43 protein-coding genes (1 of these 43 cut by a window edge) are annotated in these 57,671 nt (G+C 58.6%); 29 read left to right on the forward strand and 14 right to left on the reverse strand.

What is annotated here, in order from left to right:
* Nucleotides 1–918 precede the first annotated feature (918 nt).
* The 4 genes from CA85_RS18490 to CA85_RS18505 all read left to right on the forward strand — a co-directional run bounded on the left by CA85_RS18490 (nt 919) and on the right by CA85_RS18505 (nt 6,872).
* Nucleotides 919–1,353, forward strand: coding sequence for an endonuclease domain-containing protein (locus CA85_RS18490; protein ID WP_146392844.1), 435 nt, complete (start codon nt 919–921; stop codon nt 1,351–1,353).
* Between the two features lie 510 nt (nt 1,354–1,863).
* Nucleotides 1,864–5,133, forward strand: a complete 3,270-nt coding sequence (locus tag CA85_RS25795) for a type I restriction endonuclease subunit R (protein WP_246112957.1) — start codon at nt 1,864–1,866, stop codon at nt 5,131–5,133.
* A gap of 582 nt (nt 5,134–5,715) precedes the next feature.
* Complete coding sequence (locus CA85_RS18500; protein WP_146392845.1) at nt 5,716–6,270, forward strand: LarC family nickel insertion protein; 555 nt, start codon at nt 5,716–5,718, stop codon at nt 6,268–6,270.
* An 11-nt stretch (nt 6,271–6,281) separates the two neighbouring features.
* Nucleotides 6,282–6,872 carry a hypothetical protein gene (locus tag CA85_RS18505; protein ID WP_246112958.1) on the forward strand — a complete coding sequence of 197 codons (591 nt, stop codon included), beginning with the start codon at nt 6,282–6,284 and terminating at the stop codon, nt 6,870–6,872.
* A 32-nt stretch (nt 6,873–6,904) separates the two neighbouring features.
* Here CA85_RS18505 and CA85_RS18510 read toward each other — a convergent pair whose 3' ends face one another.
* Both CA85_RS18510 and CA85_RS18515 read right to left on the reverse strand, forming a co-directional pair.
* Nucleotides 6,905–7,168, reverse strand: coding sequence for a (2Fe-2S)-binding protein (locus CA85_RS18510; RefSeq protein ID WP_146392846.1), 264 nt, complete (start codon nt 7,166–7,168; stop codon nt 6,905–6,907).
* Complete coding sequence (locus CA85_RS18515; RefSeq protein WP_246112959.1) at nt 7,165–9,171, reverse strand: GntP family permease; 2,007 nt, start codon at nt 9,169–9,171, stop codon at nt 7,165–7,167. The genes CA85_RS18510 and CA85_RS18515 overlap by 4 nt, the downstream gene beginning before the upstream one ends.
* 666 nt (nt 9,172–9,837) lie before the next feature.
* Here CA85_RS18515 and CA85_RS18520 point away from each other — a divergent pair.
* The 4 genes from CA85_RS18520 (at nt 9,838) to CA85_RS18535 (ending at nt 15,627) form a co-directional block, all read left to right on the forward strand.
* The gene (locus CA85_RS18520; protein WP_146392847.1) at nt 9,838–12,357 is read left to right on the forward strand and encodes a glycogen/starch/alpha-glucan phosphorylase; all 2,520 of its coding nucleotides are present in this window, start codon (nt 9,838–9,840) and stop codon (nt 12,355–12,357) included.
* Between the two features lie 412 nt (nt 12,358–12,769).
* Nucleotides 12,770–13,387, forward strand: a complete 618-nt coding sequence (locus CA85_RS18525) for a phosphoesterase (protein WP_146392848.1) — start codon at nt 12,770–12,772, stop codon at nt 13,385–13,387.
* Complete coding sequence (locus CA85_RS18530; protein ID WP_146392849.1) at nt 13,388–14,716, forward strand: asparagine synthase-related protein; 1,329 nt, start codon at nt 13,388–13,390, stop codon at nt 14,714–14,716.
* Nucleotides 14,707–15,627, forward strand: coding sequence for a radical SAM protein (locus CA85_RS18535; RefSeq protein ID WP_146392850.1), 921 nt, complete (start codon nt 14,707–14,709; stop codon nt 15,625–15,627). The genes CA85_RS18530 and CA85_RS18535 overlap by 10 nt, the downstream gene beginning before the upstream one ends.
* On the opposite strand, the gene CA85_RS18540 is transcribed toward CA85_RS18535, so the two are convergent.
* Nucleotides 15,584–16,126 (reverse strand): hypothetical protein, encoded by a 543-nt coding sequence (locus CA85_RS18540; protein WP_146392891.1) that lies wholly within the window; start codon nt 16,124–16,126, stop codon nt 15,584–15,586. The two genes, CA85_RS18535 and CA85_RS18540, sit on opposite strands and share 44 nt — an antisense overlap.
* A 118-nt stretch (nt 16,127–16,244) precedes the next feature.
* Between CA85_RS18540 and CA85_RS18545 the strand changes: the two genes are divergently transcribed.
* Complete coding sequence (locus tag CA85_RS18545) at nt 16,245–17,246, forward strand: sugar phosphate isomerase/epimerase family protein (RefSeq protein ID WP_146392851.1); 1,002 nt, start codon at nt 16,245–16,247, stop codon at nt 17,244–17,246.
* Nucleotides 17,247–17,631: 385 nt separating this feature from the next.
* Here the strand turns inward: CA85_RS18545 and CA85_RS18550 are convergent, their stop codons facing one another.
* On the reverse strand, nt 17,632–17,967 hold the full coding sequence (locus tag CA85_RS18550; RefSeq protein WP_146392852.1) for a flagellar biosynthesis anti-sigma factor FlgM: 336 nt from the start codon (nt 17,965–17,967) through the stop codon (nt 17,632–17,634).
* 775 nt (nt 17,968–18,742) lie between these two features.
* On the opposite strand from CA85_RS18550, the gene CA85_RS18555 reads away from it, so the two are divergent.
* The 3 genes from CA85_RS18555 to CA85_RS18565 all read left to right on the forward strand — a co-directional run bounded on the left by CA85_RS18555 (nt 18,743) and on the right by CA85_RS18565 (nt 21,864).
* Nucleotides 18,743–19,519, forward strand: a complete 777-nt coding sequence (locus tag CA85_RS18555) for a sugar phosphate nucleotidyltransferase (RefSeq protein ID WP_146392853.1) — start codon at nt 18,743–18,745, stop codon at nt 19,517–19,519.
* Nucleotides 19,512–20,462 carry a ribose-phosphate diphosphokinase gene (locus tag CA85_RS18560; protein ID WP_146392854.1) on the forward strand — a complete coding sequence of 317 codons (951 nt, stop codon included), beginning with the start codon at nt 19,512–19,514 and terminating at the stop codon, nt 20,460–20,462. Before CA85_RS18555 ends, CA85_RS18560 begins: the two co-directional genes overlap by 8 nt.
* An 85-nt stretch (nt 20,463–20,547) precedes the next feature.
* Entirely contained in the window at nt 20,548–21,864 is a 1,317-nt protein-coding gene (locus CA85_RS18565) for a hypothetical protein (RefSeq protein WP_146392855.1), read from the forward strand.
* Between the two features lie 159 nt (nt 21,865–22,023).
* Here the strand turns inward: CA85_RS18565 and CA85_RS18570 are convergent, their stop codons facing one another.
* Both CA85_RS18570 and CA85_RS18575 read right to left on the reverse strand, forming a co-directional pair.
* Nucleotides 22,024–23,103, reverse strand: a complete 1,080-nt coding sequence (locus CA85_RS18570; protein WP_146392856.1) for a UbiA family prenyltransferase — start codon at nt 23,101–23,103, stop codon at nt 22,024–22,026.
* 25 nt (nt 23,104–23,128) lie between these two features.
* Nucleotides 23,129–24,355 (reverse strand): hypothetical protein, encoded by a 1,227-nt coding sequence (locus CA85_RS18575; RefSeq protein WP_186775037.1) that lies wholly within the window; start codon nt 24,353–24,355, stop codon nt 23,129–23,131.
* Nucleotides 24,356–24,601: 246 nt separating this feature from the next.
* On the opposite strand from CA85_RS18575, the gene CA85_RS18580 reads away from it, so the two are divergent.
* The 3 genes from CA85_RS18580 to CA85_RS18590 all read left to right on the forward strand — a co-directional run bounded on the left by CA85_RS18580 (nt 24,602) and on the right by CA85_RS18590 (nt 28,105).
* A complete protein-coding gene (locus tag CA85_RS18580) occupies nt 24,602–25,999 on the forward strand; it encodes a hypothetical protein (protein WP_146392857.1) in 1,398 nt (465 codons plus the stop codon).
* 124 nt (nt 26,000–26,123) lie between these two features.
* Nucleotides 26,124–26,831, forward strand: a complete 708-nt coding sequence (locus tag CA85_RS18585; RefSeq protein WP_146392858.1) for a hypothetical protein — start codon at nt 26,124–26,126, stop codon at nt 26,829–26,831.
* Between the two features lie 14 nt (nt 26,832–26,845).
* Entirely contained in the window at nt 26,846–28,105 is a 1,260-nt protein-coding gene (locus CA85_RS18590) for a DUF11 domain-containing protein (protein ID WP_246112960.1), read from the forward strand.
* A gap of 680 nt (nt 28,106–28,785) precedes the next feature.
* Here the strand turns inward: CA85_RS18590 and CA85_RS18595 are convergent.
* The 4 genes from CA85_RS18595 to CA85_RS18610 form a co-directional block, all read right to left on the reverse strand.
* Complete coding sequence (locus CA85_RS18595; RefSeq protein WP_146392860.1) at nt 28,786–30,117, reverse strand: IS4 family transposase; 1,332 nt, start codon at nt 30,115–30,117, stop codon at nt 28,786–28,788.
* 207 nt (nt 30,118–30,324) lie between these two features.
* Nucleotides 30,325–31,404 (reverse strand): DUF1207 domain-containing protein, encoded by a 1,080-nt coding sequence (locus CA85_RS18600; RefSeq protein WP_146392861.1) that lies wholly within the window; start codon nt 31,402–31,404, stop codon nt 30,325–30,327.
* Between the two features lie 323 nt (nt 31,405–31,727).
* Nucleotides 31,728–33,146 (reverse strand): HD domain-containing protein, encoded by a 1,419-nt coding sequence (locus CA85_RS18605; RefSeq protein WP_146392862.1) that lies wholly within the window; start codon nt 33,144–33,146, stop codon nt 31,728–31,730.
* Nucleotides 33,143–33,910, reverse strand: a complete 768-nt coding sequence (locus CA85_RS18610) for a hypothetical protein (RefSeq protein WP_246112961.1) — start codon at nt 33,908–33,910, stop codon at nt 33,143–33,145. Before CA85_RS18610 ends, CA85_RS18605 begins: the two co-directional genes overlap by 4 nt.
* Before the next feature lie 229 nt (nt 33,911–34,139).
* Between CA85_RS18610 and CA85_RS18615 the strand changes: the two genes are divergently transcribed.
* The 5 genes from CA85_RS18615 (at nt 34,140) to CA85_RS18635 (ending at nt 41,218) form a co-directional block, all read left to right on the forward strand.
* Nucleotides 34,140–36,548: a protein kinase domain-containing protein gene (locus CA85_RS18615; protein ID WP_246112962.1), complete on the forward strand. Its 2,409-nt coding sequence runs from the start codon at nt 34,140–34,142 to the stop codon at nt 36,546–36,548.
* A 161-nt stretch (nt 36,549–36,709) separates the two neighbouring features.
* On the forward strand, nt 36,710–37,138 hold the full coding sequence (gene aroH / locus CA85_RS18620) for a chorismate mutase (protein WP_146392863.1): 429 nt from the start codon (nt 36,710–36,712) through the stop codon (nt 37,136–37,138).
* The gene (locus CA85_RS18625; RefSeq protein ID WP_146392864.1) at nt 37,135–38,166 is read left to right on the forward strand and encodes a hypothetical protein; all 1,032 of its coding nucleotides are present in this window, start codon (nt 37,135–37,137) and stop codon (nt 38,164–38,166) included. Before aroH ends, CA85_RS18625 begins: the two co-directional genes overlap by 4 nt.
* Nucleotides 38,166–39,977, forward strand: coding sequence for a sigma 54-interacting transcriptional regulator (locus CA85_RS18630; protein WP_146392865.1), 1,812 nt, complete (start codon nt 38,166–38,168; stop codon nt 39,975–39,977). Before CA85_RS18625 ends, CA85_RS18630 begins: the two co-directional genes overlap by 1 nt.
* A complete protein-coding gene (locus CA85_RS18635) occupies nt 39,974–41,218 on the forward strand; it encodes a glycosyltransferase (protein WP_146392866.1) in 1,245 nt (414 codons plus the stop codon). The genes CA85_RS18630 and CA85_RS18635 overlap by 4 nt, the downstream gene beginning before the upstream one ends.
* Nucleotides 41,219–41,264: 46 nt before the next feature.
* Here CA85_RS18635 and CA85_RS18640 read toward each other — a convergent pair whose 3' ends face one another.
* The gene (locus CA85_RS18640; protein WP_146392867.1) at nt 41,265–42,263 is read right to left on the reverse strand and encodes a DUF4886 domain-containing protein; all 999 of its coding nucleotides are present in this window, start codon (nt 42,261–42,263) and stop codon (nt 41,265–41,267) included.
* Between the two features lie 421 nt (nt 42,264–42,684).
* Here CA85_RS18640 and CA85_RS18645 point away from each other — a divergent pair, with 421 nt between their 5' ends.
* The 5 genes from CA85_RS18645 (at nt 42,685) to CA85_RS18665 (ending at nt 48,674) form a co-directional block, all read left to right on the forward strand.
* Nucleotides 42,685–43,632 (forward strand): N(4)-(beta-N-acetylglucosaminyl)-L-asparaginase, encoded by a 948-nt coding sequence (locus CA85_RS18645; RefSeq protein WP_222435478.1) that lies wholly within the window; start codon nt 42,685–42,687, stop codon nt 43,630–43,632.
* 197 nt (nt 43,633–43,829) lie between these two features.
* Nucleotides 43,830–44,540 (forward strand): copper homeostasis protein CutC, encoded by a 711-nt coding sequence (locus CA85_RS18650; RefSeq protein WP_146392869.1) that lies wholly within the window; start codon nt 43,830–43,832, stop codon nt 44,538–44,540.
* Between the two features lie 1,535 nt (nt 44,541–46,075).
* Entirely contained in the window at nt 46,076–46,588 is a 513-nt protein-coding gene (locus CA85_RS18655; protein WP_146392870.1) for an RNA polymerase sigma factor, read from the forward strand.
* The gene (locus CA85_RS18660) at nt 46,585–47,196 is read left to right on the forward strand and encodes a hypothetical protein (RefSeq protein WP_146392871.1); all 612 of its coding nucleotides are present in this window, start codon (nt 46,585–46,587) and stop codon (nt 47,194–47,196) included. Before CA85_RS18655 ends, CA85_RS18660 begins: the two co-directional genes overlap by 4 nt.
* A gap of 53 nt (nt 47,197–47,249) precedes the next feature.
* On the forward strand, nt 47,250–48,674 hold the full coding sequence (locus CA85_RS18665; RefSeq protein WP_146392872.1) for a hypothetical protein: 1,425 nt from the start codon (nt 47,250–47,252) through the stop codon (nt 48,672–48,674).
* Nucleotides 48,675–49,390: 716 nt separating this feature from the next.
* Here the strand turns inward: CA85_RS18665 and CA85_RS18670 are convergent.
* A complete protein-coding gene (locus tag CA85_RS18670) occupies nt 49,391–49,666 on the reverse strand; it encodes a hypothetical protein (RefSeq protein WP_146392873.1) in 276 nt (91 codons plus the stop codon).
* A gap of 440 nt (nt 49,667–50,106) precedes the next feature.
* On the opposite strand from CA85_RS18670, the gene CA85_RS18675 reads away from it, so the two are divergent.
* Nucleotides 50,107–50,778, forward strand: coding sequence for a peroxiredoxin-like family protein (locus CA85_RS18675; RefSeq protein WP_146392874.1), 672 nt, complete (start codon nt 50,107–50,109; stop codon nt 50,776–50,778).
* Nucleotides 50,779–50,814: 36 nt separating this feature from the next.
* A complete protein-coding gene (locus CA85_RS18680) occupies nt 50,815–51,540 on the forward strand; it encodes an SDR family oxidoreductase (RefSeq protein ID WP_246112963.1) in 726 nt (241 codons plus the stop codon).
* 100 nt (nt 51,541–51,640) lie between these two features.
* On the opposite strand, the gene CA85_RS18685 is transcribed toward CA85_RS18680, so the two are convergent.
* Both CA85_RS18685 and CA85_RS18690 read right to left on the reverse strand, forming a co-directional pair.
* Entirely contained in the window at nt 51,641–52,318 is a 678-nt protein-coding gene (locus CA85_RS18685; protein ID WP_146392876.1) for a DUF4956 domain-containing protein, read from the reverse strand.
* Nucleotides 52,319–52,636: 318 nt separating this feature from the next.
* On the reverse strand, nt 52,637–54,436 hold the full coding sequence (locus CA85_RS18690) for a CotH kinase family protein (protein ID WP_146392877.1): 1,800 nt from the start codon (nt 54,434–54,436) through the stop codon (nt 52,637–52,639).
* Nucleotides 54,437–54,782: 346 nt separating this feature from the next.
* On the opposite strand from CA85_RS18690, the gene CA85_RS18695 reads away from it, so the two are divergent.
* On the forward strand, nt 54,783–55,865 hold the full coding sequence (locus CA85_RS18695) for a dipeptide epimerase (RefSeq protein ID WP_146392878.1): 1,083 nt from the start codon (nt 54,783–54,785) through the stop codon (nt 55,863–55,865).
* On the forward strand, nt 55,843–57,671 hold the 5' portion of the coding sequence (locus CA85_RS18700; RefSeq protein WP_146392879.1) for a serine hydrolase. It continues 301 nt past the right edge of the window; only the first 1,829 of its 2,130 coding nucleotides appear in the window; it begins with the start codon at nt 55,843–55,845; its stop codon lies beyond the right edge, outside the window. Before CA85_RS18695 ends, CA85_RS18700 begins: the two co-directional genes overlap by 23 nt.

A 57,671-nucleotide genomic window follows, 5' to 3' on the forward strand; every position in this document is an offset into this window, starting at 1 on the left:
GCAGCTTCTCGCTGGCAAGAAGCGTCGAGGCCCTCAATCGATCGGCGACTTGCTGATCGGCTTACTAATTCGTCTTGGAGTGAACCAGGAAAACACTGTAGAATCGAAACCGTCCGAAGCTCTGAAGTCTTAGGCTGAATTGTCGTGCTGCCAAGCACACTAACAACGTCGTCGCATGCCGAGGGTATCGGTGGAGCGTAGCTCTGCTGAGCAAGCCCGTGCTAGAGTGAGATGCTCTGTTAGCGGTTCAAACGCCGGATGAGACAGTGTGGGGCTCTCAGAGCTTCGGATATCTACCAGGGTGGCGAGACTGAACCACCAAAGCTAACCGAGCCGTGCTGGCTGGCCGACAAACAGTGGACTTTGAGTGTCGAAAAAGCTACCCTATTGGTGGTGCCGCTGAGCGTACGCGCGCACTGCAAATTTTCGTTCTGGATATGACAGTACTCAAAAAACCTTCCGCTGTGCTCTGCGCACGCTTCCGTCGGATGAACCAATCAATGGGTATCGCGTAACGCAGGATGTCAGGAGCGTGAGGGAGGAGATCGAAGCGGTCGTGCGGAGGTTGCGCAGCGATGGCCCCTCACCCCCGGCCCCTCTCCCCGAAGCGGGGAGAGGGGAACCAGGATCATAAAGTGCACGAATCGACCGCGAAATGGAGCGGTAAAAAGCAACCCCGAACAGGACCAAATTAAAACGAAAAAGACCTGTGGCACCCCAATCTTTTGACAGGCCACGTCAACACGAGAATACTCAATCTTTGATAACAAGCTGATTTACGTTTGCGCAGCTATTTCACCGCTGCTCTGATTTGAGAGTTCCCCAAAAACACCCTGGCTCCCCTCGCCCCGTTTCGGGGAGAGGGGTTGGGGGTGAGGGGCAACATACGGCATCCCCTCGACTCGCGCCCTCTCCATCATGCCCCACCCAAGACGATCCCGGGGCGACTCGGAACGTATCGAGTTCGCCCGTCGACAGCGTCAAACCGCCAACGAGTTTGCTCGCGATGTGTGGGAACTGGTCCGGGGGCGTCGCGTGCTCGGGCACAAATTTCGTCGTGAGCATCCCGTCGGACCGTATACACTCGACTTTGTTTGCTTGGAGCTGATGCTGGATTTAGAAATCGATGGCAAAGATCATCTCACCGATGCCGGAAAGATTCGTGATCATCGACGCGACGCGTATTTGAAGTCGCTCGGTTATGAGGTTTTGCGAATCAATGGGTATCGCGTAACGCAGGATGTCAGGAGCGTGAGGGAGGAGATCGAAGCGGTCGTGCGGAGGTTGCGCAGCGATGGCCCCTCACCCCCGGCCCCTCTCCCCGAAGCGGGGAGAGGGGAGCCAGGATCATAAAGTGCACGAATCGACCGCGAAATGGAGCGGTAAAATGCAAACTGGAACAGGCCGAACCAAAACGCAACGGACCTGTGGCAACTCCGACCGTTTAACAGGGCATGTCAACACGAGAATACTCAATCTTTGATAACAAGCTGATTTACGTTTGCGCAGCTATTTCACCGCTGCTCTGATTTGAGAGTTCCCCAATAACACCCTGGCTCCCCTCGCCCCGCTTGGGGGAGAGGGGAGCCAGGATCATAAAAAAATCACGAGGACCATCGACTACACTGATCTCAAACACTGCCCTCGAGACCGGGAAGGTGATGGTTTCGCAGTGTGCCTGACTAGCAAGAAAGTGATGTAATTTGCGTGTATAGTTGCAAACGGCATGAAGAATCTGCAATCGCCGCAAACCCTTTCTTGAAAAAGACTTGCTTGTTTAGGCGCAATTTCACTTCCTCCTTCTTTTGGACTGATTCTGTTCCACCACGACCATAAAATGAATGCGGAACCAGTAAGATTCGGATGACCACAATTAACGAAGATACCGTCGAACAGGCCGCATTGGATTGGCTTGTGGAAGTTGGTTTTGATGTGATTCATGGTTCAACGATCGCTCCGGACGGAGAGGATCCGGAACGAGAGTCGTTTCAAAATGTTGTTCTCGAAGAACGACTATTGGCCGCGATCCAGCGGTTGAACCCTCATCTGCCAATCGAGGCGGTCGACGAAGCGATGCGAAAGGTTTTGCGTCCGGACCTGCCAACATTGATCCAGAACAACCGAGCGTTTCACCAGCGACTCCGCGATGGCGTCGAAATCGAATACCGACGCGATGATGGCTCGATCGCAGGCGACCATGCCAAGCTGCTTGATGACACTGTGTCAGCGAATGACTTCCTGGCGGTGAATCAGTTCACCGTGACGGAACACGGGCACAATCGAAGGCTGGATATCGTGCTGTTCGTCAACGGCTTGCCGCTGGTGATCATCGAGCTGAAAAATTCTGCCGATGAGCAGGCGACTGTGGACAAAGCCTTCGCCCAACTGCAAACGTACCAGGCCGAGCTCCCTACGTTGTTTGGATACAACGAATTGCTGGTCGCCAGCGATGGCACTTACGCTCGCATGGGTTCGTTGACCGCTGGCCGGGAATGGTTCAAGCCCTGGCGAGCGATCGACTCGGAGTCACCCGTGAAGGGACTCAGCGAGATTGAGGTTCTGATCCGCGGGGTATTTGATCCTCAGCGTTTGATTCCTCTGCTTCGTAACTTCGTCGTCTTTGAAGAGGACTCGGACACCGGTCGGATCAGCAAGGTGTTGGCCGGGTACCACCAATTTCATGCGGCGGCGACGGCGATCGAGTCGACTGTCACCGCGTCACGAGCCGAGGGTAGCCGTCAGTGCGGTGTGGTTTGGCACACGCAGGGAAGCGGCAAGAGTTTTACCATGCTGTTCTATGCTGGCTTGGTGATCTCGCACCCCGAGATGAACAACCCGACGGTGATCGTGCTGACCGACCGCAACGATCTGGACGATCAACTCTTCGGACAATTCCAACGCTGCCACGATCTGTTGCGACAGACGCCGGTTCAGGCCGACAGTGTTGAGCATCTGCGAGAACTGCTGCAGGTTGGTTCCGGAGGAGTGATCTTCACGACCGTTCACAAGTTTGCGGAGAAGGCCGGTCAATTCCCCGAACTGTCTGACCGTTCCAACGTCGTGGTTCTGGCAGACGAGGCGCATCGCAGTCAGTATGGTTTCCAGGCCAAGGTCGACAAGGAATCGGGGAAGGTTTCCTACGGGTTTGCTCGCAACATCCGCGACGCGCTGCCCAATGCGTCCTTCATCGGCTTCACCGGGACGCCTGTTGAACTAGACGACAAGAACACGCGTTCGGTCTTTGGCGACTACATCAGCGTCTATGACATCCAACGCGCGGTGGAGGACAAAGCGACTGTCCCGATCTACTACGAAAGCCGGGTGATCAAGCTGGCGTTGACCAATGAGTCGATGCAGACGATCGACGAGGATTTCGATTGTGTCACCGAGTCAGCGGAAGACACCACGCGAGAGAGGCTGAAAACGAAGTGGGCCGCATTGGAAGCGATGGTTGGCGATGAGGACCGGATCCGTGTCCTGGCGGCCGACTTGGTCGAGCACTTCGACACTCGGTGCGAGTCGATGCCGGGCAAGGCGATGGTGGTCTGCATGAGTCGCCGGATCTGCGTGGACCTCTACAACGAGATTGCGAAACTGCGCCCGGAATGGGTGGGCAAGCCTGCTGATGAGGAACCGCCGATGGTGACGCTGCACCGCGATACATCCTGGCAAGAATCTACTAACGCTGACGCGCCGCAGGTGGTCGCCGAATCGGGGCTTGGGGTACTGACCACGTCCAAGAATTCATCGCAGACAGACAATGCAACGATCGACGACACCGTGTCAGTGGATGAGGATGACACGGGTGCTGTGAAGGTCATCATGACGGGGTCCGCATCCGATCCGGCCGACTGGCAACAACACATCCGCACCAAGCGACGCCGCAAAGAGCTGGCGAATCGCTTCAAGGACCCCAACAGTGCTTTTCGGATCGTCATCGTGCGTGACATGTGGCTGACCGGCTTCGACGCACCCTGTCTGCACACGATGTATTTGGACAAACCAATGCAGGGGCACGGTTTGATGCAAGCAATCGCCCGCGTGAACCGTGTCTTTCGAGACAAGCCCGGCGGGCTGGTGGTCGACTACTTGGGGATTGGTGATTCGCTGAAAGCCGCGATGCGGACCTACACCGAGTCGGGTGGGAAGGGCAAAACGACGATCGACACGACTCAGGCCGTCGCGGCGCTGCGTCGGCAGTACGAGATCTGCAGTGACATGCTGCACGGGTTCGACTGGTCAGCGTGGCATCAAGGCAAACCCACTGACATGGTGTCACTGCCGGTTGCGGCCCAGGATTTCCTGCTGGAGGACAATGGAAAGCAACGCTGGCTAGCTTGCGTGAGTGGCTTGTCCAAGGCGTTTGCACTGTGCCCGACCGAACCCTACGCGATTGAGATTCGTGACGACGTCGCGTTCTTCCAAACCATCGCCACCGGGTTCCGAAAGTACGAGAGCAGCGGCAAATCCAAGAGTGAACTGGATTACGCGGTCCGGCAGCTGGTTGGAAAGGCTGTTGTCACGACCGATGACGCAGCGATCGACGTGTTCTCAGCAGCTGGGATGGACAAGCCTGACCTCTCGATCCTATCGGACGAGTTTCTCGAAGAAGTCCGCCGGCTACCTTACAAGAACGTGGCAGTGGAACTGCTGCAGAAACTGCTCAACGATGAGATCCAAGCACGTTCACCGCGCAATGTCGTCCAGGCTCGTGCTCTTTCGGAAATGCTCGGGCGTACCCTCAACGCCTACCACAATCGAGCGATCGGGACGCAGGAAGTGCTCGACGAGCTATTCAAGGTTTGCCATGAAGTGCGAGCACGTGCCGCCCGCGGTGAAGAGCTCGGGTTGAACGATGACGAGTTGGCCTTCTACGACGCTCTGGCCGAAAACGATTCAGCGATGGACGCCCTGGGCAACGAGAAACTGAAGGTGATTGCCACAGAGCTGATCATCGCCGTGCGCAAAAACGTGACAATCGACTGGACGCTTCGCGAGTCGGCCAGAGCCAAAATTCGAGTCCTGATCCGGCGGATCCTACGGCGTCATGGCTACCCACCGGACATGCAGGCCTCGGCTACGAAGCTGGTTTTGGAGCAGGCCGAAGCGATCTGCAGAGATACACGGCAATGACAGGCTGTCGATTGTCAAGAAATTGGGCTCATCCGACGGAAGCGTGCGCCCGAGGTTTTCAAGGCATGGCTCCCGTATCGAAGGATTTATTTGTGGGATGTGATTATCAATGTTAGACAGGCACTGCCGGGAGAAGCGGAGCCGAGCTCTGCAGAGGTGCTGGCTTGGCAAGGGATATCTCGGTCGCCAGCGTTTCCCTGCAAAAGCGGTACGCCAATGGTGTTGTCGGTCCCTGGCGAGCGTTTATTCGTCAGGGACGCATTCTAGAACGATCATTGGATACGAGAGCGATGCCTCAAAAAACCTTCCGCTGTGCTCTGCGCACGCTTCCGTCGGATGAACCAGAAATTGGCGAGCGGTACCGAGTCAGATTGCCTAGCTTTTACGCAGTCGTGACGGTTCACTCCTAGGAAAATCGTGGCGACTGGGGCCACTCGATGCGAATGCGAACCTTTCCGGTCGGGGCGGCGTAGCTGTTGCCAGGGCGTCGCACTGCTACAATGCCCGCTCAATCCGCGTCGTCGATTTCAGAGACGTGTGTTGGGTTACCCATTTTTTGATCACCTTTGCCAGGGATTTTTTATGTCACGTCCAGCTTGGTTGCTGAGTTCTGCTCAGTGGTTCGTTCTGATGATTGCGGTCGCCTATGTGGGCGGAATGACTGGGTGTCAGCCGGCCGAATCCACCCCGGAAACACCGGCTGCTGCTGATCATGACCACGATCATGATCATGACGGACATGACCACGATCATGCTGAGCAGGGCGCTGATTTGGACGTGGATAACTTGCCAGAACTCAACACTCCCCCGCCGTTGGATTCGCTCGATGAGGGGGTCGAGAAGTTGGTCTCGATGCGAGATGAGATCGCCAAAGGGTTCGCTGATGACGACGTGGATTCCATTCACGATCAACTGCATGGCGTAGGCGATTTGTTGGGGCAAATCGAGGAGAAGGTTGCCACATCTGAACTTTCTGACGATGCCAAACAGGCCGCGCGAGAAGCGGTCGAGACGCTGTTCGATGCTTACGGTGAGGTCGATGCGAAGCTTCATGGCGTGGAAGGGAAAGATTACCAAGACGTCTCGGAGGACATTGATTCGGCGATCGAGACTCTCACCAACAAATCTTCTTCCTAACGAGTGGGTTCATGATGACTTCGTTTTCTGTTGAGCGTTTGTTGCGGTCTGCCGCGTTGGTGCCCTGCGTTCTGTTGGGTCTATTGGCCATTGTTGGCACGACAGGGTGTGACGCAACGGGTACATCGGAGTCGGCGTCCGGGGCTGGCTCGCCCAACAGCGAGCATTTGTTGCAAACGCCACCCGCCGATCCAATGTCGTTGACGCAGGCAGCCGAAGATCTTTCGGCCGAGCAAGCCTCGGGCGGCGCGGCGGGGGCATCGCAGGAGATGGTGTTGATTGGCAAGATCGATGCGGGAGACTTCCCTGCTTTCCAGGCAGGTCAGGCGACCTTCATGCTCAGCGAATTGCCAGCGGAAGGGCACGGGCTGGACGATCCTGATCACGAGGACAATTGCCCGTTCTGCAAACGTCGAGCTGAGAAAGCCCCCAAAGCCATCGTCAACTTGGTCGGAGCCGACGGTGATACGTTGGCGACGGACGCCCGCGAGCTGCTCGGCGTGGCGGAGGGCGACCGCGTGATGGTGGTGGGGTCAGCGACGTTCGATGAAGCGGTCAACGCGATCACGCTGCAGTGCCATGGCGTCTATTTCAAGCGTTAGACGCGTGAGAAGACCAAGTGAGGCGTTTCGCTTTACCCTCCTTGTTGCCGGTAAGCGGACCGTTGTCGGGCGTATTCTTCGGGGGTCGGCAGATTCTCTTCGTCATGGCTGAGCGAACCGGCCTGTTCCTGATCGAGCAATCGTTTCAGGAAGGGGCGGCACCAGCCGCAACCGGTGCCCGCGCCGTAGCACTGTGACAATTCGCTCGGCCGACGTGGTTGCCGCACCCGGATGTACTGGATCACTTTCCGCCGGGTCACGTGAAAGCAGAGGCACAGCTCATCGTCGTCGTTCATGGCGTGTTGGAGACGATCGGCAGGATTTGGCTCAAGACAATGGTGGTGAACAAGCCGCCGATTGAGAGGGTTGCCAGCAGCGGTGTCCAACAGCGAAGGGATTCTCCCTCGGTCAAGCCGCCCATTTTGGTGAACACCCAGAAACCGCTGTCGTTCATCCAGCTGCCCATTAAGGCGCCACTGCCCACTGCGGTCGCAACATAGACGAGGTGGAAAGGTGGTTCCTCTCCGCCCATGATGGCCGCGATCATGCCGGCGCCCACGATCATGGCGACGGTACTGCTGCCTTGGGCGACCTTCAAGATGGCGGAAACCGACCATGCCAGTAGTAGAATTGCGATCCCAGCAGCCTCTTTGCCGGCAAAATACTGTTGGATCGTTTCACCCACACCCGTTTGGCTGAGCATGGCTCCAAAAGCCCCGCCTGCGGCTGTGATGAGGATAATCACCCCGCCGCTCATCAGCGATTCTTCGACATCCACACCGAGATCTCGCCAGGACAGAGAGCGGACGATCTTGAACGTCAACATCGCTGTCAGGGCTGCGATCAGGAGGGCAAAGTTGGGGTTGCTCCACAATCCGAGCGAGTTGGCCGTCTTCCGCATGGGGCTATCCCAACGCTGCGGGGCGATCAATTCGGGGTAGGCTGCGTCGAGCAATGCACGGTTCATCCTGCGGCGGTCGACAGGTTTCATCCGCAGTTGATTGGCCTTTTGCAATTTCGCTGTAATTGCGGGCATCGGCACATCGGCGAACGCGTCGGCAGTGTAGAAATCGGGGTCGAGTAGTGCGTCGTTGATAATCGAGACGACCCGTTGTTTCTCAATGTCGTCGGTGGCGGCTTCTCGGAGTCGCTCGCGTTGCCCGGCGGTGATCCGGTCGCTGGCTAAAATCCGGCCCGCTGGCGATTTTTCGGTAGCAGCCGCGAAACGCTCGGCGAGCAAGTCAAAGCTTTCCACATCGGTGGTCAGTACCGCAGCACGGTCCTCGCGGTCGGCCAGCGTTGTCGCGAGTGTTCCCGCGCCGATCATGACGACTGGCAGCAGCACCGGCAGCAGCGAGACAAACAGACCCGGTAGTTTCTCTTCGGCGAGCGGTTGATGGCGATCCTCGCGGACACTGAGCGGCCGCATGGGGATGGGCATTTTCTTATCGACATAGATTGAGAACAACAGCCCCAGGATCGCCGACGGGATGGCCACGATCGCCCCGATCATCATCATCATGCCAATGTCGACCCCAAGAATCGCCGCTACCAACAGGGGCCCGGGGGTGGGCGGGACAAGCGTGTGCGTGATGCAGCCGCCGGTAGCGATTGCCATCAGGTAGCGGAGATAGTGTTTTCCAGTACGGCGATGCAGGGACCGGGCCAACGGCACGAGCAGGTAGAAAACCGTATCGAAAAACACGGGAATCGCCAGCACAAAACCGCTGATCATCAGTCCCAGCGAGGCCTTCTTTTCACCGGTGGCTTTGACGGCCGAACGCACGATGCGGTCCGCCGAGCCGCTGTCGAGCATGCACTTGCCGATGATCGCTGCCATGGCGATCACGATGCCGACGCCCGCGGCCGAGCTGCCAAATGAGTCGACGACTGCATCCATTCGCTCGCCTAACCCGATACCTTCGACACGGCCGACCAGCACACTGACGAGGATCGCGGAAATGAGCAGCGCCAAGAACGCGTTGAGTTTCAGCCCAATGATCAAGCTCAGGACGCTCACGATACCGATCAAGACCAACCACGCAGGCGTCCAATCGATTCCCGCCTCGCTTTCGCTGCTCGCCGGCAGCTCGCCCTCGTCTGAAACGATAGCTGCCTCGCTCTCGGAGTCTTGGTTCAGAGTGCCATCGCTGTCGTCGGCGTTGATGTTCGCTGACGACGGGGTTGTGGAGACGGCGTCTTGTGCCGCCAACGCAGGGGGCAGCGTCAGGGTTGTCAGTATCGCGAGGCAGACAACGAAAAATCCGAAACGAGCTAAGCAGGGAGCGTGGGTGGGCATCGACGGGGGGCTAAGAACAGAGGAGGCGGGAGCGGCAATTGGGTGTGGATCTTAGCATAAGCGTTACAGTGTGGGGCGTTTTCCGGCAAGCGGTGGGCACCTTCTCAGCGAAAAGGAGGCCAGTGAGATGAGGGTGGGCTCTCACGGCTCGTCAAAGCTGGTTTCTAGGATGGTGGATTCGACGCAGGCTCCCCAACCGCTAGCGGTTTGATGCCTAACCAATCAACAATTGGTTGCGACGGTGGGTTCCGAGCGGCCGAGCCTGCAGAGCAGGTGTGATCAAATCGTTCGGTTCAAGAGCCGTACCTGCCTAGCGAGCCAGTATTTCGGCAGCAATTCGGTCAGGCAAATTGCGTTGATGGTCGCCTTATGGCATTCGGCTTTCCCTTGGCGAGAAAATAATAGGTGGTAGTGACAAAGGGCCTGTCGGAGGCGTTCCAATGCAGGTCCCATCCAAACGGTAAGTAACTGCGAATCATTTGCCCGGGGACAGGCGGCGATGATCACTGTCGATTCGACGTTGGCGTGATTATCCTATCCATCTATACTCCTGCCCCCGGCTCCAGGATGATTCCGTTGCCCCGGCACCAAGATGCCCAGTCCTCGCATAGGCGACATTCGTTTTAACTGGCTCCTATCACTTTCTCATTGAAAGCACAAACGTACATGTCTAATACGCATCCCGCTCCATCGTCCTCGAAGGTTCCGTCCACCACGAAGATCCCGAGCACCCTCGGCGAGCTGGATCTACCGACCGATGTCCGTCGGCATTTGACGGTCACGCTGGGGCACTTCGACGACCGCCAACCACCTTCGAGCGAGTCTGATAAACGCTATTTGTATCGGGCATTAGCGATTTCAGTTCGCGATCGTTTGGTGCCCGAATGGCAACAAACATGGCGTCGGATGTGGCAGAGCGATGATCGCAAAGTCTACTACCTCTCGCTCGAGTTCTTGATCGGGCGCTCCCTGACCAACGCAATCCAGAATCTCGATTTGGATGATGAAACACGCTCGGCGATGCATGCCTACGGGATGGAGCTCGAAGAAGTTGCTGACCGCGAACTCGATGCCGGATTGGGCAACGGTGGCTTGGGACGGCTGGCAGCCTGTTTTCTAGACAGCTGTGCGAACCTGCAGCTGCCCGTGGTCGGCTACGGAATTCGCTATGAATACGGCATGTTCCATCAACACATCAAAGATGGGCGTCAAGTCGAAGACCCCGATCACTGGCTCCGCGATGGGAACCCGTGGGAGATCGTGCGAGCAGAGAGCACGCGACGGATTCGTTTCTATGGGCGGACGGAACAGCATCCTGATGAGCAGGGAAGGATGAAAACGCGTTTGGTCGATACCAGCGACGTGCTCGCCGTCCCCTTTGACATGCCCATTCCCGGGTACCGCAACAAGACCATCAATACGCTGCGGCTCTGGAAGGCCTCGACCACGGATGTGTTCGACCTCGCTGAGTTCAATGCCGGAAGTTATACCGAGGCGGTGGCGACGAAGAACAACGCGGAACAGATCTCGATGGTGTTGTATCCCAACGACGCCAGTGAGAATGGCAAGGAGCTGCGACTGAAACAGCAGTACTTCCTCGTTTCAGCATCGCTTCAAGACGTGATCGATCGCTGGGTGAAGAAGCACGGCGACGACTTCTCCGAGTTTGGCCAGAAGAACTGCTTCCAGCTCAACGACACCCACCCCGCTTGTGCCGTTCCTGAATTGATGCGATTGCTGCTCGATGAACACGGCATGGAGTGGGACGATGCCTGGGAGGTGGTGACGCGTTGCATGGCCTACACGAACCACACGCTGCTGCCCGAAGCACTGGAGCGATGGTCGGTTGGACTGTTCAGTCGATTGTTGCCGCGGCTGTTGGAAATCATTTATGAAATCAACGCTCGTTTCTTGAAATTGGTCGACCAGCAGTGGCCGGGTGATGTGGGCATGCGTCGCGAGATGTCGTTGATCGAAGAAAGTGATAATCCTCACATCCGCATGGCTTATCTCGCGATCGTCGGCAGTTTCTCGGTCAACGGCGTTGCTGGATTGCACACCCAATTGCTCGAGAGCGGCCTGTTCAAGAACTTTGCCGAGCTATGGCCTCGCAAGTTCAACAACAAAACCAATGGCGTGACTCAACGCCGTTGGCTCGCTCACTGCAATCCGGGCCTGCGGGAATTGCTCAATGAAACAATTGGTGATGGCTGGCAGACCGATCTCACCAAGATCGATCAGCTCGCTCCCCACGCGACCGATCCAGCTTTCCGTGAGCGGTGGCAGTCGATCAAGCTCGAGAACAAACAGCGATTGGCAGATCTCGTCAAGGAAACGACGGACGTCGATTTCGACACCTCGTTCCTGTTCGATGTACAGGTAAAGCGGATTCACGAGTACAAGCGGCAGTTGCTCAATGTGCTACATATCATCCATCTCTACGATCGCATTCAGCGGGGAGAGACGGCTGGTATGGTGCCTCGCTGTGTCTTGATCGGTGGCAAGGCTGCACCGGGATACCACGTTGCGAAATTGATCGTCAAGCTTATCAATGACGTGGCGAAAGTCGTCAACGCGGACGCGAAGTGCCGAGACCTGCTGCGGGTGGTGTTCTTCCCGAACTACCGTGTTTCATCGATGGAAGTTATCTGTCCGGCAACGGAACTGTCCGAGCAAATTTCTACTGCCGGCAAAGAGGCATCCGGAACCGGGAACATGAAGTTCATGATGAACGGGGCGCTCACGATCGGAACACTCGACGGCGCCAATATCGAAATCCGAGAGAACGCGGGCGACGAGAACTTTTTCCTCTTTGGACTCGATGCCGCCGAAGTCGTTGAAACCAAGAAAGAGTATCGTCCCAATGACATCATCGCCGCCGACCCCGATATCGCACGGCTGATGAACATTCTCGAAAGCGGAACGTTTAACCCCGACAATCCCGGGTTGTACGATCTGCTCACCGGTGGCCTGCGCAGCCCTCACGATCCTTGGGTCACCATCGCTGACCTGCGCAGCTACATCGATGCTCAAGCCGAGGTCGGCAAAGCCTACCAAGACACTGACAAGTGGAACGAGATGAGCATTCTCAATGCCGCTGGTAGTGGTTGGTTCAGCAGCGACCGCACCATCAGCCAGTACGCCCAGGACATCTGGGACGTCCGCGCACTGCCACCGCTGAAGTAAGCACCGGTACGACGCAAGCGGCGGACGAATCTTGTTTGCCGCGGTCGCGGCGGTAGCATCTCGCCGGGGATGCTAGCCCCTGTCGGTTATACATAAGTCCAAACCATTCGCTCCCCTGCCAGCTTGTCTGGCAGGATGCAACGGTTGGCAATTCGATCGGCCCACCTCGCCGCGGGGAAGCATTTTTGGGGACGAACCCTATCTGCTTTGGCCCCGCTGCAGGCATACCTGGGGTGGTAACCCGATGCGTCAGCGAGGAAGATGCAGGGTTTTAGGTGGCGAGCGGATGGTCCTCGCTCACGCGTCGGGTTACCAAGTTCGCCTCGGAGTGTCATTCGGCTAACGCCCATGCCTCGATGGCGACAGAAAGATGAAATCACTACCGACAAGCTCTCTCTCAAGCAAACCTCACATGTCCGAAGAACACATCCTGGTCATCCCCGCGGACCTCATTACTTCCTTGGGGCACCTGGAGGGATTTGAAGTCGACGTCGATCGTTTTCTCGTTCCTATTCTCGCTAGCGATCGGCTTTCGTACCGGCCCCGCGCCGCGATGGAAACGGATCCAAGTTTCAAGCAGTTGATTCCTTATGTCGTGATGCAGTGGACCGATCCGAATGACGGTCTCGTGCGGGTGTTCACCTACACACGTGGAGGTGGATCAGGGGAGTCCCGTTTGCACGCCAAACGCAGCATCGGTGTGGGCGGGCATATCAGCCAAGAGGATGCCGACGGCGACGAGGACCCATACCTCACTGGAATGCGACGGGAACTCGATGAGGAAGTCACGATCGAGTGTGACTACACCGATCAACGCGAAGGCTTGCTCTACGATCCAAGCAACGAGGTCGGGCGTGTCCATCTCGGTGTCATTCACCGTTTCACGCTCGAACAACCCAGCGTGACGAGCAACGAGGCGGAACTCGCTGATGGTGAATTCCTGACGGTTGCGGAGTTGCGATCCCAGTACGACGCGTTGGAAACATGGAGCCAATTGTGTCTGGATGCCTTGTTCCCGGAGAACCACTGAATGCACGCTCAACAAACCATTGACCGGTTGGTCAATTTAATGGACACGGACGCCAACGTCCTGCTCAATGAAACCAGCGAATCGGCTGCCGAGATTGTGCGCAGCGGTGACCGCGATCGCATTTCCCAGCTCGAGGGCCAGTTCGCGATCTGTGAAAAGGACGGCCGGGCCGTGCGAATGGTGCGTACGATCGGGCGACCGATGCGCTATTTCATGGCCAAGCTCAAAGCCGGACCGTGCCTGGTCGTCGCCGAGCGGATCGATGAGATCGCCTCATGGTTGGAGCAGGAAGGTCTGCGAGATCAGTTTGACCCCTCGTACACGCGAATGGTCCCCGCCCACTACTTGATCGAACTGCAACTCGTCGGCTGTCCGGACCCGAACCCGGTTCATCAGCGATTTTTCACACCTCAGCGGAATCGGCTGCCCGCGGATATTCCTTCGATTGGCCACGAGTACATCACGCGTCTGGCGCGGGTGTGCGACGCATGGCTCGATCGAATCGGCGATACCGAGCCGATTGGCGTGCTCTTTTCGGGCGGGATCGACAGCGGGGCCGTGCTCTGTGTGTTGTACGATCTGTTGCTAAAACGCGGCCAAGCCCCCACGCGATTGAAGGCCTTCTCGCTGGCCGTTGAGGGTCAGGCGCAAGACTTCCAGCAGGCGGCGGAGTTCGTCACGAAGTGCGGATTTCCCGAGCTGCTCGAGGTCGTTGACGTCCCCGTCGAACGGGTCGATTGGCGGCGAGCCATTGAGATTGTTGAGGACTACAAGCCCCTCGATATCCAATCGGCGACCTTCGCCGTGGCGCTTGCCGAAGCGATCCGCACGCGGTATCCGGAGTGGCGTTGGCTCGTCGATGGTGATGGCGGTGATGAGAACCTCAAGGACTACCCGATTGAGGAAAACCCAGAGCTGACGATCCGCAGCGTGCTGAACAACCTGATGCTCTATCAAGAGGGTTGGGGCGTCGATTCGATCAAGCATTCGCTGACCTACAGCGGTGGACAAAGCCGTGGCCATTCCCGCTCGTCGGCCGTCATGCGAGCATTCGATTTTTCAGGCTTCAGCCCCTTTGCTGTGCCGTCGGTGATCGAAGTTGCCGAAGCAATCCCCTTCATCGATCTGACCGATTGGGACCACGAATCGTTGTACCAGCTCAAGGGCAGCGTCGTTGCAGCGGGAGTGAAATCGGTGACCGGTATCGAAATGCCGACGTTCGAAAAACGCCGCTTTCAGCATGGCGCGGTGACCTCGGAGACTTTTGACAAAATTTTCCCCGCCGCTCCGATGGACTATCGCAAGGCATTCCGAGAACTGTGCACATAGATCCCCACGCCCAGGGCGAGCCACGGGCGTACGGTGTTAGCGTGGAGCACGAACCGATCGGCGAGCATCTCACGCGTCCTACGCTGACGCTATTGCTGACTGCCCGCCGCTGCCCAGTAGAATGCGTCTTTTGCGATCTGTGGAGACACAATCACGCCGAGCCCACCCCGCGTGGATCGATCCCCCAGCAGATTGCGGCAGCGATCGACTCACTCTCGTCGCCTGTCTCGAGCTGGTCGATCAAACTCTACAACGGGGGCAACTTCACCGATCCCCAGAGTATCCCGCCTGCGGACTGGCCCGCGATCGCGGAACTCTGCGATCCGTTTGAACGCGTGATTGTCGAGAATCACGCCACGATGTGTGGCGACCGACTGCTCCGATTTCACGATCTGCTCCGTTCAAAGCTCGAAGTCGCCATCGGGCTCGAGACGTCCGATCCAAACGTTTTAGCGCGGCAGAAGAAAAAGATGACGCTGGAGGACTTCGCCCAGGCGGCGGAGTTTCTTCGTGGTAACGACATCACGCTCCGGTGCTTCGTCATGTTGCAATTGCCCTACGCCGATCCAGAGCGGTGCGTCGGCGATGCCGTGCGAGCAGTCCAGCATGCCGCCGACGCCGGAGCGGGATTTGTCGCGATCATTCCCACCCGCAGCGATACGGTCGAGATGCAGCAGATCGTGGCCAGCGGTGAGTTTGTACCGCCCCGGCTACGTCAACTGGAAACTGCTCTGCGTGAGTCTCTGGCTTGGGGCCACGCTCAACGACTCCACTGCGTCGTGACGGCCGACACGTGGGACATCGAGACCGTGCGACATTGTCCGGACTGCCAGGCGAGCCGGATCGCAAATATCGAAAAGATGAACCTTACCCAGCAGCCTCGTCCGTTGACGCGGTGCTCCTGTCGGTGACAGTTAAGCCATCGAACGCGATCTCAACGGCGCGGTCGAACCGGCTGCGTAGCACTGCCATCTGGTCGGCGCTGAGTTGTTGGCCGACGAGGCTCGCGACGTGCAGTCCGACGATGACCAGCAGCCCGATGGGTACCGCCGCCAGCGACCAGGGGGCATAGCCGAGTGACCACTGCACGTACCCGATCGTCAGCGCCAGGCAGATCAGGATGGCGACGACAAAGTAGATAGCGATGAACATCGTCCAGATTTCTGGGCGTGGCGAGAAGCGAGCAAAGATTTGTGTGCCCTCTTCGCTCGCACTGCACTGGGCTGATAGGTGCGGTGACCAAAACCGCCGCTCCGCTGGAGCGATCTTGAAATCGATCACAGCCCCAGCGGCCTCGGCCACACCACGCAGTTCGTCGCTCGCCGCGGCCGCCTTCAATCGGGCGATCGCTTGGGGCTGTTCCAGCGGGATGTCGACGGTGAAGGCGGGTTGAAATTGAAAAATATTCATCGTCGCCGACAACGCTTGGGAGGAGGACTTGGGGGGAGACGGGTTCACTTTGGCGACATATTATCGCACACTCATCGCTCGTTGATGTTGAACGCCTTACCCTTGGGACCCTTTTTTGATGAATTCCGAACCGACCGTGCTGCTCAGTGGTTTTGCTGACGAGTCCGCCCTCTCCAAGAAAGCCAACGAACAATTCGCCGCTCTCGCCGCCATTGGCCTGGAATACTATTCGATCCGCTTTGTCGATGTCGGTAACGGGATCAAGAACGTGATGGCGCTCGAGGAAGCGGAGATCACGCTCTTGCAGCAGATGCACGCGGACTACGGTATGAAGGTATCGAGTATCGGGTCGCCGATCGGCAAGGTGAAGCTGCTCGATGTGGACGATGGGACCGCGAACAAATTCGTTCCCTTCGAGAAGTATCTCCGCGAGGATGTGTCGGTCGCCTGCGACCGTGCCGAAGCGTTCGGCTCGAAATTGCTGCGCGGTTTCTCGTTCTATCACCCCAAGGGCACCGCCCCCGAAGATCACATCGATCAGGTTGCCGACCAATTGGGGCAGATCGCCGAGGCCTGCGATGCCCGGGGGCTGACGTTTGGTTTGGAGGTGGAAGCGAATTTGGTAGGGCAAACCGGCGATTTGCTCGCCGCGATTGCCGAACGGGTCAACCATCCCGCGATGTTGACGATTTTCGATGGAGCGAACATCGCCATGCAAGGCTTCACGCCCGATCAGGTCTACGCGCAGTACGTCGCCATGAAACCGACACTCGGTTGGCTGCATATCAAGGACTACAGCGACCCGTCACTGCGAGGCCGGGTGGAGCATGTCGACGAGGAATCGGCGAGCCACTTCGTACCCGCTGATCGGGGCGATAGTGCCCATGAGGCGATTTTCCGCGACCTCCGGGACTTCCTGCCGACGCTGCACCAGCGGATGGTCGATCGCGGAGCCGACGGTGTGTTCTTGGATCTCGAGCCACACGTCCGCGGCGGGGGCCAATTCGGTGGCTTCAGCGGCCCCGATGGCTTTGGTATCGCATCCCGGGCGCTGTGCAGTCTGCTCGACTACACACGAGTGGGGTACCAATTGAGAACGTTTGAGTCGCTCCAAGGCTGAGCGAAGACGCGCAAGCAAGCTGTCGATTGAATGATTGCAGCTTTTTATTCGGCGTTCTTGAGCCCCAACGGGGCGGCTGTATGAAAGCCCAGGGCATCGCCCTGGGGGCGGATAGCGAAACGTTTTGGTTCATCCGACGGGGCGGCCCTCGTGTTCGCGCCAATCTGCCGTTCGGATGGCGTGTGCAAATAGAATCGCCCCGTTGGGGCTACCGCGAGGTGGCGGCGTCTGAAACCCCAGGCGGTGCCTGGGGCTGTCATAGGACTGCCCCGTTGGGGCGCTGTCATGAGCTATCTTCTGCGCAACCGATGTCCGTGCGCTGTCAGCTCGGAGAGCTGAGCGACTTTGCGTGGCTCGTCACTGCGTCAATGGAATTGACCGCGAGTTACGCGAACCCATCGAGGAAACGGTCCAATGCCATGTCCATCTTCTCGGGCGTGTCATAGTTGCCTTGGGCGATCTGACGGCGCAGATCGGCGACTCGGTCAACGCGAATTTCGCCACCACCGGCAATCGCGGAGCTCTCCTGCAGCCGATTCGTCGGCGTGCTGGCGGAGGCTTTCGCAGTCGACGATAGGTCCAATTGATCTACGGGCGCCGCAGACGTTTTAGCCGCGTCGGGCGTGGCCAGCCGGTTGGCGCTGCGTTGGGGTGCTGCGGCACTGGCGGTCGACGACGTGGGTGCGGCGGTCGAAAGTCGGAATGGTCCGTAAATTTGCATCTTCACTGGCTCCCTGGGAGGAAAGCGGAACCTGGCGAGCCCCTCATTGCCACCCTTCGTGGGTGTTCGCCGCCGGCAAGGCGGGCGATCGACAATAGATTGGGGATCGTCAGAAACGGTTTTAGAATTGGGCTGTGCAGTAACCGAGTCGACTCGTGGACGCTCGAACAGGTTGGTTTCCCAGCAAAATTCGTTCGCTTGAGTGACAATTCTCGGGTTCGGTTACCAGCGCCGCAATCCTTGTCCCAGGATGTATTCCGTCAGAATCAGTGGAGACTTCGCAAGCGCAGATGAGTGAGAACACAGATAGTATCGGCTCAGCCAACGCGATGTCTAAAGCGTATTTTATTCGTTCAAACAGAAAACATTCCCGGAGCATGGGTCAACGGCGAGAGTAGCAACCCCGGCGCCCGCGTCGCAAGAGCAGTCGCCGGCGGCCGGCGACTAGCGGACTGGGCTGGTGAAAACTCTACGGACACGGCGGTTTGGGTAGACTGCGAGTCGTTCCACAACCCAATCAAGAGGTGCTAGTTGCAAATTGCGAACGGATCAGTGCAAATCGTGAATTGTTCCAACGTCATCAAATCACTTGCCTATTTGCCTTTTGCAGTTTGCAATCTCCGACCGTGTCGGTGGCCGGTAACAATCGCAAGCTTTTCACCACCCACCACCCTCGGCAGCCCGGTTGCCCGATTCCGCTTGACAGGGGACGATTGGGCGCCGCAGAGTGCCCGATTCACTCGTCCACTTTTCAATTTGTCCCCACTGACCACCCATGACTACCCCGACTCCTGCTCCCGCCCCGACGGCTGTGGCCGTGATTTTGGCTGCCGGCAAGGGCACTCGCATGAACAGCGAACTGCCCAAGGTGCTGTGCCCTGTCGTCGACCGGCCCATGATCCATTTCGTCCTCGATGCCGCCTCCCACGCTGGTTTCGGAAAAAAAATCGTCGTCGTCGGGTATGAAAAGCAAGCCGTGCGTGACGAGCTTCAAACGCGTGACGATGCCAGCATCGCCTTTGCCGAACAGAACGAGCAGCTCGGTACCGGGCACGCTGTGCAGATGTGCCGCGACCAGTTGGCCGGCCACGAGGGATTGACCCTCGTGATCGCGGGCGACTCGCCGCTGATCCAAGCGGAAAGCCTGCAGAAGCTGGTGGCCCATTTTGAGCAAACACGCCCTGCCCTCCTGCTCGGCACTTTGAAGAAAGAGGATCCGACCGGATTGGGACGCATCGTCCGGGATTCCGAAGGCCAGTTCACTGGGATTGTCGAGCATAAGGACGCGACCGCCGAACAGCTCGAAATCAACGAGGTGAACATGAGCACCTATCTATTCTCCACGCCCGATTTACTGTGGGCTCTGGATAATCTCAGCAACGACAATGCTCAGGGCGAGTATTATCTCACCGACTGCGCTCGTTTGCTCTACGAAGCGGGCCGGCCCGTCGAGGCGTTGCCCGTGCTCAAAGATTGCGAGTCTTTGTCGATCAACAATCCGGCTGAACTTCAACTTGTCGATCAAACCATGCGAGCGATGGGATATGCGTGAACTTAAAATCTTCAGCGGCCGAGCCAATCCGGATCTCGCTGAAAAGCTCTGCCGGCACCTGCACCTGAAGCCGGCTCGGATAACGCTTGGGCAGTTCCCCGATGGGGAGAATTTCTGCAAGCTCGACGAGGACGTGCGCGGCCGCGACGTCTTTTTGATGCAGCCAACCTGCCCGCCGGTCAATGACAATTTGATCGAGCTGCTGACCATGATCGATTGCTGCAAACGGGCCAGTGCCGAGCGGATCACGGCAGTGATCCCGTACTTCGGATACGCCCGGCAGGACCGCAAGGACGAGGGACGCGTGCCGATCACCGCCAAACTCGTGGCCAATTTGATCACCCGCGCCGGAGCCGACCGCGTGCTCACGATGGACCTGCATGCGGCCCAAATTCAAGGCTTCTTCGACGTTCCCGTCGATCACCTGTACGCCGCTCCGGTGATCAACGATCACTTTGTCAGCCGCCGATTCGATGGCGAAGAGGTCGTCGTGGTCAGCCCGGATGAAGGCAGCATTAAACGCGCCGTCGGGCACGGCAAACGGCTCGGTGGCACGCTCGCGATTGTCGACAAACGCCGCAGCAGCGCCCTCGAAGTGCGGCAGAGTACGATTATCGGTGGACCGGTCGAGGGCCGGATCGCACTGATGTTCGACGACATGATCAGTACCGCGGGCTCGATCTGCGGTGCGGCCCGGCTCGTCCACGAGTTTGGAGCCAAGGAAATTCACATCGCGTGCACCCACGGTATCTTCTGTGGTCCGGCAATCGAACGATTGCGAGACGCACCCATCGATTCGATTACCGTCACCGACACGATCCCGATCGCCGATGATAAACAGCTGCCCAATTTGGTCCAGCTGTCCATCGCTCCTCTGTTGGCCGAGGCGATCAAGCGAATTCACCACGACCAATCAATCAGCGAACTGTTTCGAGAACGTTGATTTTTATCGCCGGTATCTGTTCCCGGCATCGATCACACGATTAGAATAAAGAGCCTCCCCATACCCCCTCGAGCGAGCGGAATCGATGGCTCTTGTTCTTACCTGCGCCAAGTGTGCCCAACGACTGAGCATCCCGGATGAGATGCGGGGGAAGCAGGTTCGCTGTCCGAAATGCAGGGAAGTCTATACGGTCGATCGCAAAGCGGCGAAAACCGGCCCGACGGCAGCCAGCCCGCGGCCGGCTGTTCGTTCCCCTGGTCAGGCCGCGCCTGCGGTTTCGCGACCACCCCAGTCGCCTGGGGCTGCTAAGCAGCGGACGCTGCGTTGTCCCCAATGCAGCGTGCAGATGCGATTGCCCTCTCAGTCAGCAGCCACCACCTTCCAATGCCCCAAGTGCGCCGCGAAGCTGACCGTTGGAGCATCGCGAGCGGGCACCCCCAAAACTGGCGCCCCAAAAACTGGTCCTCCCTCAGCAACACCCCGGCCCGCAGCCTCGCAGCCCTCCGCGCCGCGAGCCCCCACCGCGCCGCAGGCAGCACCGACGGCGCCGTCGGATGACTCGATTTTCGGTAGTTTGCCGAGTTCTTCGGCAGCGCCCTATTCGCCTTCGGGGGCAGCCCGGAGCAGCCCGGCGGGCCAGAACCCTTACGCTGCATCTGCATCGAGCCCGCGGTCTGCGCCGGCGTTCTCGGCCAAGGGGCGAGCGGGTAAGTCGTCTCTGCTGTGGCAGGGGTTGATGATCGCCGTCCCCAATGGGTTGTCGATGCTGTTTCTGATTTTCTTGGTCGCTGCCGCCTTCGCTGTCGATGACTCCAAGAGTTTTTCCAACGAGACCGGCTCCTTGATTGTCATGGCGGTCATCTCGGTGTACTACCTGCTCGTGGTCGCTGGGGCAATTGGGATGATCAAGGGAGCCCCACGATGGCTGAGCACGACCATCTGCATCGCGTCTCTTCTACCCGCGATCCCCTTGTTTGTGCCCTGCTTCGGTTTTTTCCTCTACCCCGTCGTGTTGGGAGGGGCCGTGTGGGGCCTGATCAGCCTCTTCGGTGGTGCTCCGTCGCTCGCAGGCGGCGGCTACTCCCCGTCGGCCGCGAGCCCCGCAGCAAACTATCACGCGGCCAGCGGCCCGTTGGCGCAAGCGCAGCGTGAGGCCAACCAGAAAAAATCATCTAGCGGGGAGTCGGGCTCGACCGCCGCTGCGGTCGCCTGCGTGTTCGGCGGCGTCGTCTGCACAGGGATTTCGATCGCTCTGATCGTGCTGCTCTGCCTCGTTATGGCAGGTCAGCTGGAAGTCGAGACGCGGCGTCCCTTCAAGGCGATCGCAGGCGTCATCTTCTTTGGGTCGACCGGTTTTAGCTTTCTCGCCAAAGGCATCATGCACTTCCAAAACCGCTGCTGATTATGCTGTAGCGCCGGTTGGTTCCCCACGGGGTTGCTCCCCTGTGCTTGTCACACGCCGAGGCGACGAGCTGTTGCGCCCCGCAGGTTTCCCTACGCCGAAGGCGTTGAAGAGAATAGCCGTAGGTCAGCGCAGCGCCATCTACGGTGTCTCAGTCACTCACGTCATTCGGAATCGGGCGGCCAAGACGCGCGACGGGATCAGTAATGCGAAAACCAGAATGGCGATTTCGGGTCCGACGGCGAGCATGGTGATGGTCGCCGAAATGGGAATGATCGCCATCAAGGCGGATCCAATCGTAGCTCCGATCCGCTCCGGGGAAGGGTTTTTTGCCGCGACGAACCCGCGATAAAGCGCCGTCGCGAGCATCAACAGAATCGCGGTGGGAAAGATTACGACGGGGTCGACGCGCCATGCGGTCATCCACGCGTCGGATCCATCGCCCAGCGGCCAGCCCGCCATCCGCGGCGCAAAGGAGAGCATGATCGCACCGGCCACCATCATCACTAAGCCGACGGGCAGGTGGAACGAGCGATCCCCCACTGCTTCGCGGCGACCGAACGTGGTGATTCCCGCGATATACGTTCCCATGCCGATCGCAAACGACAGGACAACGGGCGTGAGTCCCCACGCAATCGGATCTCCCAACCTCACACTCTGAAGAGTTCCCAACGCCTCGGCTCCCGTCAGTTTGGATAAAACGGCATTGGCCGAAGTCGCTCCGAGCAGGAAACTCAGTGTCCGGCAGGCGCCCATCAGCAGCGGTGCCAACGGCGTGCGTTTGAGCGGTCCGTCATACAGCACAATGCCGACGCAGAGGGCGACCGCGACCGCCGTCGGTATCCAACCCAGCGGGCTGTCGCACCACAGACCCATTACCAGTGGCGGCGCGACCCCAGCGAACAGGAGGCTCCAACCGACGCAGCGGGCCGTGCCGACTGAGATCGCCCGGCGGGCCAGCGGCCGGCCGCGGCGAGCGCGGACATCACGGCGCAGATCGAACACATCATTGAGAATCATGCCGGCCCAGTACAGCGACACTCCTGCGATCAAGGCCAATGCGAGCGCCGTCCAGATCGCGCGCGCGTCGGAGGTCGATTGGATGGCCTGCCACGCTCCCGTGTACCAACCGCTGCCCCCAAGGACCAGCAGGAATGCGGCAGAAATGTCAGCGATGACCGTGAATACATTGGGCAGACGCACCAATTCGGCCCAGGATTTCCATTTCGCTGTGTTCATCGTTGATCGTTTCAGGGATAGGTCGTTACCGCCGCAGCATGCGGCTTTGGCGTTCAGTGATATGAATACCATACCTGGAAAGATAGCGATCGGTATCGTTGGTGAAATTCACTTCCATGTCCTGGTTCTCAAACCGGAACCGACCGATCGGCGGCGTTGAGATCGGTCGAATCGAATACAGTTCGATCAGGCTGATGAGCTGGGTTGGATCCGACCTCACCGTGGGAGTGGCCGGGGCGGATTGGTCCACCGCAGAAGGAGGCGTGGTGGCAGACTCTGCGGCAGCGGCCGTGTCCTTAGCAGCCGTGTCTGCTGCAGTCGGGCTCGTCGGAGGAGCCGGGGGCGTGACAACGGGGTCGGCATAGAATTCGAGTCGCAGCGGCAGCCCTCGTCCAAATCCCGTTTCCGGCGAGGCCGACTTGGCGACCGCCACAACGACTTCGGTTGGATAGAGCTCAGGCCATGCTTCCGAGCCGAATTCAGTGAGCCGTTGGGCTCGGACTGCCGGTTTCAATTTTCCCCGGACGATCCAAACGTCACGCTGTTCGAGTCTCCCCGACGCCAGCGTCAAATCATGATCCGAAGCGATCCGTTCGAGCATCTCGGTCCAGGCGCCGACCCGCACACTCGGCGGCAAATGGCTGGCGATTGGTGCGTCGGTCGCATCGGTTTGGCGATAGACGGGTGCTACCGCTCCTTGGACCCATTGATCGAGCCGGCCGACATCGACCCGCTGCAGCGTGACCTCTTCGCCGATCTGTTCGCGGGTCCAGGCCAGCCGCCCGTCGCTGATCTGTTGCAAGGTGTGTTTGCCGTCGCCGTCATGCATCGCGACTTGGAGATTGAACCAACCGCTGCCATCGCCAGCCTGTTCGTAGGTCCCCACGCCGATGACTTCGCGATCGCCCACTCGGACCCGTTGGCGGATTTTAGCGTCGAAGGCGGGGCCGAGGGCGATCTGTTCGATCACGCGGGCTAACAAGCGGCGGGCCGGCGCGATCGTTTTGACTGATTCTGGATTCTCCGCCGCCGGTTGCTGCGTGGGGGCTGTCGGTTGTTGGGCGGGCTCTGTTGGTGATTGGGCAATCGCCAACCGCGGTAGCGAGCCCAGCGTGATTGCCAACGCCAGGCCTACCCAGATCACGCTGGCCGGGGGCATGATCGATGCCGCTTCGCGGCGGCTATTGGTCGGAGCAACCCTGCAAGAATTCAGCCAGGGAAGAGGCCGACGGTGGTAGGAATCGATCTTCATATGCAGGTTGTGACGATTTTAGCAAAGATTCGGAGCTTCGATTGCCGATGCAACCCCATAGCGATGGGTCCAACTGCGGATTCAGAGCCAACGGCGACGCGATCGTAAAGATCGGCGGTCGTCCAAGTCCATCCCATTCGATCCCGATTCGTCTTCAGGCGAATCACCACCCGTTCGATTCTCTTCGTAATTCTCAATGGAATTGCCAGGGAAACCCGAACTCAGCGACCCATGACGGGGGAAAAAATGAAACGAATCGTCACTCATTTGGCGCTCACGGCGACCACGGCGTTCATCGCCTCCGGGTGTGTGCCGGTTCGCCACAACATGCCACCGGAGCAGCGTATGATGCAGCCCGGACCTGGCGTTGGTGGCCCCGGCCCCGGAGTACTCGGACCCTCTTCCTATGGCCCCATGATGGGCGCAGCGGAGAAAGCGGATTCCGCTGGTCAAGCACTCGCCAGTAGCGAGCAAGAGAAAAGCAAATCAACCGGCGACAAGCTCGCCGGGGACAACCCAGCGATCGCGCAGGTTGGTTACGATCAAGTCGACGTGCAAACAGCGGGATTCCGCGCCATGCTCCAAGACGGCGGAGCAGCCGATTGCAACTGCGGCGGTCACGGCACCGCCGGGGCCGGATCGAGCTGTCTAACGGGTGGTGGCGGCCAGTCGATCCCACCGGGAGGCGGTGTGATGATGGCCTCGGGCATGCCCGGCATGGTCAGTACCGCCCAGGTCACCTTCGGCACGCCTGACGGAATGCACGTTCGCTACGATGCGACCGGAGCGGGGATGTTCGACAGCGAACCGCTCGTCGTGCCCGCCCGGCAAAACTTCCCTCAAGGTGGTCTGTACCGCTTGAAGTTGACTAATATTCCCAGCCGTCCCGGCGTGGAACTGTATCCGACCGTGGAGTTGGCTTACGCCAATCCACGCACCGGAGCCTACCTGGCTCACAACTCGGTGCCGTTGCAGTTCAGTGAAGAGGATTTTGACCAAGTCCTGACGGGTAACTTCGTCACCAAAGTCATCTACCTACCGGATCCCGAGTTCCAGGGACCCGCGATCGCAGGCATCGATACGCTCGTCAGCACACGGCTCGATCCAGGTATCGATCCGATCGTCGAAGCCGATCGTCGGGGTAGCATCCTCGCCATCATCCGTCTCGGTGACAAAGACATCGAGATGGCCGGAGGCAACCTGGGCGGTATCGCCAGCAGCGGCATGATGGGACCACCGATCACAGGTCTCCCATCGCCATTCGCACCGGCCATGACCGATGGTTGTGGTGGCGGCGGTCCCAATGCGGGCAAGGTCGGTGCTCCACCGAACCTGCCTGGCATGGTCGCTGGCGTGAACGCTCCCCAGTACGGAATGCCTTACACCGGCACGCCCATTGGATTGCCTGGCCCACCGCACATCCCATTGGGATCACCGGCGGGACTGAAGAGTCACACGATCCGCAACCACACGGCGATGCACATGCCTCAACCGGTCGAGAACGTCAAAATCGATGTTCGTCAGCAGCCTGGCATGAGCTATCCCAACCCGGTTAGCCGCATCAAGGTGACCGAGCAGAACATCCATCCCGGTGTTCCCAACGCTCGACCGCTGTATGACCAACAAAGTCAACGCGTCTACTAATCGCAGGCGTCTGTAGCCGAGCGAAGCGGACTCCTGTAGTCCGCTTCGCTTGCGTTGAAACCCGGTGGGATTTCCACCGATTGATGATGATTGGCATCGGTACCCGATACGAAACGATCAAGTAATGTCACGAACATCTGTTCTCCTGCTATTGGTTATCTCCGCGGCAGCGAGTATCACCCAGGCGGCTGATCCGCGAGAGATCCTTGGGGCTCCAGGGGGCCACGCGTTGCTGACCGGTGATATGCCCGCGGGCGTGGTCGCCGCGACCCGCCAAAGCATGGGATATCAACAGCCTCCGCCGACCTACTACCAGCCTGTGGAGTTTCATGGCCCCGAGGGCGTGCGATTCTCATTGGCCCAGTACGGTTCCTTTGAGGAAGGCGAATCCAACCTGATGGCTGGGTTGATGATCGGCCAGGTCTATCGCTTCCGGGTGACAGGCATCCCGCAGCAAGCCGGTGCCGAACTCTACCCGACGATCGAAATGGTCGACCGCACCTATCCGCCACCGGGACTGGCGACCTCGTATCCCATTCCGATCAACCTGGATCAAAACGATCTGATCGCTGCACTCGAAGGGCGATTGGTGACCCGTGTGATCTATTTGGAAGATCCACAGACCGCCACGCCGCTACCCGAAGGTCCCAACGGACCGGCAGCGATCGATGTACCCGAATACCAAGACCCGCTGGAGATCGCCGATCTACGCGGTCGCACGGTCGCCATCCTGCGGATCGGCTCACTCGCTCCACCACGGGCAGAGGTCCTGCAATCTCAATTCTTCTTCGGACACCCTTCCTGGGCCCCCATTTTCAAGCCACAGCCATGAACGCTTTCGCGGAAATGTCCAACCATCTACCGAAGACATCCATCTGGAAACACCTGGGCGCGCTGTTGTGCGTCACGGTCGTGGCCAGCGGATGCACAGGGGTCCCGAAGACGGTCCCATCTCCTTCGCCCATTGCAGGGAAAGCCGCGCCGCAGGCTGCGCCGGTACAAGAGGACGCTCTGTCGGTCGCTCCGACGCCCACTCCCAGCAACAGCATCGCTCAGGTCGGCTTTCGACATCGGGCTCATGTAGGTGATGACAATTGGGTCGGCGACAGCTGTGGTTGCGCCTCCGGTCCCTGCGCCAATCCCGGTGCCGCTTGCGGCAACCCGATGGCCACTGCCTGTGCGCCTCAACCATGGCAGTATGACCCACAAGAGTACCTGTGTGACGGTGGTGACCAGCCACCCAGCGCCGTCCTCACTCGCGATGACCGCATCCGTGGACTGCAACCCCAAGACACCGTGACCCACTACACCACCGAAGCCGGTGACATCGAGTTCGCCGCCTCGAACCGGGTCTGCGTGTACTCACCTCGTTTCGGCAATGTGCGGCGCATCACCGGTGCGATTCAAGGCGACGGGGCGATCGCGGTTTCAGGAACTTCACGGCCGGTTGGCCCGCAGGGTGTCGACTACGACCTGCCCGGATTGGTCATGACCGATACCGTCGAGGTGGGCCAAGAAGAATTCACTCGCCGGATCGACTCGATGCGTGATCGCAATCGCGGCGTTCGCATCGAAAGTGTGCAGCAGCCGCGACAAGCCGCCGACGTGCGGACCGTGCTCGCGGGGATTCAGAATGTCGGCATCTCCGAACTCGATGAGTCGTTACTTGCTCTCATCGAACGCTATGCGGTCGCGGCAACGATCTGGACATTGGACGAGAGCGTCGAAGTCGCAATCGAAGACCTCGCGCCACCGGTGCTGACTCGCGATCAGCGAGTAGACGCCTTGGTCGTCTATGAGTTCCCTGGTCCCGGGCGACTCAATCTGCTCAAGCTTGCTGACAAGAAGCATGCCGCCACCGGCGACACCGTCACGTTCGCTCTCCGTCTGCAGAATGTCGGCGACTCACCTGTCTCCGGCGTGGTCGTGACCGACAACCTCGTCACACGGCTCGAGTATGTGGCCGACAGTCAAACGGCGAGTGTCGATGCTGAGTTTGAAACCAAGCCCAATGAAGCGAACTCGTCCCAGTTGATCTGGCGTCTGAAAGAAGAACTCGCCGTCGGTGACAGCGTCACGATCGAGTTCGAGTGCCGGGTGCGTTGATCTACTGCATCTTTCGTCCCCCCGCCGGCTTGGAGGTCGTGCCGTTTTTTAGCTGCTGTGCTGAAATGATTGACTTCACCCGCCCGGCGAAGCTGGGAGGGTCGGAGGACGAGCCTTTCGCGAGTCTTCCGGGGAGGGCCGACAGCGCAACGGAAAGTCCCATACCAGCGTGCCGCCCCTCCCCGAACCCTGCTTCGCTCGGTTCGCCCCTCGCCCAACTTTGGAGCACCGCTTCTACCGCATCTTTTGCTATCTGCCACATGGTTCCTCCGCCGAGACAAGCTCGACGGAAGGATGTCTCACAGGTGTCAGTCGCTTAAGTCCACGCCATTCGAGCCGAGCTCCATTTCTCCCGGCATCGTCAGAACAACGGTTCGCCAGCACGCCGCCAATATCTGGATGCTACCGCGATGCCTTCAAAATCCACCACCCTGAGTCTGCACTGAAAAGATTGCATACCAGCGATGGTCGAAGCCAACGCGACCAAAGGGTGCTCCCGTCGGATGAGCCCAGATTTCCGGAAAGTGCGAGGTGAGTGATGACTCCAATGGCACGTTGTGAGGTCTTGGTCTCGATGAAGTGACGATAGCTCAAGTTGACACGCTGTTGATTACCCACAAGTATCCCGAAAGGGATGATAGAAAATAGCCGTCGGTCAGCGCAGCGCCACCTCATAGGCATCAAGTTAAGCAGTACTCGAGGAGGTTTGGGTCGGCGAGCAACTCCATTGTTCCTGGTTTTGCCTTGCGTTTGGTTCTTTGGCAACGACGTCGGACGCGGGAGATGAGACGATTGAAAAAATCCACCAGTTGAGCACTCGATGCGTTGAGGTGACTGGCGATTTCCGCCGCCATCTTCGCAATCAGTGATGCCAGCTTGGCGAAACTAATCGCTGTCGCTTCAGGCCATCCGATGATAACGATCAACCAATGCTGCAAGATCGCAGCGCAAAGGCGAATCCACAATCTTGTCATTTTGATCTCGTCGTCACGTCCGTCCAGCAGATCGATCTGACAATTGGATTTCCAGCGTTTAAAAAGCAGCTCGATTTGCCATCGGCTGCGGTACATGATGATCGCTTCACGAAACGAAAGTTGGTCTTCGCTCAGATTCGTAATCAGATATTCCCACGCACAGTTCGCAAGCGCTTTCTCACTCGGAGTTCGACCACGATCGATCAACGATTGACGCAGTTTTCTGCGGCGTGCGTTTTCAATCTGTGGGGGAACCCTCCAAGCAATCAGTCGGCACGCGAGTTTGTTTTTCGTTCCCAAGATGACTTCTTGATCGATCGCGCGGACTCCCTGGCGAGAAAGCCACGCGATCAGATTCATACCTTTGCCGCCGGAGCAAAGCGAAACAGTGTGCTGCGTACGACTGAGGAAGAAGGCCCCAGCAGCGTGAATCATTGCGAAAACAGCAAGATTGAAATAGCCAAGATCGGTTATCCGGAGCGAGCCTGCGGGCGGTCGAATGTGTTGGCGGTCGGTCCCTTGGTCGGGTTGCTTGCCGGGTTCAATTTGAATCCCTAAGAGCTGGCCGCTCTTGAGATCCAATTCTGTTTGCAGCTTCAGTGCTGATTTGACGTGACCATTTCGAACACCGCATCCGCGATAGGTTTCGGCTTGGCTATCAGGCAACGCGATCACCGACGAGTCGATCAGACGCACCTCGGTAAACCGATCCAGGATAGTGGTCAGCGGACCCTCCGCTCGCACCACCACCTGAACCATTTTCTCAAAGAGTGTTCGGAAGAAGACTTGCAGCTGGGGGCTGTAGCGTTGCTCGACGGCTTGCGGCGAAATGCTCACCCCCAAACTGGCGGCGGTGTCAGCGATGTGATCCGCACCGGCGCGAGGATCTGAAAGAAATCCGAGGATGAACGCCTGGGCTAAAGAAACGGGTGAAAACTTCCTAACGCGTTTGACGCATTTGGCGACATCATTGGCCTCAACGGCAACGGTCGAAAAAGTGGTCTGTAGTAAATCGGCCAGCGCTGTTACTCTGTCCATGCGGAAACTCCGTTCTCCGAGGTGACGAGGTTGTAATTCAAGTCACTTTATGAACGGTTTTCCGCTTTTTTTATAGATCAATCCTTAACTTGATGCCTATGAGGTGGCGCTGCGCTGACCTACGGCTATTTTCTATCATCCCTTTCGGGATACTGGTGGGCAACCAACATCGCGTTGCTAGGGTGAGCCGCGACGCGTGGGCGGACTTTAGTAGTCGAACCAGATTCCCCAGCCGAGATACTCATCACTGCGCTGGAAGAACGAGAATTGGTTGGTGGGGCCTTGGCCGTATTGGAAACCGAACCGGAGACGTTGTGCCGACCGGGAGCCCTGCAAGGCCCATCCGGCTTGGAGCGTCGTTTGCATGTGGTACTCGGTGGCTTCAAAGAAGCCGAGGTTCGCCGCTGCGAAGGGAGCGATCCAGCGTGAAGGCGAAGGTGCTGGCGTCCACTCCGCACCGGTTTGAAATTGCCACGGCTGAGCACCGCCGGCGCAGTGGACCGCATATGCCGCCTCGCCGTAGAGCCGAACGGGTTGCGTCGGTTTATAGCTGACGCCCCAAATCAGCGATTCGGTGACATAGTTGATCCGCTCGAACGTTGGATTGCGAATCAGGTATTCGTCGCCCACATGGGAGCTGATGTGAAAGTATCCGGCCTTCATCGCCCATGGACCTTCCGCCCAAGTCAACTCGGTGCCGAAGCGATAGTCCACCGACTCCACATCCTGGGACTCCCACATATCCAAACGGGTGATCGCGGCGCCCTCGAGGTCCCACTGCCAGCCGTGAGGATCCGCCGCGCCCGGCGTTCCATACCGCAACAGGCCGACGCGTCCGCCCAAGGTCGCGTCCCAGAAAAACCCTCCGTCGTCGTCGCCAAAGAGAATCGCAGAAATCCGCGGCTCTTGAGGTCCGGCGAGGTAGGAATGCCAGAGCAAACCCTGGGGCAAGACAATCCATTCGTATTCCTCACCACCCGCTGCCGACGATGCGAACTGGGCCGGCACGAACACTGTCGTTTCGGAGCCCGTGATCTCACCGGGCGGGTAGGCTGCATCGACGCCCAAGGTCTCCGTGCCGAACTGCGTGCTATCAAATTCTTCCGTCGCGGCCGCCATCGAGGGGGCGTCGCCAGGGAAGACAAGCGGAGCGATCGGAGGTGGTTCCTGGGGCGGATCGGCCAGCGGAGCGTGGTCGCTGAGCAGAACCGGCAGGTCTTTCTCGCCTCTCGCTGTGGTCTCCTCGCTAGCGACCGAGGATTCGGCAGCCATTGAAGGAGTGCTCATCGCAGCGACGACGGCATACAGCAACGCTAGCGCAGTGCGTCGCGATCTCCCATCTGCCATCGTAACGAACCTCTCGGTTTTCTAGGTCCGCACGTTGCATCGGTCTGCGACGTGCCAAGTGAGAATGCTGTGCCGCCCGGTAGCAATCAACCCGACACTTTTAAAGATTTCGACTCAAGAATTACGCCACGACGAAAGGACAGCCTTTCGTCATTTTGCAGGTGAGTCTGGTTGTAATGGTCGGACGATTGGGCTGCCCCGCGTGAGACTTTTCGTAAAAATCTTAGTGGCACACGCACCTGCCAAGGCTCCCCGATACCGTGCTAAACGACGCTATCGTCCGTCAGCTCAGCTGCACGGGTCAGGCCGGACTGCACCCACGCGTTGGCGTCGTCAGTGAGCTCGCCGATGGCATCGCGAAGGTTGGCAGGTACGAATACGCGAACGCGTTTGACATGGTTATCAAACTGCCGATTGGCGAGTACCGAGGCCACCGGTGAAACGTCGCCGAGGGTCATCACGTCACCGCTGCGAGTAATCACGTCGATATTGATATCCACCTCGAGTTTGACCGGAGGCGCATCGATCAGAACCAAGCTTGGATCAATCTCCCTGCCGAGCTCTTCGCTCCAGATCTTCGCCAGCGAACGGGAGCATTCGACCAACCACCAATAGGGGCGGCGGGCCAGCAGCGAGTGGACTTCACCGCCCGACTCCACATTGAATTCAGCAGCCCGTTTGAGCAAGGTTCGAGAGGGGCCGAAGAGTCCTTCGACCAGTGTTTGCACCGAGCTGGCCGCAGCGGCGGCCCGGAATGCGGCGATCCAGTCCGCGTCGGCAAGATCGCACCATGCGGCGAGGTCGCAGGTGATTGGATGAGTGGAGTGGTCGGTTTCGTGTTGCAGGGCAAACAGGGCCCGCTGCAACATCGCCGTCGCGGCGCGAACCGTGTGGTGCCAGTAGACTTCGCTGAACATCACGTAGCGACCAAACACCATCATCTCCGCTGCGGTTCGCCCCTTCTCACTGATCGCGAGTTGAGGCTGCGATGGATGCGGGCAGAGCGCCGAGATAATTCGCTCGGGATCGAAATTGCGACCGTAGGGCACTCCCGCATGCAGGCTGTCGCGTTGCAGGTAATCGAGTTTATCGATATCGATGGGCCCACTTAGGCAGCTCGCTAAGAACGAGACATCCCGGGAGGTGAGTTGGCACTGGGGGCGATCGGCAAACGACTTCGGTCGCAGGATCGCCATCACATCATCGGCTGTGCAGCTCCAGTCTTGCTGCAGGCAGACTGCGATCTCCGAGTCTCGCAGGATCGCGGCCACCCGGTCTTCGTGCTTCCGCATTCCGGCGCCCAACTGGCGGTTCGGTCCGCTCAGCGAGTTCCCCATGTCTTCGATCGGATGACAGAACGGCCAATGACCCGAGTCATGGACCAATGCCGCCACGATGAACGCTTCCTGGGCCAGCGGATCGAATGTGTTGTCGAGCGAACTGAAATGATCCAACACCCGCAGGGCGTTGGCGTAAACGCCGAGGGAATGTTCCAAGCGGCTGTGGGTGGCGCCCGGGTAAACCAGTGAAACCAAACCCAGTTGGCTGATCGAACCGAGTCGACGCAGCGGCGGCGTATCGACGAGCCGGCGAACCCGCCCGGTCATCGGCACGTCCATCGAGGGCGGGATGCGCACCCGCGATGAGCCGCGTCGCAGTGAAGCGATTTCAGGGATAGTCACCGGGCGACAGGCTCCGCAGCCCGCTCGGCGGGGGCACCTGCGGCCGGTCCGGCATCGGGTAGGGCTCGACGGCCGACCGGTGTTTTGCCTGCCAAAGTGACCCCAGCGACCAGGGCCAAGATGATCACAACGGAATAATAGAACCCGGCATGCGCCAAACCATTGGGAAACTCCAATTCGAAACAGGCAACCGATGCGAATGCTCCTAACACGAGCATCACGCAGAAGGTTATCCCTGCCATCGTCCAGCTCATCTCACTGGCCGACTCGAGATCGAGCACGTAGGCGGGGACGAACGCATAGACGATCCACGTCGCCACCAACAACGCAGAACAAACCAAGACGCGATTGCGTAGTTCGACACCCGTGTAAGGAGCCAACTCGCGATCATGGACGAACGTATAACCAATCCGAACGAGCAGCGGCGCCAGCAGGACGACACCGAGCAGTTGCCCCCACAGCGGTGTGCCACCGGTCAAGCGAAACGCCAATGCAACGGCAAACAACGCGACCACACCGGCTGCCGCCATGAACAGCATCCGATTGGTCAGTACGGGATCCTCCGCCGTGATCGGTTTGAGAACACTGCGTCCCTTGGAATCCTTAGGCGATTCGTCCTCAGGTGCGTGAACGACAACCTGTTCGGTCAGTTCGGGGACCTTGATCGACTTTTTGCAGGCGGGGCAGGGTCCCGACTTGCCCGCGAACTTATCGCTGACCTGGAATCGTTTGAAACAATGGGGACAAGTGACTTGAATCGACATCGCGACTCGCTGACGAGAGAGAAGACGTGGGGCAGGAAAGCGGGCGCCGTCGCGTGGGAGGCTGATTGGAGGCCCGCCGCATTCTAACCTGCTTGGTCGAGCGTTTCACCCACCCGTTGACGGCGGTCGCCGGGTTGCATGCGACAGGGTATCCACCCGATGATGGACAGGCACTGCGCGAACTCTGTGTCGATCAACTTTCCCCCTCCTAGCCCCAGTGGAAACCAGGGTGTCCAACCCCTCTTCACCGTCGCCGCCGGACGATCTCAACGGGAATCTCGATGACCGGTCCATTGAGCATACCCAAGCGCAGGGATCGCTCGACCAGGCCGCTGCGCGCCGGCGGTCGATGATGCCGACCATGCCGCCGGCGGAAGTTCCCGGTGTGCGCGTGGAGAGATTCCTCGGGGCGGGGGCGTTCGGACAGGTTTGGGTCGGCAAGAACCTGAACACGGGACGCGGTGTCGCCGTCAAGTTCTATCTGCACCGCGGCGGAGTCAACTGGTCGCTGCTCTCGCGGGAGGTCAAGAACCTCGTCCAGCTCTCAGGCGATCGTCACGTCGTGCAGGTTCTCGAAGTGGGTTGGGATGCCGACCCACCCTACTATGTGATGGAACTCGTCGCAGGCGGTTCGCTCGAGGATCTGCTGCGACGAAGAGGACGTTTGCCCTTGAGCGAAGCCGTTGGGTTGTTCCAGAAGATCTGTGTGGGTTTGAACCACTGCCACAGCAAAGGTGTGCTGCACTGCGATATCAAGCCAGCCAATATATTGATCGCCGACGACAACGAACCCCGGCTCGCTGATTTCGGGCAGAGCCGGATGTCCCACGACCAAACGCCTGCGATGGGGACGCTGTTTTACATGGCGCCCGAACAAGCTGATTTTCATTCCACCCCCAACAGTGGATGGGACGTCTACGCCGCGGGTGCGTTGCTGTACCGGATGCTCTCGGGCAACGCCCCACACCGAGATCAATCGCTGCTTTCCCAGCTCGATACCGCAGGCTCGTTGCCGGGGCGATTGGCCCGCTATCGAGAAGCCATTTCGGCAGCTCCGCCCGCCGTGGATTCGCTATCACGACGGGACATCGACCGGCCCCTACGACGTATCCTGCAAAAGTGCTTAAACGTTGAGCCAAACCAACGTTATAGCAACATGCAGCAGGTAATCGATGACCTACAGCGCCGTGAAGTGAAGCAGCAACAACGTCCCATGATGCTGCTCGGGATCGCCGGACCATTGCTACTGCTGATCGCGACGTGTGCCTACGCCTACCGTGGGATCAATGGTGCGACCGAAACTGCGACGACCGCGTTGCGACGCGAAGCGTTTGGCAGCAATCAGCTGGCCGCGCGATTTGCGGCGCAAACACTCGAAACCGAAATCGAACATTACTTTCATTTGGCGGAGGCAGAGGCGACGCGTGTTGAGTTCAACGACTTGCTCCGCGACACACTCGCCGACCGGGAGGTGGAATCAGCTTTGAATGAACTGGGGACTTCGAAATCGCCCCGCGCGGCGCTCTCGAAAACCGCTGCTCGTGACACATTGCTCGACAACCCCACACGGTTGCGGCTCAATGACTATCTCCAGCAGCGGCTCCAGTCGCATACTTCCGATACAGGCCTCAGCGGGGAGCGGCAACCGCTCGACTCCCTATTCGTCATCGACTCCTCAGGGACCACCTTTGCCAGTGCATTTGGTGGTTCTGTCCCTCGCAACAAAAACAGTGCCGGGCGCAACTTTGCATTCCGCACCTACTTCCACGGGGGGCAAGATGAGCTCCCCGCGACGGTCTCGCTCGATCAGGTCGATCCCCTCGAGGCGACGCACCTCTCGTCGGCATTCCAAAGCACCTCGACAGGACTATGGAAAGTCGCCATCAGTGCACCGATCGACTTGCATCCTGATGACGAGGACCAACGTGTCGACGCGATCTTTGTCGCGACCATCAACGTGGGCGATTTTGAACTTCTGCGTGAGAATGATGTCGCGCCGAATCATCCGCGTCGCTCCGGAAGTCAGGTCGCGGTCCTCGTCGAAGCCCGTCAAGGACCACTGCGTGGTACCGTCTTGCAGCATCCCTTGATGGATCAGCACCGCCGGACGGGCGAATCGTTGTCGGACAGTCGTTTCCAAGTCGATTCGGATCTGGTGGACCAATTGCTCGAGGGAGGCGATGTTGGCTATCGTGACCCGATGGCTCAGGCGCCCGGTGGGAAAGCCTATGCCGGAGAATGGATCGCCGCGATGCAACCGGTGACCTTGCCGCGCCCTCTAAGCAGCGAAGAGGATGAAGAGCCTGGCGTCGACCGGTCGGGCAGCGGAGTCGCAGGGGTTGCGCAGCGGGAAAGCACATCGCGCGGAGCATCTTCCTCCAACGGAGCCCAGAAACGTCCCACCGATCTACTCGTGCTCGTGCAGTACCGACTCTCCGATGTCCTCGGCCCAGTGGGTGAATTGCGGCGGTCTCTCTTCCGGGAAGGTTTGACAACGATCGCATCGATTCTGTTGGTCACTTTCATTCTGTGGTGGGTCGTCCGCCGCAGCGGTGATGACGAAGGCACCACCACACCGCACCCAGTGGAGCCATCCGACAGCACCGCCGAACCCGGCGAAACGATGCCGGTCAACTAGAAACCGTCTCAACACGATAGAATGCCCCCGAATTGTTCAGTTTTCGGCTCAGAATTGCCCTGTCCAGCTAGTCGCAAATTGAGATAGCCGGTATTCTGGGGCACGCTGGTGAACTTCCCAGCCGTGGGCCAGTTTCATTTCTTGAATACATTGCAGCGAAGATGACGGTATGCCGGGGGGTTCGTGGCGCGACCACTGTCGCGACGGACGATCGAGACGAAATTTTGAAGGCGACGACCCAGTTGCTTGCTCTGATGATTCGTCGTAACGACATTCAAACGGAGGATGTCGCCAGCGCCATTTTTACGGTAACCAAGGACCTGCAGAGCGAATTCCCGGCCCTGGCGGCGCGGCAGTTGGGGTGGCTCGAAGTCCCGTTGCTGTGCAGCTATGAGGTCTCCGTCGAACGCTCGCTGCCTCGCTGTATCCGTATTCTGTTGCACTGGAATACCGAGCGAACTCAGTCGGAGATTCACCACGTCTACATTCGCGACGCAGTCAAACTGCGTCCGGATCTGACCCAAGTGCCGACAGTGGATTTTGAAGAACTCGAGGAGTGGATTCAAACGCACTTGCGAGACGACTGTTGAAACTCCACTGGATCGCCTCGACGTCGCTGAGTTTGGTTCGGATGGTGCAGTCCTGCGCCGCGGTCCATCATCCAGCCGCCCCGGTCCGCCGAGACCGTGGTGAGCTGCCGCTGAAGAACTCTGCAGCGAGCAGCACGTTCGTTCACGAGTCCCAGCGGGTGGCCGAGCGGTTGATCTCGGCCTCGGTCGATGAAGGGTTGTTCTGGGAGCAGCTGAGCGATGAGTTGGTTTCTGCAGCCAATGACGCCCCGCTGACGCCAGCACTATGCGAAGTCGCGCTGTTGCGCGCCGGTCATTCACAGTTGCAGTCTGACCAAACCGCGGCCTCGGTCCACCGGTCGCTCGACAGTTGCCGACGGTTGCTCGCCAATGACCAACCGCGACTGGCCGATCAGTTGCGTTTGCGGTATGCGCCGCTGAAACAAGCCTACGAGGCTTATGGTCCCGGGCTGCTGCGGTCCATCGGCAATCAGATCTGGAGTGGATCACCTCCCAAGGATTGGTGGCCCGGGCGTGTCAGTGTGCATGCGGTTCAGCCATTGCAAACGGGCGCTGCCGGGCGGAGTTCTTATCAGGGTTCGGTATGGATCGAAGCCGTGCTGACGGACATCTCACCCGCCGTGCCGGAATGGTTGCGGTTGGTTTATCAATTAACGCAGATGGCGATCGACACCCACACCCGCACGCATGCTTCGGGCATGCGTGAAGGGCGATCGGCCGCCGACGGCAAGTCCGCCATCGAGTTGCCGTGGTCGCTGGGCACCATCCCGCTGATTTTCGACCGCGCGGGGGAGGCTGGCATGATTCCTGCCAATTCGATGCCGATCGCCACGGCGATCGATTTAGGTTGGGCCAGCGATGATCCGACCGCCGCGGCTTTGTTAGTACGCAACGCGACCTCCGAAGAGCTTTCCCGCGTACTCGAAGACTGGTGGGACGCCACCGGCCGGACCACGCCGGTCTTCCCCGTTGCACTGAAGAATCTGTCCGCTCGGCTTGCTGAACTCACTCAAACAGGAACACGCTGATGGCTGCCTATCTGGCCATTCAGAACGGTCACGACAAGGGAACGCAGTATCCCTTGGACCGCGACCGCCCGATGCACATTGGCCGAGCCAATGGTTGTGACATCATGCTGTCGGACCCCAACAGCAGCCGCTTTCACGCCGTCGTGTATTTCGAAGATTACGCTTGGCATCTGCGGGACACCAACAGTCGCAACGGCACTCTCGTCAATGGTCAACGTGTCGATGATGCGCGTTTGATTGACCAAACTCAAATCGTGATCGGCAAAACCGCCCTGATGCTGATCTCGACCGATGATGAGTCGACTGGAGCAGACGCTCTGTCGCAGACGGTTTACGAAGATGTCGAAAGCTGGAAAGCTCGCGACTCGGAGATCGTCCGCGAAGCCGGGGACTTGGTCGAGCAACCACAACACTTGCTCGATCTCTACCAGCTCAGTCTCGCTCTGCTGCACGGTCAAAAACCCGACGACGTGATCGACACAACTCTCGAACTGTTGCGCGCCCGTACGGAGTCGGAGACCGTCGGATTGGCGATCGATGGCGGTGACGGACGCTGGAAATTGCGGCGGCAATTTCCCAAGAAAAGCCCCCCGGTGAAACTCGACCGCGCCCAGCTCCGCCGCGTCACCAAGGGTGGCGAGGTGTACCTCAATGAGATCCCCGATTCCTCCGATAAGCGATCAGGCACGACCCAGCGTTTGATGGTTCCGATCACTGGGAACCAGAAAGTGGTCGGTGCACTGATCTTTCATCGCCGTACCGATCCCTATGGCGATGCCATGGTCGATCTCGCTCTCGGCGCCGCTGGGTTGCTCGCGATGGGATTGACCCAGTCCACGTTCACCGAGCATTTACGCGTCGAACATCAACGCATCGCCAACCGCAACGCCGACCAAGGTGAACTGATTGGTGAGAGTGCGCCGATGCGAAAACTTAAAGAACGGATCGAGCGGATCGGCCGGGCCAGTGGCTCGGTATTGATTCGCGGTGAAAGCGGCTCGGGCAAAGAGCTAGTCGCTCGCGCGGTGCACCGGGCGGGCAACCGCAACGATCGACCGATGCTGACGGTGAATTGCGCGGCCATCCCCCGCGAGTTACTCGAGAGTCAACTCTTCGGCCATAAACGAGGCTCGTTTACGGGCGCCGATAGCGATCACGTGGGACTGTTCGAGCAAGCCGATCAGGGCACGCTGTTCCTCGATGAGATTGGCGAGATGAGCTTGGAAGGGCAAGCCAAACTGCTGCGGATTTTAGAAGGGCACCCGTTTCTTCCCGTCGGCGCCAGTAAACAGGTGCGAGTGGACGTGCGGGTGATCGCTGCGACCAACCGCGACTTGACCGAATTCGTACGCGATGGACGGTTTCGAGAAGATCTCTTCTATCGGCTCAGTGTCTTCGAACTGCCGGTGCCGCCACTGCGTGATCGCGATGAAGACATCAATCTGCTGATCGATCACTTCCTCGTCCACTTCTTACTGCAGCATGGACGCCCTCAGCTGACTCTTTCAACAACCGCCCGCGAACGGTTGTTATCGTACGCTTGGCCTGGCAATGTCAGGCAACTACGCAACGTGATCGATAGCGCCGTCGTGATGGCCGATGAACCGGAGATTGTCGACGATGACTTGGGGCTGCGCGATGCAGGTCTGTCGAACATCGACACGCTCCGGATCGATGTCTGGGAAAAACGCTTGATTGAGAAAGCTCTCAGCCGCTCCAGCGGAGGAGTTCCTGAAGCCGCGAAACTGCTCGGCATTAGCCGCGCAACGGCCTACCGCAAGATCACCGAGTATGACATCGACCGGTCATGACCCAGCCCCGTGCGATTTTGTCCGCACCCGGGTCACGTGGCGATGTCAATCCGGTTGTCGCAATCGGACGCGAGCTGACAAAGCGAGGGTTCGAATGTTTCCTCAGTGTTGCTGAGCCTTACGCAGACATCGTCCGGGATGCGGGATTGACTGCGAATGTCGTGATCGACAGTCAGTCGTTTCATGCGGTCGCATCGCAGCGCGAATTTTGGAAACCGCTGGCCGGCGCCCGCCGCGTGCTCAGCGAGGTCGCTGAACAGTTCTTTCGGCCGCACCTCGAGTTTCTTGACAGCATGGTCCTCCCCGGGAATACCGTGCTCGTGGCCCACCCGCTCGACTTCGCATCGCGCGTCTATCGCGAAACGACTCCCGGTTGCCTACTTTCGAGCATCCAGCTCGCCCCCTCGATGATGCGGCATCCGGAACTTCCACCTCGACTGCTGCCCGACCATGGCTGGTCCCGGCCCGCCATGCCGGCGGGCTGGCCTCGACTGAATCGACTTTCCTACTGGCTCGGCGACCGATTGATCATCGATCGCGCCATTGGCCCCGTGATCAACAATGCTCGCCATCATCGAGCAAAACTCCCGCCACGTTCGCGACTCATGCACGATTGGTGGCGATCGCCCGACCAAGTGCTCGGTTTGTATCCGGGTTGGTTCGCCCCTGAGATCGCCGCTCGCTACGCTCGAGTACGTCAGGCGACCGCGCCGCTGCAGTGCATCGGTTTTCCGCTCGACGATGGTACCGATCCGGTCCCGGCTAGCGAATTGCCTGCGGATCGGCCGCTGATCATGACGACCGGTTCGGCGCATCCGGGTGATCACGAGTTCCCGGTCCGGGTCGCCGAGCTATGCCAGCCCGCGGGAGTGCCGGTCGTCTGGTGTTGTCCGTCCAACCCCGGTGGGGTCTCGCATCCCAACCTGCGCTGCGTCGGCTACGTGCCTCTCGGTCAGTGGCTGCCGCACTGCCACGCCATCCTGCACCACGGCGGGATCGGCACGACCAGCCGCGCGATCGATGCTGGCGTCCCTCAGATGATCCGGCCGATGGCTTTCGACCAATTCGACAATGCCGCCCGAGTCGAGCGGTTTGGTTTGGGATCCCATCTGCGACGCGCTTCGGACCTCCCCAGTGCCCTCACCGAACTGCTCGCCCGAAAGCACTTTCAACCGCCACCGCACGAGCACCCCCAATCCGCCGCCAACCTAGCCGCACAACGAATCGCCGCGCTGCTGTAAGGGGGTTGTCGATTCACTCGACAACCCGCCAACCAGGTGTTCCAACTCAGCGTCCTACCGACAGTGCGGTTTCACCGGAGATCCCGTGAGCCACATCTCCGCCTTGCTGGGCAGCCTGATGAGCGATCTCCTGCAGATGTGCGGCATAGTCCACATCGAGTTTCTCGGGGACAAATCCGTTGCCCACCGGACTTTCGCCATACAGGCACTCGAACCAAACGCAAGCACCTAAGTACTCACCGGCCAAGTTCGCGTGATGGCCGTCCATTCCTAGTTGTGGCTCGCCGTCGCGATTCTTCCAGCGATAGCCGACGTGTAGCGAGTGGGGTTGAGCTGGCAGATCGGTAGAAACAAACGATCCAGCATCGAAATTGGGAGACGCACGATATCCAAAGTCAGGATCGTTATCGGCCAGCCAAAAGGCATCGCCGACGGGTATCCGCTGGGCCGACAGATCGGCGGTGATCGTGCGGTAGGCCTTGCTCAACCCCTCATACATCGCTCGCTGGGTGGCTGGTTCACCTGCGGCGGGATTGGATTTCCCAAAGCGTGGATCGTCACTACGGTATGCCCAGGTCTGGTGTACGAGCAGTGTGGCCTCTGGAGCGTCGCGGCGGATGATGTCAGCCAATTGCCGTGCGAATGGACGATACGTCTTGATGTTGTGGCTCTGGATGCTGACCTGTTGAATGGTGACGAAGTCCCAAGGTTCGCTTTTCAAGGCTTGTTGCAAACTCTCCCCGCCCCTGTAGTGTGCCGACGGCGCCTCAGGATTTTTCTCGAACGCCATTGCTTTGCTCGCATGCAGTCTCAGCGGTGAGCCGCTGATCGACAGCATCTTGTGCGTCAGACGGTGACCTGCAGCCGCGACGAGTTCATCGAGATACCGCGTGGCATTGTGGGTAAAACTATTGCCAACGGTAAGAATACGCACATGCTTCTGCTGCGGATTCGACTGCGTCTGCGGCGTTTGCGCAGTCGCTGGTGAACCAAGGCCGTAGGCGATCGCGATCAGCAGACATTGCGAAATGAGTGTTCGAAACATGGTGTGTGGAAAGTCCTGATTAATAGAATTGCTAAGCGACGCGGGTGGGATCTGATAAAGCGGCGTTTCGTTTCGTGTCCGATGCAGCCAACTCTACCAGATCCGCAGAAGTCAGTTGGCGTGGAACCACTCCACGCGCTGGCTCCTGTAGATTTCCCACCAATCGGATCCCCGTCAGCTCGCCGGCTATCAACAACGTGAGCCGAGACGCGCAAGCGGCTGGCTGGAAGACGCTCGCGGGTGTCTGACTGGGCTGTCAGGAATCCATGGTTTGCGATCGAAGAATACAAAACTTTCTTGTCCATGCTTCGCATCTGCGTCGGCCTCATGCTAGGCTGGAGTCGATGCGTTCCGCGTCCTCAAGTTCACTATGACCGATTGCCAAGGAACACTTATGATTTCCAGACGTCAATGGATCGGGATGACTGCAATGACTGCTTCGGGAAGGTTGCTCGCGATGGCAGACGAGAAACCAACGCCGAATCGCCCCGTGGTGATTTCCACTTGGCAACATGGCCTCGCCGCCAACGAAGCTGCCTGGAAAGTGCTTTCCCAAGGCGGCCGAGCTCTCGATGCGGTTGAAGCCGGGGTTCGTCAGAGTGAATCGGATCCGAAGGTGTCGAGCGTGGGCTTCGGTGGGCTTCCCGATGCGTCCGGTGAAGTCACTCTCGATGCGTGCATCATGGACGAGCAGGGCGACTGCGGATCGGTTGCCTACCTCAAAGATATCGAAAACCCGATCTCGGTCGCTCGCATGGTGATGGAAAAAACACCGCACGTGATGATGGTCGGCGAAGGTGCCAAGAGCTTTGCATTGGCCAATGGGATGCAGGAAAAGGATCTGCTCACTCCCAAAGCGAAACAAGAGTGGGGAAAATGGAAAGCCGAACATCCCGATGCGATCCAGCACCGAGAGATCAATATCGAGAACCACGACACGATCGGCATGGTTGCCATCGATGAGGCAGGAAATCTCTCGGGTGCCTGCACGACGAGCGGGCTGGCGTGGAAACTACCCGGCCGAGTCGGTGATTCGCCACTGATCGGCGCGGGGCTGTATGTGGATAACGAGATCGGCGCCGCCAGTGCGACGGGGGTCGGCGAAGCAGTCATCCGCGCCGTCGGCAGCTTCCTCGTCGTCGAACTGATGCGGCAGGGCAACTCGCCTCAAGAGGCCTGCCGCTTGGCGACCGAGCGTGTCATTGCGAAGAACCCGGAATGGAAAAGCGTCCAAGTGGGTTTTATCGCGATCGATAAACTCGGCCGAGTCGGTGGGTATTGTATCCAACCCGGCTTCGACTACGCCGTCTACGACCGCCAAAGCGGAAATCGAATGGTACCCGCACCAAGCCGCATCCCCGCCACCTAACCATCACAGCCCGTAGTGGACGAGGCGACGAGTCCATGCCAGCAACCGTAGTGGACGAGGCGACGAGTCCATGCCAGCAACCGTCGTGGACGAGGCGACGAGTCCATGCGACGCTCGCAACCTGCTCCCCCGTTTTTGCCACACGCGAAGCGACTTTTCAAAACTAGAAAACCGCGGCATCGATAACCGTATCGCCCATGCTCCTTGAAATTTGCATCGATTCTTTCCAGTCCGCAGCCGCCGCGAAGGCTGGCGGAGCAGATCGGCTGGAGGTCTGCAGCTCACTCGCCGCTGGAGGCACCACCCCGAGTTACGCTCTGGTGGAGCAATGCGTCGTCGACTTGAAGATGCCCGTCATGATGATGATCCGGCCGCACGACGGCGGGTTCGTCTACGACGAAGCTGACGTGGAAACGATGAAAAGAGACATCGAGATCGCTAAGTCGATCGGCGTCCAGGGAATTGTACTGGGAGCATTGACGAGCGAGCGGATGATCGATCACGAGACGTGCGGGCGCTTGATCGACGCGGCCGCAGCGCTCGAGGTTACCTTCCATCGCGCGTTCGATCTCGTCCCCAACCCGCTCGCCGCGGTCGAAGAACTCGAAACGCTGGGATTCCACCGAGTGCTGACGTCGGGACAGCAACGGACGGCATTGGCGGGTGCCGAATTGATCGCCGGGTTAACCGAGCGAGCAGCCTCGCTCTGCATTCTCGCTGGCGGCGGTGTCAATGCGGACAACGCACGTCAGCTCGTCGAACGAACTGGGGTGCAAGAGGTCCATGGCAGCGCCAGCGTGTTGGCCAACGACGGACAATCCCTCGGCAACGTTTCCTTCGGAACCCAGCGTCGCGTCACGAACGCAGCCCAAGTCCGAGCCATCCAAACCGCGATCGCTTCTCCATAACGTAGGGCCGGTTCCACCGGCCATATGCGCCGGTTCGTGGACCGACTTGGCGGGCAATGGCGACAACTAGCTTGGTGGTTTGTCGGCCGGTTCACGCCCAGGGGACAGCCGGTGGAACCGGCCCTACGGCTGCTCGAAACGGGTTGCCAAGCGAGCGAGGTGAATGACGAACATTCCGATCACTTCACTAGCCCAAAAAGCATGAAAGGCGTATGCAGACGTTGGCTGGTGGGAAGACGGTAAAAGCAACCCCGGCCAAAGCCGCTCCCGTTGGTCGCTATCCTAGCCAGAGGACCACCTCGGTATGCGATGATCGGCGCTCACCGCGAGCGTCCCTCGCGAACCAAACATCGTTCGGTCCATTCACCGCAGCGTTCGCGCGACGGTGGGTGAGATACTCGATCAACGTAGGGCCGGTTCCACCGGCCATATGCGCCGGTTTGTCGACCCGTTCGGCGGGCGATGGCAACAATTAGCTTGGTGGTTCGTCGGCCGGTTCACGCCCAGGGGACGGCCGGTAGAACCGGCCCTACGGCTACTCGAAACGGGGTGCCAAGCGAGCGAGGCGAATGAAAAACACTCCGAGCACTTCACCAACCAAAAACTTGAAAGGCGTATGCAGACGTTGGCTGGTGGGCGGAGACGGTACAAGCAACCTCGGCCAAAACCGCTCCCGTTGGTCGCTATCCAACTAGGCGGCCACCTCGGCATGCGATGATCGGCACTCACCGCGAGCATCTCTCGCGAACCAAACATCGTTCGGTCGGATCACTGCCGCGTTTGCACGACGGTGGGTGAGATACTCGATCGACGTAGGGCCGGTTCCACCGGCCATATGCGCCGGTTCGTGGACCCGTTCGGCGGGCGATGGCAACAATTAGCTTGGTGGTTCGTCGCCCCGTTCACGCCCAGGGGACGGCCGGTAGAACCGGCCCTACGGCTGCTCGAAACGGGTTGCCAAGCGAGCGAGGTGAATGACGAACATTCCGATCACTTCACTAGCCCAAAAAGCATGAAAGGCGTATGCAGACGTTGGCTGGTTGGAAGACGGTACAAACTGCCCTGGCCAAAGCCGCTCCCGTTGGTCGCTATCTAACTTGACGGCCACCTCGGCATGCGATGATCGGCACTCACCGCGAGCGTCCCTCGCGAACCAAACATCGTTCGGTCCATTCACCGCAGCGTTTGCACGACGGTGGGTGAGATACTCGATCGACGTAGGGCCGGTTCCACCGGCCATATACGCCGGTTCGTGGACCCGTTCGGCGGGCGATGGCAACAATTAGCTTGGTGGTTCGTCGCCCCGTTCACGCCCAGGGAACGGCCGGTAGAACCGGCCCTACCGCTGGTATCACACCGGACGTGCTTCAAAAAACAGCCGGTCTTTTTGACCGGGAGCGAACACCACCGGGAATGTCCTTAAGGCTCGTCTCTGGAGTCTCTTCGAAAATTTCAGAATCGCAGCATGAAATATCTGACGCGGTTGCACGTTGGCGGTGTCTACACTGTACCAATCCCGCTGAGTCTGAGACTGCATGAATGCTTCCATTCCACCCATCGATCCCGTCTGCACTGATGCGGACTTGGTCCGTCGCTGGGGGCCGGCATTGGTGCTGTTTGCTCGTGGGCGCTGTGATTGTGCCGAGGACGTTGTGCAGGAAGCATTTGTAAAATTATTCCGATTGCGGCATCGGCCCGATAACATCCGAGCTTGGCTGTTTCGCGTTGTACGCAACGAATCCGCGAACGCCTATCGCAGCCAGGTGCGACGCGAACGACATGAACAATCGGCTAGCCAGAATCGCGAACTGTGGTTTGAACCGACGCCAGGAGCCACGATCGATATCGAAACTGCCACCGCAGCGCTGCAGAATCAACCCGTCGAAGTCCGCGAGACAATCGTCGCCCGATTGTGGGGCGGGTTGTCCTTCGACGAAATCGCAGTGCTCACGGAGGTCTCTCCCAGTACCGCGTCCCGTCGATACCAGTCAGGACTACAAGCAATCCGCCAACAACTCCACATCCAAACTACCGAGGTGCTGCGATGAACCAAGATTCCAAGGATGACATTCAGAGCGAAGCCGCATCCGAGATGATGGTTTCCGATGATCTCGCGGCATTTGAACAACGACTCTGTAAGCTAGTTCCGGCCAGTGCCCTCAATCACGATCGGTTGCTCTTTGCAGCTGGGGTCGCGCATGAAAGTCAGCGTCGAATGAACGACCGTATTCCTGCTCTCATGCGTTATGCCGGTATCGCCATCGCGGCATCACTGCTAACCACGCTGACGCTGTCATTTTACGATCTGCATGCGAACGGCGATGCCCCCAGAGCACAGTTAATTATGACTCAAGACGATCAGCCGGTCCAGCACGCCATCGCTAGTTCTGGCGAGCAAACCAATGCAATGGACTCCATCGCATCCGGACCCGAACCAGCCGCGTTGCTTGAGGAGCATAATTATCCATTGAAACCTCAACGTGTATCCACACGTTCCAGTCTGAGCACATTGCTTAACCAATACTCCGGTGAAGAATGGATCGATGATCAAAAACACTATGGACCGGAGGACTTTAAAGATCGACACACGCCCACGTTCCCCACAATGAGTTTACCGACCACTCTGCAGTGGCAGCGTCAGTTGTTTCGCTCGTAATGGCGCCGCCACCTACTGTTACCAGACTTTTTTTCCCGCAAGAGGAGTTCACGATGAAACGTTTCTTTCAGCCGCATTGGTTAGGGATGATTTTTGGATATTTTGTCACGGTATCGGCGCTAGCGGCGCCACCTGAGGATCGGGAAACGACTCTGCATTTGACGATCACCCCTTCCGTACCAACGCAGCCGCTCCTGCAGCACCGATTTGTGTTCACTGTACCCGAGCAGACCACCGGGAACGCGGCTGTGAAGTACGGGAAGGTCTTTGCTGAGCAACAAGCATTCGTTCGATACGACGACTATTGGCTGCGCGAACATGAACTTCGAAAAATGTCGTTGGCGGAACTCAAACATGACAAAGTGGCGCAATATCTAGCTAGCTATCCGATGCTTTTCGACAATATTCATTCAGGGGCAATTTGTGAAACATGTGATTGGCAACTACCAATACGACGAACCCCCTTTTATGAAATTTTGTTGCCAGAGATCCAGCAGGTTCGCTCCTTTGCGAGGATGTTGATTATTCGTGCCCGCCTGCAAATTGCCGAAGGAGACTTCGACGGTGCGATTGCGACGATGCGCGACGGATTTGGCTTGGCACGCCATGTCGCTGACGCACCGGTATTCATCAATCCGGCAATCGGTGCGCAGATGGTTCGCAACCTCTGCCGCGTCGCGATGGAACTGCAACAACAGCCCGATGCGCCAAATTTGATTTGGGCGTGGACGACGATGGCGGATCCGTTTATCGACTTTCGCCGAGGCATGGAGGGTTCGCTCTACGGAGTTGAACTCTCCTTCGACTTTGTCCAACATTTTGACAGCGATGATTTCACAAAGGAATACTGGGATGCGCAGCTACGACAGGTCTGGGAGATGATAGTCGACGGGGATGATGAACTTGCCAAGTCATTAGGGGCCATCGAAACGTGGTCAAACCACGCCTACCCACTCGCCAAAAAGCGGCTGATCGCGTCTGGGATTCCTGCCGATGTGGTCGAGAAGATGCCGGTTTCCAGAGTGATTCTGAGGCAAAGCTACCACGAATACCAGCAGCAATTGCAACATCGCTATCGGTGGACATTCTTACCGTACAACGAAGCCAAAGAGCAGCTGAAAGAGGAGCAAAATCTCATGCAGAGTTCGGGCGACATTCTACCGCTCGAAAAAGCATTCTCAATCAATTTTGGATCCTTACTGGATGCTGACTTCGGCACCCGGTCCTACTTGGCGCTGCTCCAAAACATCGAAGCGATCCGCTGGCACGCTGCACTCAACGACGGGCAACTTCCTGAATCACTCGACCAAGTCACCGTTGCGCCTGTTCCATTGGATCCGTTGACCGGCGAGCGCTTTCGCTACGAACTCGACGGCGATACCGCCATCATCACGGCCGTTTGGGAGAACGACCAGCCCAATCGTTTTGAGGTTCAAGTTGCCGATTCCACACAGAACGCAACGCCAAAGTCCGATTGACGGTGCTGCCATTGCCAACAATTCGAGAGGGTCTGTATTGACAGACCTTCGAAACAGGCATGTTGCACGTAGGGCCGGTTCCACCGGCCATATGCGCCGGTTCGTGGACCCGTTCGGCGGGCGATGGCAACAATTAGCTTGGTGGTTCGTCGCCCCGTTCACGCCCAGGGGACGGCCGGTAGAACCGGCCCTACCGCTACTCGAATCGGGACGCCAAGCGAGCGAGGTGAATGAAAAACACTCCGAGCACTTCACCAGCCAGAAAAAGCATGAAAGGCGTATGCAGACGTTGGCTGGTGGGAAGACGGTACAAACTGCCCCGGCCAAACCCGTTCCCTTGGTCGCTATCTAACTTGACGGCAACCTCGCTTGCGATGATCGGCGCTCACCGCGAGCGTCCCTCGCGAACCAAACATCGTTCGGTCCATTCACCGCAGCGTTTGCACGACGGTGGGTGAGATACTCGATCGACGTAGGGCCGGTTCCACCGGCCATATGCGTTGGTTCGTGGACCCAATGGGCGGGCAATGGCGACAACTAGCTTGGTGGTTCGTCGGCCGGTTCACGCCCAGGGGACGGCCGGTGGAACCGGCCCTACTTCTCGGTTCACACCGAAGGAGTTACCGGACATAGCCGGCGATAGGAGCTCAAGCGAACACCACCGGGTACGTCGTCGCTCCCATCTGACTCGACGATAGACCAATGCTCACGCGTGGTCAGCTCAAGCGGTCGGCGCGATTGGCGACCGCATCCACCGCGATGATGCTGAGGGTTAGGACCGCCGAGAAGGAAACGCTGGCTAATAAGATGGATGCGGCAGCACGAAGGATGTAGCCGATGTATTTCGTAACGACTACGATGCCCAGGAACCCGATCTCGCCAGTCTCCTCGGGCGCGATCATTTCCTTGCTCGGCCAAGTGAACCAGGCGATAGCCAACCAGGCGATCGAAGCGAGTGCCACAGTCGCGGCAGAAATGAGTTTGGAAATCATAGCGGCACAACTAAAAATGAGTTGGGGAAGAAACGCGACTCAAGAACTTTGCCGGAAACGAGCCATCTTCCCATTCTGGTTCTTCACAGATTCTAGTGGCTGGAGTCCAGGATATTGGATTTTTCAAGCAGCTACTTCCGCGTCCAATGAGCAAAACAAGGAAGTCCTCGACGAGAGTCTTCTCGTCGAGAACTTGTCGCACCATTGGCGCGATATCGGACGAGTTACCCTTTCCTAGGACCGAGTCCGTTTCGCTCCGGTCTGTCGATCGGTAATTCGCCGCTCCCGCTGGCCGTGGCGGCGGAATGCGGAGGCGGATCGCCATTACAGCTCTATCACTAAACGACTCCCCGCTACTGTGAATGAATTCGATGATGCAGATGCCTCGCCGCCGGACCCTAGCCGGCCTTTTGGGAACCCTTCTTCTGACCGGAACGACTATGGCTCAGCAAAACAGCACGGAAACTAGTCTGGCAGACCAGTTGGCCGAAAAAACCGCCCAATTCGCTGCGAGAGCCCCGGAAGAGCGGAAAGCCGCCTTCCAAAAGGGCATTGACATGGTCCGGGCGACTGGGATCGAGAAGTCCGCCAAACAGGTCGGCGACAAGGCGGTTGATGGCACGGCTGAAGACTGGCAAGGCAACACCGTCCAACTCAGCGAGTTGTGGAATAAGGGGCCCGTCGTTCTGATGTGGTACCGTGGCGGTTGGTGTCCCTACTGCAACCTGCAACTGCGGGCGATGCAGCAGAACCTGGACCAGATCGAGAATGCCGGTGCTAGGCTGGTCGTGATGACACCGGAGCTTCCCGCGAAAGCCCAACAAACGGCTGAAGCGAGCGGCATCGATATCGTTGCTCTGCACGATGCAAACAACGAGTTGGCCAAGAAATATGGCATCGTCTTCGATTTGCCCGAGCCGATCGCACCGATGTATCGCGACAGCGGACGGCTGAAGACCTACAACGGAAACGACGATCTTCAATTGCCACTCTCAGCGACCTACGTTGTCGATCAATCGGGTAAGATCACCTACGCGTTCCTCGACGCCGACTACAAGAAACGCGCCGAACCTTCTGAGGTCATCGCGGCTGTCAAAGCGGCTGCCAAGTAACCATCGCGTAGTGATTAAAAAGTTTTGGGTATGACGATGAAAACTGCAGTTGTGACGGGCGGATCTGGTGGAATTGGCGGCGGCATCTGTCGTCGTCTGGCGGCCGACGGATTCCAAGTAGTCGTGCATTATGGATCCGACCAGAACGCGGCCAATGCAGTCGTCTCCGATATCCAGCGCGAAAATGGAGCGGCGCTCGCGATCGGGGCTGACGTATCCAGTGAGAAGGAAGTGCAGGATTTGTTCGCACAAACGCTCAGCCGATTCGGAAGCGTCGACGTGGTCGTCGCTAACGCCGGCGCGATGCGTGGCGGACCTATCGCGGATTGCTCCGTGGATGACTTTGATCGTCTGATGGCGGTCAATTTCCGGGGAGCGTTCCTGACGATCCGCGAAGCAGCCAGCCATGTTCGTGACAATGGCCGGATCATCTTCGTTTCCTCGCAACTCGCTGAACGCCCGCGCCAGGGCACCGGGCTCTACTCGGCCACCAAAGCCGCGATTGACGCGATGCTGGTGTCACTCTCGAAAGAAGTGGGCGGTCGAGGCATTGCTGTTAACAGCGTGCGGCCTGGTGCCACCAGCCCGGGCATGTTTGACGAGAGTGACGAGGAAAAGAAGCAGCAGTTCATCGATTTGTCAGCGTTCGGCCGTTTGGGTACGCCGGAGGACATTGCCGCCGTCGTCTCGTTCCTGGCCGGCAGCGATGGCAAATGGCTCACCGGCCAGCACATCCGCGCCGATGGCGGGATGTCGAACTGAGCGAGTTGGACGCTCGTTCGACAGCGGGCGGCAGATAGAATCTGATAGCGGACTCGTCGCCTCGTCTATTACCCTGCCATTGTGGCGGCGCTGTCCGTTTCTAAGTTGGCGGCTCATGGCACCACACGCAAAGGGTGGCGGTGTTCTGGCCCAGATTGACGGACTTAATCTGTACGCGGGCGATGTCCATGCCGGTGCGTGACCTGAGGTCGTCCAGCATGACCTGTCGCATCTCGCTGCCGAGCCACTGGACTTTGTCGTACTCGATCGTGTACTTGGTCGGCTTGCCGTTGGCGTTGCCGGTTCCATCCCCATTACCGTTCTTCTTCGATTTCGACAATGCGTCTTGCTCGGGTGGGACGCGTCCGATCACCCATTCCTTCAACATCACCGCGGCGACGATCAGCGTGTTGACCAAAGCGATCTCGGCATAGCTGGTCTTCCGATTGGCCAGCGAGTTGATAACGGCGATCCCGATCACGACGAAGAGGTAAGTCATCTCCTTGGTGCAGATCGCATCGGTGCGATATCGAAGCACACCGAAGATGGCGAACAGTCCCAACGCCATGCCAATATCAATCTCGAGCTTCTTCAACGTGAAGCAAATGAAGAACACGGTGACGTTCAGCATGACGGCGGTGAATGCGAAACTACGCTCGCGTTGGTTCGGATAAATCGCGAAGACGACGACGATCGACAGGAAGAATAAGTTGACGCCAAAGCGGACGAGCATCTTGAAGATGTCGTCGTCATAAAGCGGGATGTCAAGGAATTCCATGAGCATTTTGAGTGCAGATGTTCAAACAAAGTGAGGAAATGTCGAGGAACTCTGCAGGAGTTCCGTTGAGCATCGCGTGAACAATAAGTGGCGCAAGCTTCCAGGTTGCGGTCGGCAAACAATCGCAAGCTGGAAGCTTAGCAACGCACGATCAATTCCTGTCGTAGTGGACGAGGCGACGAGTCCAAAGTCGCAGGACTCGTCGCCTCGTCCACTACGAAAACCGACACTTATTCATCGTGTGTTGCTGACGCCACTCTTGACGTCGTCAGTTATTGTTCACGCGTGTTTGGCTAGCGAAGAGTCCGCTACGGCACATCAGGGTGTCGTGACTTCGAGTAGATACTTTTGGCGAGCTTCAGCAAACGACTTGATGTTCATCGCACGGCGACCACCGTCCGCGTTGGCGGGGTCCGGACCGGCGTCGTCGCTATGGGTTGCCGCTACAAAAGCCTCGTACGTGCTCAGCTTTTTCGTATCCTCTCGGACAGCCTCGCCGATTAGATTGATGGACTCATCGACGATGCGGCCTAGCTGACTCCAATCCAGCGATTCTTCGGCGAGCTGACGCACGTTGCGGAGGTATTGTTCACGATACTGGGGCACTGCCAAAACTTTGCTCCGCAGCGGTTTGCTTGGGTCGTTCATGCCGATCATCGGGTCGAGTTCGACAGCCGATCCGGCGATTGCCGGCGGCCCACCTCGGCCCGGCCCACCTCGGCCCGGCCCACCTCGGCCCGGTCCACCTCGGCCCGGTCCACCTGGTCCTCCCCGCTCATCACGCTGAGGTCGATCTCCTTCGGGTCGCCCCCGCTCGGGGCCTCTGCCACGAGCATCGCGTTGGCGTGGCTCACCGCCAGGAGGCGGTCCGCCGGGGCCGAATCCGCCCGGTCCAAAACCGCGACCCTCTGGACCGCCTCGCCCGCCTCCCGCATCAGGTCCACCGGGCCCACCCGGGCCTCGAGGGCCACCTGGCCCGCCGGGGCCACCCCGTCCGCCGCGTGCTGGTTGGAAGGCTTCATTCATGTCATGGGGGATGATGTGAAATCGGTCATCTGGATCCAAATAGATGCTGTAATCGCTCGCACGCACCCAATATCCATCGCCGTTGATCAGCCCATTGTCGAGGGCGAGGAACCACAGCAGCCCATCGACGTCGCAGATTGGCTCGAGGGCCGCTGGAAGCTGTTCAGTCGGCGTTTGCTCGAGGACGCGGCAGAGCTCGGCCAGTTTGGCGAGCGATTTCTTGCCTCCCGATTTCTGCTCGTAGGGATGCTCGTAGTTGGCGAGATCTTCGCCTCGGTAGTCCAGTCCGCCACCGCCCCGGGGCGAGCCATGGACTTTCCACCGAGCACCCTTCTTACTGCCGAAGTTCGCTTTTAAGAAGTCCTTATTGAACTGCTCGACATTCGTAAAGACACCCCAGTTCTCTCCGTTGATGACAACACGTACAAAATTGGCTTTCGGCGCCGCGATGTGCTGCCGGGCGATGTGCGAGTACAACACAGTACTCAACATCGAGTCATCGCCGTGTGCATTGAGCAGATTCAACGTTTTGTAGCCAAGCACCCGTTGCTCGTCGTCAGCCATATCAACCGAAACGTTCAGCGATCGTTTGTGGCCCGAGGGGACGTGACCGTAAGATGAGGCGCCGCGGAACCGGATGCCGCAATTGGGGAACTCCTCGCCGTCGACGGTCAGAGTCGCAGGGACTTCGACGTCGGTGTTGTGAAAGTCTTCGAGTTCCGATTCCCAATCATCGCTGGCGAAATCAATAAAAACGGTCCGCAGAACCGAAGGATCGTACAGGTCCCCTTCCTGAGGCGTGACGGAATCCTTGGAAATTTGCTTGCCTGGCTCGGGTGCAGGCATCTCGCCGCCGCGACCGAACCGGCGTGCCATGCCGCGAAGGTCAAACCCAACACCCTGCCCCGACTGAACCTCCTCACGGGCAATGGCTCGCTCTTGGTCGTCGAGCCAGCCGTTGCCGTCGGTGTCCGCCGCTTCCAGAAGGAGAACTTTCTCTTGCTCGCCCGGCGGCTGCGCAAAGACGTACGCGATGCTGGTAACGCCAGCAAGACAGGAGAGGGTGATTAGCCCGACACGTTTCTTGGTCATGAGAGTGGATCCGTTGGTTCTGAATGAAATGCCGTCAGAGATCCATGCGTCTTTCACAATTCAAGCGGGCCACCGTTTCCTGAAGAAACGGACAAAATCTGCTGTTTCATAGTTTGCGGTAGATCATCTTCGCGTGGGGATTGCCGACGCACCCCGTTGGCTTCGGCCAAAACCGACGGCTGGACGAAGCTCAATCATGGGACTTGTTCGGCTTCCCTATTGTGGCGCACCGCGAGATATATTGGCGGATCGAATTGTCTCCGGAGTTGTTTGACATTAAAGTGCGTTCGTCCGGTTCAAACCGTGAGCGTGCTCTTCCTCGCCTCTCCCTTCCCAAGATTCCACCATGCAACTGGCCTATCGCGTCTTCGATCTTCCTCTCAAGCACGTCTTTCGAATCTCACGCGGGGCAACCTCGGTCCAACCCACATTCATTGTTCAGCTCTCCCACGACGATCAGCACGGCTATGGCGAAGCGACGACCAATCGTTACTACAACGCCACCGCGGCCGCGATGGCCGCGGCATTGGAATCAGTTCGACACCTGGTCGAGTCGGCTGATCCGCTACAACCCGATGCGCTGCTCGATCGCGTCTCCAGTGCTTTAGGGGGCGACAACCAATTCGCACTGGCCGCGCTCGATCTGGCGCTGCACGATCTGCACGGAAAGTTGAAAGGCGAGCCGCTGCATCGACTTTGGGGGTGGGAGTTGGCTGATGTTCCTGCTTCGAACTACACAATCGGCATCGATACGATCGAATCCATGGTTGCCAAATTGAATCAGATGCCGGGATGGCCTGTGTACAAGATTAAGCTTGGCACCCCTGACGACTTGGCGATAGTGCGTGAACTGCGGGAACACACGAGCGCCGCGTTTCGCGTCGACGCCAACTGCGGTTGGACCGTTGAGCAAACGATTCGGTACGCACCCCAGATGGCGGAATTGGGGGTGGAGTTTATCGAGCAACCGCTACCTGCAGCGGATCGCGACGGCGCGGCAGAAGTCCGCCATGGTTCCGCCCTTCCGATCATCGCCGATGAAAGCTGCGTGGTCGAAGACGATGTGCAGCACTGTATCGGTCGCTTCGATGGCATCAATATCAAATTAACAAAGTGCGGTGGCATGGCTCCGGCGCGACGGATGATCGATCATGCCAAATCGGCGGGCATGAAAGTCATGATGGGCTGCATGACTGAATCATCTGTCGGCATCTCAGCGATCGCGCAGTTTCTGCCTGCACTGGATTACGTTGACATGGATGGCGCCGCGCTGATCGCAACCGACATCGCCGACGGGGCCAAGGTGATCCAGGGACGTTGTCAGTTCCCGAGCGGCAACGGTACCGGCGTCAGCCTGCATGATGGTCCCCTAGCGACGGACTGCCGACAAATCGAGTCCACCGTTGATGAAATCGAAACCCAAACCTGAGCGAGAAATGATGCAACGAGTTTTCTTCTGCCAGTCTTTACTGCTGCTATGCTCCATGGCGACCACCGCCGGGATCCTCTCGGTGTCCGCTGACGATTCGATCTCCACCGATAAACCAGTCGCTGCCGTTGACGCAGGCAAGCCAGACATCGATGTGGCTGCCCAGGAGAAGCAACTCGCAAAGTTGATTCTTCCCCTGATCCGCTCGCATCAGGGCCAAGTCAATGTGATGCTGAAGCACCTTCCTTCCGGTGCGACTTTTGCCCATCAAGCCGATTCGGTTAGCGGGACGGCCAGTTTGATCAAGCTGCCGCTGCTGGTCACACTGTACGACGAAGTCGACAACGGCCGAGCTGATCTGGACGCCATGATCACACTCCAAGCGAAAGACATGGTGCCTGGTTCGGGCATCCTGACCACACAGTTTTCGCCCGGCTTGACGCTTTCACTTCGCGACGCCGCCCATCTGATGATCGTTCGCTCGGACAATACCGCCACTAATCTGGTGATCGATGCTATTGGCTTAGACAGCACCAACGAGAAGATGAAGTCGCTGGGACTGACCGAAACGCGGCTGAACTCGAAGCTCTACAGGCGACGCACGACCAACGATTTGCCCCGGAGTAAATTGTATGGAATCGGCAGCACCACACCGGCAGAGATGGTCAGTCTGCTCGAACGACTGCATGAGAATCAGCTATTCGACAAAGCGACCACGAAACAGGTGACGTCACATCTATACGCCTGCGATGATACCACCAAGTTCCAGCGTTACCTTCCTGCAGGAGCCCGTATTGCTCACAAAACCGGTTACGTCGACGATATCCGAACCGATGCCGGATGGGTTGAAACCGTTGACGGCACGATGCTGTATTGCGTGATGACTCATGACAACGTTGACCGTGGGTCATCCGATCAGAATAGTGCCGATCTGGTGATCGGTGAGATCGGACGCATTGCCTATGAGACCTTCAAGAATCAAGCCCCGGTGACGGCCCCCAGTCTGGTGCAGACGCTCCGCACGGGAAGTCGCGGTGATTTGGTGGAGGGCTTGCAGCGGACACTCAACGGGCGAATGCAGCCATCACCGAGCATGGAGGTGGATGGTGTCTTTGGACCTGAAACCAAGTCAGTCGTTCGTCGTTTTCAAACCGAGAAGAATCTGGCGGCGACAGGCATCGTCGATCGTGATTTCTGGATGGCGCTCGGACCGATCATCAGCGCCGCAGAAGCCGCTGCGGTACCAGCCCACGCGACTCCACCCAAGGCCAAACTTGCCGCCGATTCGCTGTCCGGTCCCCCGCTCACGACCGCATCGGCATGGACGATCGTGGACGCGAAAAGCGGCATCGAAATCGCCGGTTCGTCGTCCGGCGAGCAGCGGCATCCCGCCAGTGTCACCAAAATCATGACGGCCTACCTGGTGCTGGAGTTAGCTGAAAAGCAACCGCAGGTATTGGAAGAATTGTTGACGTTTTCACGTGCTGCCGACGATGTCATCGGCTCATCTTCGGAGCTTGTCGCGGGCGAACAGATCTCGGTCGGTGATCTGCTATACGGCTTACTGTTGCCTTCGGGAAACGACGCCTCCGTCGCGTTGGCAGAACATTTCGGCGGTCGCGTTTCGGGCGGGGAATACGGCGATGGACTGCAAGACTTCATCGCCGCAATGAATTCGACCGCTGAGCGGTTGGGCATGCTTCATACGACCTACAAGAACACCCACGGATTGACGTCCAATGGTCATCTGACGACCGCCGCTGACTTAGCGATCCTCGCCAAGGCCGCCATGCAACTACCACTGTT

This window comes from Allorhodopirellula solitaria (assembly GCF_007859855.1).
Lineage (GTDB): Bacteria > Planctomycetota > Planctomycetia > Pirellulales > Pirellulaceae > Rhodopirellula > Rhodopirellula solitaria.

Bases quoted from the DNA above. Each gene is read 5' to 3' on its own strand.
- CA85_RS18490 (WP_146392844.1), top strand. From the start codon at position 919: ATGCCCCACCCAAGACGATCCCGGGGCGACTCGGAACGTATCGAGTTC.
- CA85_RS25795 (WP_246112957.1), top strand. From the start codon at position 1,864: ATGACCACAATTAACGAAGATACCGTCGAACAGGCCGCATTGGATTGG.
- CA85_RS18500 (WP_146392845.1), top strand. From the start codon at position 5,716: ATGTCACGTCCAGCTTGGTTGCTGAGTTCTGCTCAGTGGTTCGTTCTG.
- CA85_RS18505 (WP_246112958.1), top strand. From the start codon at position 6,282: ATGATGACTTCGTTTTCTGTTGAGCGTTTGTTGCGGTCTGCCGCGTTG.
- CA85_RS18510 (WP_146392846.1), bottom strand. From the start codon at position 7,168: ATGAACGACGACGATGAGCTGTGCCTCTGCTTTCACGTGACCCGGCGG.
- CA85_RS18515 (WP_246112959.1), bottom strand. From the start codon at position 9,171: ATGCCCACCCACGCTCCCTGCTTAGCTCGTTTCGGATTTTTCGTTGTC.
- CA85_RS18520 (WP_146392847.1), top strand. From the start codon at position 9,838: ATGTCTAATACGCATCCCGCTCCATCGTCCTCGAAGGTTCCGTCCACC.
- CA85_RS18525 (WP_146392848.1), top strand. From the start codon at position 12,770: ATGTCCGAAGAACACATCCTGGTCATCCCCGCGGACCTCATTACTTCC.
- CA85_RS18530 (WP_146392849.1), top strand. From the start codon at position 13,388: ATGCACGCTCAACAAACCATTGACCGGTTGGTCAATTTAATGGACACG.
- CA85_RS18540 (WP_146392891.1), bottom strand. From the start codon at position 16,126: ATGAATATTTTTCAATTTCAACCCGCCTTCACCGTCGACATCCCGCTG.
- CA85_RS18545 (WP_146392851.1), top strand. From the start codon at position 16,245: ATGAATTCCGAACCGACCGTGCTGCTCAGTGGTTTTGCTGACGAGTCC.
- CA85_RS18550 (WP_146392852.1), bottom strand. From the start codon at position 17,967: ATGCAAATTTACGGACCATTCCGACTTTCGACCGCCGCACCCACGTCG.
- CA85_RS18555 (WP_146392853.1), top strand. From the start codon at position 18,743: ATGACTACCCCGACTCCTGCTCCCGCCCCGACGGCTGTGGCCGTGATT.
- CA85_RS18560 (WP_146392854.1), top strand. From the start codon at position 19,512: ATGCGTGAACTTAAAATCTTCAGCGGCCGAGCCAATCCGGATCTCGCT.
- CA85_RS18565 (WP_146392855.1), top strand. From the start codon at position 20,548: ATGGCTCTTGTTCTTACCTGCGCCAAGTGTGCCCAACGACTGAGCATC.
- CA85_RS18570 (WP_146392856.1), bottom strand. From the start codon at position 23,103: ATGAACACAGCGAAATGGAAATCCTGGGCCGAATTGGTGCGTCTGCCC.
- CA85_RS18575 (WP_186775037.1), bottom strand. From the start codon at position 24,355: ATGAAGATCGATTCCTACCACCGTCGGCCTCTTCCCTGGCTGAATTCT.
- CA85_RS18580 (WP_146392857.1), top strand. From the start codon at position 24,602: ATGAAACGAATCGTCACTCATTTGGCGCTCACGGCGACCACGGCGTTC.
- CA85_RS18585 (WP_146392858.1), top strand. From the start codon at position 26,124: ATGTCACGAACATCTGTTCTCCTGCTATTGGTTATCTCCGCGGCAGCG.
- CA85_RS18590 (WP_246112960.1), top strand. From the start codon at position 26,846: ATGTCCAACCATCTACCGAAGACATCCATCTGGAAACACCTGGGCGCG.
- CA85_RS18595 (WP_146392860.1), bottom strand. From the start codon at position 30,117: ATGGACAGAGTAACAGCGCTGGCCGATTTACTACAGACCACTTTTTCG.
- CA85_RS18600 (WP_146392861.1), bottom strand. From the start codon at position 31,404: ATGAGCACTCCTTCAATGGCTGCCGAATCCTCGGTCGCTAGCGAGGAG.
- CA85_RS18610 (WP_246112961.1), bottom strand. From the start codon at position 33,910: ATGTCGATTCAAGTCACTTGTCCCCATTGTTTCAAACGATTCCAGGTC.
- aroH (WP_146392863.1), top strand. From the start codon at position 36,710: ATGACGGTATGCCGGGGGGTTCGTGGCGCGACCACTGTCGCGACGGAC.
- CA85_RS18630 (WP_146392865.1), top strand. From the start codon at position 38,166: ATGGCTGCCTATCTGGCCATTCAGAACGGTCACGACAAGGGAACGCAG.
- CA85_RS18635 (WP_146392866.1), top strand. From the start codon at position 39,974: ATGACCCAGCCCCGTGCGATTTTGTCCGCACCCGGGTCACGTGGCGAT.
- CA85_RS18640 (WP_146392867.1), bottom strand. From the start codon at position 42,263: ATGTTTCGAACACTCATTTCGCAATGTCTGCTGATCGCGATCGCCTAC.
- CA85_RS18645 (WP_222435478.1), top strand. From the start codon at position 42,685: ATGACTGCAATGACTGCTTCGGGAAGGTTGCTCGCGATGGCAGACGAG.
- CA85_RS18650 (WP_146392869.1), top strand. From the start codon at position 43,830: ATGCTCCTTGAAATTTGCATCGATTCTTTCCAGTCCGCAGCCGCCGCG.
- CA85_RS18655 (WP_146392870.1), top strand. From the start codon at position 46,076: ATGAATGCTTCCATTCCACCCATCGATCCCGTCTGCACTGATGCGGAC.
- CA85_RS18660 (WP_146392871.1), top strand. From the start codon at position 46,585: ATGAACCAAGATTCCAAGGATGACATTCAGAGCGAAGCCGCATCCGAG.
- CA85_RS18665 (WP_146392872.1), top strand. From the start codon at position 47,250: ATGAAACGTTTCTTTCAGCCGCATTGGTTAGGGATGATTTTTGGATAT.
- CA85_RS18670 (WP_146392873.1), bottom strand. From the start codon at position 49,666: ATGATTTCCAAACTCATTTCTGCCGCGACTGTGGCACTCGCTTCGATC.
- CA85_RS18675 (WP_146392874.1), top strand. From the start codon at position 50,107: ATGGCTCAGCAAAACAGCACGGAAACTAGTCTGGCAGACCAGTTGGCC.
- CA85_RS18680 (WP_246112963.1), top strand. From the start codon at position 50,815: ATGAAAACTGCAGTTGTGACGGGCGGATCTGGTGGAATTGGCGGCGGC.
- CA85_RS18685 (WP_146392876.1), bottom strand. From the start codon at position 52,318: ATGGAATTCCTTGACATCCCGCTTTATGACGACGACATCTTCAAGATG.
- CA85_RS18690 (WP_146392877.1), bottom strand. From the start codon at position 54,436: ATGACCAAGAAACGTGTCGGGCTAATCACCCTCTCCTGTCTTGCTGGC.
- CA85_RS18695 (WP_146392878.1), top strand. From the start codon at position 54,783: ATGCAACTGGCCTATCGCGTCTTCGATCTTCCTCTCAAGCACGTCTTT.